The sequence below is a fragment of the Alteromonas sp. P256 genome, assembly GCF_036864455.1.
GTDB lineage: Bacteria > Pseudomonadota > Gammaproteobacteria > Enterobacterales > Alteromonadaceae > Alteromonas.
Genome location: NZ_JAZETM010000006.1, coordinates 115344 through 173014, shown reverse-complemented (window position 1 = coordinate 173014; position 57671 = coordinate 115344). Strand labels below are relative to the sequence as shown.

Sequence of the window (57671 nt, the reverse complement as noted above, 5' to 3'; positions counted from 1 at the left end):
AAGCCTCCTGCGCCGATGCCGCACTTACCACATAGCTCACACCATATAAAGCAATTGGAAACACGGCGACATAAAACCAAAATGCTGGACGACCTGTTCTATGGGCCATAAACGCCACATAGGACGTAAAGGCAACTACGGCAATCTGCACGTATAAATAATACCCTGTAAATAGCGTTGCCAAGTCTTGTGAGTTAAGCGTATTTGGAGAAAGACCACCTGCGTTACCAGAGTTGGCGTAAGCGAAAGGCATGATATCTTTTAGCAACAGTATATGAATGATTGAGGCAACAACCAGTAGACATGGCCAACTGTCGAAGGTGCTGTGTCGGTAAGAAGGCAATAATAATAAAGCACCTAATACCGCACTGCTAACCCAAATATGCATATCGCTGCCGTGGGCCATCAAATAGACGTGCAGTAACGTAAAAGGCAGCAGTATGCCGAATAATTCACGAGAGGGAGTCAGCATCGCCTTAACTGACTTAACGTCGCTGCACTGCTCTTGCAGTGACCAGCCCAGCGTATGGGTAAAAGAAAACAAATATACAGAAAAAGTGGTGAAGCCAAGCCACACCCAAATATCGAGAGGACCGGTATGATTCACAGCGACAAACGCCCACACAAAATGCCCAATCATACTTAGCCGCCAGGGCCATATTTGCCCGACCTTTTGAGACACCCACACCCCAGAAAGTGACACTAAAGACACAAAAACAAGCAAGGTAGTAATACTGTTAGAGTCTGTCTGAATTAACGCTGGAATGGCATAAGCGCCTGCAATGCCAATTAATGCCAGTAGCGGACCGTAGCGAAGCGCCAGGGAGATAGCGCCAAATGCCACCGCAGCCAACAACGAAAATGCAAATAGTGGCGGAAAAAACTGATAAAAATCGTAGGCCACTAGAATGATGGCATAACAGGTTATTACCCCGCCACTAGCCAGTGCCGCGCAAATGGTAGGTGAGTAAATGCTGAATTTTTCTCGATGGCGTGCAAGGTATTCGGCCAACCCAACAAGACAAAGACCAAAAGCAGCTCCGAATACAATGCGGACCTTGGCAGATACCAGCCCTGCTTCAATAGAATACACCGCTAAAAAGACACCGCCAACAGCAAGCACTGCCGCACCTAGCCAAAGTAAGGCGTTGCTTTTTATGGATGTCATTAAACTGGAGTCGCTGGAAAAGAAGCGTTTAAAAAACGAGGATGAACCCGCGCTTTCTTTCGCTTCTGATTGATGATCTACACTCTCTACAGATTCTGATGCAGCATTGAACGCGCTGGAAGAAGTGCTTGGAATATCTGATGAGTCAGTCTCATTTGAATCGAGAAGGCTTAAATCTACGTAGCTTGGATCTTCTGAGCCTGAATTTGCGGAGCTTAAGTCTAACGAGCTTTCCCCTGAGGAGCCTGCACCTACAGAGTCTTCGCCTACAGAGATTTGAGTATCTGTGTCATTTCTTTCAGATAAGGAGTCTCGTTGTGACATCTGCTTTTTAAGCAGTCGAACTTCTTTCACTAATGCCGTTATTTGGCTTTGCTGGGCAAATGATAAAATAGCTCCAGCGCAAATAACGATGGCGAAAAGAACACCGAATAAAAACAACATAACCAAGGTCCCTGTAGTAATGTGTCGTAAATCAACAGTGTGCTAAGTTGCTTCAAGCGCGTTAGAATGTCAACTTGCTGTCCTGCAGTGCCCTTGATTCTTCAGCCACATCAGCTTATAACTAGTCACTGTCATTTCCAACAAGAAGTCCTATGTCTGTCAAACACCCTATTATTGCTATAACAGGTTCATCAGGTGCGGGTACAACCACAACCACGAACGCCATACGTCACATTTTTAGAAACCTAAATGTGAATGCGGCCGTTGTGGGTGGTGACAGCTTTCACCGCTTTACACGACCTGAAATGGAAGTAGAAATTCGCAAGGCACAGGAACAAGGTAGGCACATTAGCTACTTTGGCCCAAAGGCCAACGACTTCGAACTCCTTGAGTCGATTTTTAGAGAATATGGCAGTTCGGGCACCGGACAATTCAGACAATACCTACACACCTTCGATGAAGCGGTCCCGTTTAATCAAATGCCTGGCACCTTTACGCCTTGGCAAGATTTACCAAAAAATACCGATTTGCTGTTTTACGAAGGGCTGCACGGTGGTGTGAAAACCGAAGAAAACGATGTAGCAAAGCATGTGGATTTACTCGTGGGCATGGTACCTATTGTAAATTTAGAGTGGATTCAAAAAATCGTTCGCGATACCACAGACAGAGGCCATTCACGAGAAGCGGTAATGAGCAGCATTGTTCGCGGGCTAGACGATTACTTTCATTACATTACTCCTCAATTTTCTCGTACCCATGTTAATTTTCAGCGAGTGCCTACGGTAGATACATCGAACCCATTTAGCGCCCGAGAAATACCCACTCAAGACGAAAGTTTTGTCGTAGTGCGCTTTCGCCGTGAAATGAAAACGGTAGATTATCCCTACCTTCTAAAGATGATTGATGGCGCATTTATGTCTCGTATTAACACTCTTGTGGTGCCTGGCGGAAAAATGGGATTAGCCATGGAGCTTATTTTATCTCCGCTGCTTGAAGATATTTTAAATAAGAAACGCCGCGCAGGACACCAAATGGACTGGTTGAATTCAGACGAAGAGTAAAAAGCGCCTTCTATATCTGTTTCCTATAACAATATATTAACAACAACTAGTCGCAATACTCACTTATTTACGCCATGGTGATGCTATATTAATCTATTAAGGATATCACCATGGCCTTGCCTTCACCTTCATCTGCACCGTCATCTGCACCAGAAGCAAATTCACCCGTTACTTCAACCCAAATATGGTTAAACCAAAACAACCTCAATGGAACCAAAGTGGTGGATGTGCAGCTTGATTGCGAGCACCTCAGCGAGGGCGAACTCATTCTGGAAACCGACAGTTTTGGCTTTTCAGCGAATAACATCACCTATGCTGCGCTGGGTTTTAAAATGGGCTATTGGGGATTTTTTCCCGCTGAAGAAGGTTATGGCATTGTTCCGGTGTGGGGTTTTGCCACAGTAAAAGTGTCTCGTCACCCTGATATTCAAGAAGGTGAAAAGGTATTTGGCTATTTGCCAATGGCAAGTCATTGGGTCATTAAGGCAGGCAAAGTAGCACCTCATGGCTTCTCTGATATTCATGAAAACCGCAAAAGTATTAGCCCAGTTTACGACCAGTACCTTCGCTGCAGCGCCGACCCTGGTTATGATGCTAATCGTGAAGCGTGGCAGCTTAACTTTCGCCCTCTGTATATGACCTCTTTTGTATTAGACGATTACGTAGCAGAGCTTTCAAAGGGCGAGTCGTTACTACTTTCAAGTGCATCAAGTAAAACAGCACTGGGTACCGCACAGCTTTTAAAAGACCAAAAAGCGCAAAGAGGTGCAAGCTACAAAGTGATTGGGCTTACCTCATCGGCAAATGTAGACATGGTGAAAGCCACCGACTGTTATGACGATGTCATTAGCTACAGCGAGCTAGATAAGCTGGATAAAAGTGATACCTTCTGGTTACTCGATTTTGCTGCCAACGGCACCCTGATTAACAATATTACTCAGGCCATTGGCGAAAAGTTGAGTAAGGTATCGCTTATTGGCGCCACCGACTGGGAAGCCCAAGAAAAGCCTAATCCAAAATTGCTAGATGCAGAGATATTTTTCGCGCCTTCGCGGGTGAAGTTGCGCCAAAAAGAGTGGGGACACGACGTCTTTTTGAAAAAATATGCTACAGCATGGCAAGGTTTTGCTAGTAAAGTGGACAACACCTTTTTTGAGCAGAGCCATAAAGGAACTGAGGATATCATTGCGCTTTATAAAGAAACCCTTAACGGCAACGCCGATACTAAAGCCTTGAATGTAGTCTCGTTTAAGTAGCGATCACTCCTTGCTAAATTTTTACTTTTTAGGCGGCAATCTGTCGTTTGCTGCCTTTTTACTACCTAATTTAATGTCTTATTTGTAGCCTTACTTACTAAGGCATACCGAGTAAATTGTGCACAGCAACGATTAACACGCCCTCGTAGACACTATTTGTAACAAACCGCTCTCTCATTTTACACATTCTCGCTTTTGTATTTCTCGCCATGTGGTTATAGTAAATAATACGTATTTTCAAGGGTATGGTTATGGGTCAGGAAACCTCAAAAATTCTCGTTGTCGATGATGACATGCGTCTTCGCAGTCTGCTTGAGCGCTATTTATTAGAGCAAGGCTATCAGGTTCGAAGCGCGGCTAATGCTGAGCAGATGGACAGACTGTTAGAGCGGGAAAACTTTCACCTTATGGTGCTAGATTTGATGTTACCTGGCGAAGACGGACTTTCTATTTGTCGTCGCCTACGCCAAATGGAAAATGACATGCCCATTATTATGTTAACTGCGAAAGGTGACGAGGTAGACCGCATTATAGGCCTTGAAATGGGTGCTGATGATTACCTTCCCAAGCCATTCAACCCCAGAGAATTACTCGCACGAGCCAAAGCCGTTTTACGCAGGCGCAGCAGCGAAGCACCTGGCGCACCGTCAAAAGACGTTCAAATTATCGAATTTGGTAACTACACGCTTAATTTAGCCACACGAGAAATGACAGCAGGTGATAGGCCGCTAACCCTTACCAGCGGGGAATTTGCTGTTTTAAAATCGTTAGTGACTCACCCAAGAGAGCCGCTGTCTCGTGATAAGCTTATGAACCTAGCCCGCGGTCGTGATTACAGTGCTTTAGAGCGCAGTATTGATGTGCAGGTATCTCGTTTGCGCAGAATGTTAGAAGAAGATCCAGCTAACCCAAGGTACATTCAAACCGTATGGGGGCTTGGCTATGTCTTTGTACCTGATGGCGAACAAGTATAAGCCATGACGCCCCAGCAGCAATCCGCGCAGGTGTATGCCACGTGCGCCTAACCCCTAAAAGTGCCTTCGGGCAAACCGTTATGCTAATAGGCGTATTGCTGCTTATTAACCAAATTGTGTCGTACATTTCTGTTACTTACTATTTTATTCAGCCTAGCTACCAACAAATCAATAGTTTGCTCGCTACTCAAGTAAAATCAGTATTGGCCAACGACTTACTGGTCAGCAATCAAGAAAGCCGAACGGCCTATTTCAACGAAACCAAGGTTCGGGTGTTTGATGAAAGTGTGGCGCGACAAAACGGATTAGAAACGGCAGTGTATTATGGCTTTATGTCTTCTCAAGTGAGTGAAAATATTAATCAACTAGCCGACGTTCGCATTAGTACCGAATCTCAAGCGAATGATGAGAATGCCCCGTACACCGTCTGGATCTCGCTAAATCGCTACCCCGACACGTGGATTTCCATTCCGATTTCTGGGCTAAACGAAGCCAATATCTCGCCCCTCACTATGTATCTTTTGGTAATCGGCATTCTCAGTGTCGCTGGAGGCTGGCTGTTTGTAAGGCGCATGACGAGGCCATTATCTGCTCTGCAAAAAGCGGCGATTGCGGTAGGCAAAGGTGAGCACCCTGTTCCACTTCGCGAGCAAGGCAGCACTGAAATGATCCAGGTAACGCGAGCATTTAACCGCATGAATCAAGGTATAAAGCAGCTCGAAACCGACAGAAACGTAATGACAGCCGGCATATCTCACGACTTACGAACGCCATTAACCCGAATTCGCTTGGCCTCAGAAATGCTGCCAGAAGATCAAGACTGGATAAAAGATGGGATTGTGAATGATATTGAGGATATGAACGCTATTATCGATCAGTTCATCGACTACGCCCGCTACGACACTGAAGAAGTAACACAAGAAACCGATTTAAACTCTATTATCGCAGATTTAGTTCAGGCTCGGCATTTAGACGAAAAGCATCATATAGAGTTAAAACTAAACCCTATTCCAATGCTTCCCCTTCGTCGCATTGCCATGAAGCGGGTAATAGATAACCTCATTGAAAATGCGTTTAAATATGGCTCTGATGATATTGCCATTAGCAGCTTTTATAATCGGCATGAGAAACGCGTGTACTGCAAAGTACGTGACTTTGGCCCGGGCATTCCTCAAAACGAACTGGATAGTGTGTTTATGGCGTTTGCTCAAGGGGATAAGGCCAGAAACTCCTCTGGTTCCGGCCTAGGGCTTGCCATAATAAGGCGTATTGTTGAAGCGCATAATGGCGAAGTGAGTTTGCGTAATCACCCACAGCAAGGCTTAGTGGCTGAGTTCTCTATGCCTTATTCTTCAGTAAAAAATTAACCACACCGCAAAAGGCTGCTACCTTTGCTGCTTCAACATTCTGCTGTACCCGTAGGATGCAAACCACAGCACGCAGCCTCCAATAGGTATTACCCAAAACGCGGTGGTAAGGGGCGCAAAATTTGCCCAAAGCCCGGTTGAAAACGATGCCACCTGCACTCCCGTAGAGTTACCAATAATAGCAATGCCGGAAAGCACAGGGCCGTTATCACTATCTATATTCATCGCTGCCGATAGCATTAACGGAAATAACCCGCCTAACCCCAAACCAAGCAATAAATTACCTGCGCCTATGCCATAAAACGACGGCATAATTTTTAGCACAAATACGCCTATCAGTGAGGTGGTTGCCATAAACATGATAAGGCGGTGCACAGATAGAAAGCGCAATAAGAAAGGAAATACAAGACGGCTTATTACCATTCCAGCGGTAAAACAGGCTAGCAGGTTTCGCGACTGCTCACCGGTAAAACCAATGCCATTTTGCGCATAACTGACAAACCAATTGGCGTTGCCAAACTCTACTGCACCGTACCCAAAGGCTAACAAGGCCATAAACATAAACACGGGCTTTTTAATAATAACGCCGAAAGTGAGGGTTTTCTTCGCGGCCTTTGGCGCGTCAGAGACTATTTTTGCTTGAGAGCGGGCAGCGATATAGGCGTAACAAGAAAGGACAGCCATCACACCTGCCAACACTTGAATGGGTAAGCGCCAGTTGTGCTCTACAAGATACAACAGGGTAACAAAAAAGGACGCGGCGAACGTACCAAGGCTAAACATAAAGTCCATTAGCCCCATCATGGTAAAGCGTTTTTCAGCGTACATTCGGGCAATGAGGGTATGACCTATTGTAAATATGGTGGAACTCACCACACCAATAGCTATCGCTAAAACTAAAAACCATTGCCAGGAAGATAGCAGTGAAACCAAAACAAGTAGCAGTGTATTCACACTGAACAGGCTAGCCAGTAAGGGCATGTATTCAAACCTACTGGCGTACTTCCCGCCTAAAATTGCACCTAGCATCATGCCAACGGAGAACAGCGAAAATAATGCGCCGCTCACCAATTCAGTCATGCTTAAGTTTTCGGCAATGTCGGGAAGCAGAATTCCCCAAAGCAAAAACAGTTTACCAATTAAAAAAAAACCAGAGAATATAACGATGGTGGCAGGTGCGCGGCTCATTCGTGCTCCAAAGTATGTGGAACGGCTCAAGAACGCATTATTTGGCCTTCATAAGGTGAGGCTATTGCATGACAGCCACCTTATAAAAGCCACCTAATGAAAATCAGTGTATAAAAACCAATATTGAGCCGAGCTTACGTAAAAGCCCTTTAGTAAAAGTGCTTGCGTAAAAGCGTGAAAACGGCACGCTAGATTACATGATTTTAATCTCTACAGACTGCTGATAATCGCACGAAATTGCAAGTGAAAGCCTTTTCCCTTTTTCATCCCACGTGAAATCACTCGACGCGCCGTTTACCTGTACTTGCGTAGGACGAGTATCTTGACCATGTACCACCATAGTAAGCTTACGTCGCTGAGGCATACCCATGTAGCTTCCCGCACTATCGATATGTAATCTAAGTTGCTCAGTATGCTTGGCAGTAAATGTCATTGCTGTATACAAACCGTATTTTACGGAATCTGGGCTTACCCCGTCATCTTCATATAGGGTGTAGGAAGCGTGGGAAACCGAGTCGTCGGCCCAGTAATGCACCGTTAGCTCAGCAGGGTTGTAATCTTCGGTGCGCGCTAACTCCTCTGACATGGGCATAAAACTACCCGCCTTCACCCATACCGGAAAAGTGTTGTCTTGCAACGGATATTGTACAACGTTGCCACCTTCAAAACGGGTATCGGAAAAGAAGTCAAACCACACACCTTTAGGTAGCGCAACATCCCAGCTCGATTGGTTAGGCTCAGTAACAACAGACACTAACAGCGCATCGCCCCACATGTAACTTTGTGCATTCTCAAACCACGTTTTCTGGTTGTAATCAAACGCGAGTGGGCGCATCAAGGGCGTGCCGTGTAAGGCATTTTCGAAGGCTAACGAATAGTTATAGGGAAGCATGGCGTAGCGCAGTTTAATGAATTCTCGAGCTATAGATTTAACGGGGTCGTCGTGAAAGACGGGTTCAGGCGCAATAGCGTCTTGGGCGTGAGGACGGAATACTGGTGAAAACGCGCCAAACTGCAGCCAGCGGGTGTAAAGTTCAGGGTCAAACGCTTCGCCTCCGGCAAACCCACCTAAATCAGAGTGAGTATACGCCAGGCCAAACACGCTCATTTGAAGGGCGAGTTCCACTTGAGGCTTAAGGCCTCCCCAACTTCTGCTTACATCCCCTGTCCAGGGCACCATTCCAAAACGCTGACTTCCCAAGAAGCCTGAGCGCATGAGTACAAAAGGGCGAGTATCAGGCTGCAATTCACGCAGGTTGCTATACACCATTTTAGCCCATTGATGCCCGTAACCGTTATGAAGTACCTGTCCTTTTATCTTTTTAGAATGCCACAAATGAATAGAATCATCGGGGTGCACTTCTGGCTCGCCTAGGTCACCCCACCAACCAGCAACACCCTGCGCAGCTAATTTTTTATAATACTGCCAAAACCACTTACGCCCCTCATCACTAAATACATCAACAAGCCCGGTATTACCAAAGTAAAAGTCGAAGGTATAAGGGCTGCCATCGTCTTTTTGCGCTAGCGCGTTGTTAGCGACGGCACTTTCCCACTGTGAAGAGGTGGTGAGTATAAAAGGTTCAGTGATCAAAACCGTTTTAATGTCCTGCTGCTTTAGGGATGAAATCATCTTTTCAGGGTGTGGAAAGGCCTCTTTATCCCAGTTCAAATTACCCATGTGACCTTTAATATCTTTACCAAACCAGTAGAGATCTAGCACCACTGCGTCTAGGGGAATATCTTGGGCGTTAAATGCTGATACAACGTCGGCCACCTCTTGTTGAGATTTGTAGCCAAAACGCGATGCAAAATTACCAAACAGCCAGCGCGGCACGAGGGGCTGCTTGCCGGTAACGGCTACAGTTGAGGTGGCAGTGTCTTTTAAACTTTCACCGAGCACCACAATGTAGCTTGCCCGGCCGCCCTCTGCAGAAAAGCGCAGTTCATCAGGATTTGTATTTCCCATATCGAGCTCGCCCGACGCTGTGTTGTCAAACAACACACTGTAATGCTTCGATGACATTATGGCAGATAGGCCGAAATACATTTGATTGGATGACGTGGTATACCCGTAATGCGCTTTGTTATAAAGCGGCATAGTATGGCCTCGACGGTCCATGCCTAGCACACGCTGTCCACCGCCATATAGCATTTCGCTTTCATCAAGAGCGAGGGATAGCGACACCTTCTCAGCACTGGCGGTTAAGCCATCGCGCTCAGAGACTCGAAGCTCGCCATCATAGAAATAGGACAACGCGTGACTGCCTTTGTCGATAACCACCGAGCTCTTACCAATGCTTAACGACACCTCGGTGCTGGTTTCTTCAAGGGTAGGAGAGAATGCGCCCTGATTGACAAGGGCCATGCTGGGGAGGTTGTCGTAAGCCTCGCCATGCTCGTCGGTGAGCAAAGTGATAGCAAAGCTGTTATCTGCCACCGCAGACACTGAAAAATCATAGGTATTGGTATCAACTATCAAGGTGCTGTCTTTCAACGTAACGCTTTCTACGTGAGCAAAAGCAGGCACGCTAACGAAGGTTGAAACGGTAACAAGAACAGGGACAAATAGGGTCGACAAGCGAGCTAACATAAGCGCATTTCCTTATAGACTACACTCACTCGCCTCTCAACATCACCGCCAGCTTGTTTACAAAGCGAGTACGAAAGGTAGCGTTATAGCCACAGTATATTAATAGTATTCATAATACCTAGCCCCGTTAGGGAACAAAATAAACATACGTATTCATAATGTTAAAAATGTTAAAAAAAAGCCCACAGCAGAGTGTGGGCTTTCAAAGATAGTTTGCAAAAGCTATTTATAAAACAAGTCCGTGTTTAGTTTCCTGGGCCTGCTTTTACGATAGCGTCGTTAACATCGTATTTTTCAAAGTTTTGCTGGAAATCGCTAACAAGATTAGCTGCAAATGCTTCATAGCTAGCCTTATCTGCCCAGGTGTTTTTAGGCACTAATAGATTGCTGTCTACGCCTGGAACCGCCACAGGTACATCAAGGTTTAACCCCTCAATGTGCTGGGTTTTAACGTCGGCCAATTCACCTGAAACAATGGCGTCGATCACCGCGCGAGTCGTTGGAATATCAAAGCGACTGCCGGTTCCGTAAGGTCCACCTGTCCAACCTGTATTCACTAAATACACTTTTGCGCCAAACGCTTTTACCCGTTTAATCAAAAGCTCTGCGTAAACGCCTGCGGGACGAGGGAAAAATGGCGCACCAAAGCAAGTAGAAAACGTTGATTCTATGTCGCTGGTTGAGCCAATTTCTGTAGAGCCCACTTTTGCAGTGTAACCGCTTAAGAAATGATACGCCGCGGCCTCTTCGCTTAACACCGACACTGGCGGTAATACACCACTCACATCACAGGTTAAAAACACCACTGAGCGGGGCTCACCGCCTCTATTTTCTGCTACGCGCTTTTCAATATGCTCAAGGGGATAGGCTGCACGAGAGTTTTGAGTCAGCGACGTGTCTTTATAATCAGGTGTACGCGTATCATCAAGCACCACATTTTCTAAAATGGTGCCAAATTTAATCGCGTTCCAGATCACAGGCTCATTTTTTTGAGATAGGTCGATACATTTTGCATAGCAACCGCCTTCAATATTAAACACGCTACCCGATGCCCAGCCGTGTTCATCATCGCCAATTAAGCTGCGCTTAGGATCGGCAGACAAGGTTGTTTTTCCTGTGCCTGACAGACCGAAGAAAAGGGTAACATCGCCTTCTTCGCCAACGTTTGCAGAGCAGTGCATTGGCAGCACGTCTTTAGCAGGCAACAGGAAGTTTTGTACTGAAAACATGGCTTTTTTCATTTCGCCGGCATAACGCATACCCGCTAAAAGTACGCGTTTTTTAGCGAAGTTAATAATCACCGTGCCGTCGCTGTTAGTACCGTCGCGTTCTGGAACACATTCAAACCCAGGTACATTAAGTATCTGCCAAGGCTGCTCACCTTTCGCATTCCATTGTTCGGGTCTAATAAAAAGGTTACGCGCAAACACATGTTGCCATGCAGTTTGGGTACGCACTTCTAAAGGCAGCGCATGTTCTGGATCTGAACCCACTTGAAGATGTGACAGAAAGTGTTCTTGAGTCGATAGGTACGTATCAACGCGTTCCCACAATGCATCAAACTTCTCTGAATCGAAGGGTTTATTCACTTTACCCCAGTCGATGTCATTCTCACTTGATGGTTCTTTTACGATAAATCTATCGTTGGGAGAACGCCCTGTTCTTTTACCTGTTTGTACAACAAGCGCACCGTTTTTATCTAAGATGCCTTCACCGCGCTCAAGGGCACGCTGAATAAGCTCGGCAGAGGTGAGGTTGGTGAGCGGTGTTACTTTCAAGTCCGTCTGAATTGATTCAGCAGCAGTCATAGTGTTTACCTTTTATGTAATATTACAAATCGCCTTCCAAAAAAGTAACACTATTGAGAACCCCAAGTAAACAGGCATATAGAGAGAAATTATAGATATATATAAGATAGAAACAGCATCAACTTTCAAAAACTTTGTAATTAAATTACATGAAAGCGTTTCCCTAGGTGAAAAGAAGAAGATAAGTGCTTTACGCTTGTTGTTTATATTCATTTTTGCCAATAAACGATGCTGAAAAAACATGCAAAAATTGATATTTACAACGAAAGGGAAGAAGTGGGAAAGATCAACACGTTGACCAGTGTTTATTTTTTAATCAATAGTAAATTACGCCCACCAGACTTGCGGTCACTTCTCGATGGGCGGAGTGAATAGCGTTTACATTGCTAGAGCGTGTTGCCCTTGTCGACTACGTAAGGACCTTGACTACTGGTTTGTAGCCGGTCCGCCATAGTTGCCGTTATGAATCGCTTCTACGTCGATACTGTCAAAGCGATATTCCACATGACAGTACTGGCAATTCATTTTTACTGCGCCTTCTTCTTCAATAATAGAATTAAGCTCTGCCTTCTCTACATGTCGAAGCGCTTCAGCACTGCGCGCTTTAGAACACGTGCAGGCAAACGATACTGTCTTAGGCGGGAACACCTCTACCTTTTCTTGGTGATACAAGCGATACAGTATTTCCTCTACCGACAGCGAAAACATCTCTTCTTGCTTTAACGTTTCCGTCAGCTTTGTAATGTGTTCAAAATCATTTGCTGAAGCCACATCCGTCGCGCTTGCTTGGGCAGGCAGCACTTGAAGCAATACACCAGCGGCCTTCGCACTTTCTGCATCTTGTAAGTCAGTCATTAACTGAACCTTGGTGGCCAGCTGTTCAGACTGTTGAAAATATCCCTCGATACATTCGGCAAGGCTAGGTTTATCTAGCGCAACTACGCCTTGGTAACGCTCACCTTCATCAGGGGTAATGGTAATAACAAGCACAGCGTCGGTGAGTAGCTCGGAAAAGTTCTCCGGTAACGTGGTTAGGCTTTCATCCCAACGAGCAACGCCTCGAAGTGTTTGATTGTGTGTGGCATTGACAACCGCATAACTTACCGGCCCTTTACTTTGTACCTGTAGCCCTATTTCGCCTTCAAACTTAAGCGTTGCGGTTAGTAACGACGTTGCGGCTGCCATCTCGCACAGCAATTGCTGAATTTGAACGGGGTACTCGTAGCTATGCACAATGTTTTTTAAGCTGTCGTTTAAACGCACTAGCTCACCGCGCACATTGGCTTGAGTAAATAAAAAGCGGTGTAAATTGTCGAAATCGCTCATAACTAATCCTGTTTACAGCAATTATTGCTGTTTAAATTTAATAATCTGTCGTCGCTGCTTTTTGTCTGGTCTATTATCGGGCTTAGGACTGTGAAAAGCGTTTAATTTACGCGCAGCTTGATTCTCTTCACGTTTTGTTACACTTTCAGCCGTTTCCGCGTAAAGCTCCTGTGCCAGAGGCGCGCTTAACCGTTTGTCACTAAGCCCGAGCACCTCAATATCACGAGAATCGAAGCCTGAGGGAACTTTTACCCTAGCGCCAAGCTCTACGTTTCTGCTTGGTTTGGCTCGTTGACCGTTGTAGTGAACTTTGCCCGACTGAACCATATCTCGGGCTATTGCACGGGTTTTGAAAAATCTTGCAGCCCACAGCCACTTGTCCAGCCTGACATTTTGTGTTGTATTGTTGCTATTCGATTGGTTCATATAATAATTTCGTAACGGTGTTGCTTTAGTGTTGTGACCCTAACCTTTACTAGGCTATTATGGATTCGCTAAAGCGCGGCTAACCAAAAATTCACTTTATTTTAAAGCAGTACCATCAGTGGCAGCATGACATTCAATAAACCCAATCCACAATCTCTGGTTGTTTTTGTAAACCAGAATCAAAAACAGCTACACACCCTTGTAGTGGTTCTGCTAAGTCTGTATTTAATTGCATTCACAGCCAAACTTGTGTGGCAGATTATACCTGAACCATCGCTGTCTGCGACACCAACAGCATCACGCATTGCTCCTATAAGTACGCCTAGTGGGAAAAGTGGGGTCAATCTTGGCAAAATACAACAGCTAAATCTTTTCGGAGATGCCGCAGCCGTGCCTAAGCCAGCCCAAACTGAAGAAGTCACCGATGCACCCGAAACCCGTTTAAACTTAACGCTCACCGGTGTGGTAGCAAGCTCAGAGCAAGAATCAGGTACTGCCATTATAGAAAATAATAACAGCCAAGCCGTGTATGGTTTGGGTGAAAAAATTGAAGGGACTAATGCAACGCTGCAAACGGTGTACAACGATCGCGTAATAATCAAAAATGGGATCCGCAAAGAAACGCTCATGCTCGATGGTATCGATTATGAAGAGGCGAATCGCAGACGTGAACAGCAGGAACGTATGGGTCCGTCGCCAGCACGTAACGACAAAGCTCAGGCACAAGAGCTCAGCGAAGAAGCCCTTGAGGCCACAGCAGCTTTACGTGAGCGACCTGCAAACTTTACTGATTTTATTTCAATATCACCAAAAACTGAGGGCGGTCAGCTGATTGGCTATCAGGTAAGCCCTGGACGTGAGCCTGCTCTGTTTGCTTCTGCAGGTCTTAAAACCGGCGATGTAATTTCACAAATTAACGGGTTAGATTTAACTGACCTACAGCAGTCGCAAGAGGCATTATCAGAGCTTCGTTCTGCGCAATCGATAGAATTAACAATTATTCGTGATGGTAGTTTCACCACGCTGTACCTCGACTTGCCTGAGTCATAAAACGCTAACAAAAAACTGGCATTCTTTCCTGCTAGGGAAAGTTTCAGTTAGGCAAGAAGTACAGCTTAAACGGCCGTTTACAGATTAAGAAATAAAGGAAGTTAGAATGAAAAGGCGCACAAGCCACAAATTGTTATCTCGCTTAGCCACCACTGTGTGTACAGCGCTGCTGTGTTTCTCTGTGACCGCTGCCGAGTACATGCCTAATTTTAAAGATACCGACATTAACGAATTCATTAATATTGTGGGTAAAAATTTAGAGCGAACCATTATCGTCGACCCGAATGTTCGTGGAAAAATTAGCGTGCGCAGTTACGATATGCTCAGCGAAGATCAGTACTATCAATTTTTCTTGAACGTGCTGCAAGTATACGACTTTGCGGTGGTTGAAATGCCAAGCGGCATTTTAAAAGTCGTGCGTTCTAAAGATGCGAAAACCTCAAACATTCCAGTGGTTGAAGGCGCAGAACAAGACGGTGATGAATTTATTACCCGCGTCGTTCCTGTTTATAACGTACCTGTTCGCGAACTAGCCCCTATTCTTCGCCAGCTAAACGACCAAGCCGGTGGCGGAAATGTAGTCAGCCATGACCCTTCAAACGTGATGATGCTAACCGGTAGAGCAGCGGTGGTTAACCGTTTAGTCGAGATTATCGAACGTGTTGACCGCGCCGGTGACGAAGAAGTAGAGATTGTGAAGTTACGCTATGCTTCAGCGTCTGAAATGGTGCGCATTATTGAAAGCATTAACAAGTCTCAAGGCAAAGCGAATACGGGCGCCAAGTCTGACCCCCGTGTTGTGGCAGATGATAGAACTAACTCTGTCATTGTCAGCGGCGACGTTAAAGCCCGCCAACGACTCATCACGCTTATCCAACGTATGGACCAAGAGCTTGAGTCTAACGGCAATACGCGAGTGCTGTTTTTAAACTACGCAAAAGCAGAAGACATGGTAAAAGTATTGCAGGGTGTGTCGGCCAGTATACAGGCAGAAACACAAGGCAGCGCTGCCACCTCTACCCGTCGTTCTTCATCGAATCGGGACATCAGCATTGACGCCCATGAAGATTCCAACGCCATTGTCATTACCGCAGAACCTGACATGATGCGCTCACTGGAAGAAGTGGTTCGTCAACTCGATATTCGTCGTGCTCAAGTACAGGTTGAAGCCATCATTGTTGAAGTATTTGAAGGTGACGGCACTACCCTTGGCGTGCAGTGGGTATCTGAAGAAGGCGGCGGTACACAATTTAACAATGGCATTGTGCCAGTAGGCGCTTTAGGCGTGGCTTTACGTCAAGCGGAAGACCGCCAGGTACCCCGTTCTCAAACGTCAGCAAATGGTGAAATTGTTGAAACAACAGATACCATTGAGGGAGATTTTCAGCCTCTTGCAAACCTACTTGGCGGCGCCAACGGCATGATTGCAGGAATTATAGAGGATGGTTGGGGCGCAGTTGTGCAGGCAGTTAGCACAGACACCAATTCAAATATTCTTGCCACTCCGCACCTTACTACTATGGACAACGAAGAAGCGTTTTTCATCGTAGGTCAGGAAGTTCCTATTATTACGGGAACAACAACGGGCGCTAATAACTCAAACCCTTTCACAACGGTAGACCGCCAAGAAGTGGGTATAAAGTTAAAAGTAACGCCACAAATAAATGAAGGTGATGCGGTTCAACTTCTTATTGAGCAAGAAGTATCAAGTGTTAGCGGTGCAACCTCGGTGGACATCTCTATTAACAAGCGTGAGATTAAAACCACCGTTATTGTAGATGATGGCGGCACTATCGTACTTGGTGGATTGATTGATGAAGACATTCAAGAAAGTGTGTCAAAAGTACCTCTACTTGGCGATATTCCTATCCTTGGTAACTTGTTTAAATCAACCTCTACCAGTAAACGTAAGCGCAACCTCATGGTATTTTTGAAGCCTACTATTGTGCGTGATGCCGCAACCATGAATTCTATCAGCCATAGAAAGTACAATTACATCCGCGCGCTACAGCTCAAGCGCCAGCAAGACGGCGTGTCGTTGATGCCTAACTCACGCACACCCACCATGCCTAATTGGGACGATGAGCTGACGCTTCCGCCTTCTTTTGAAGAGTACTTAACTGAAAAAGAAGCGCTAGAGGATAATGACTAATATGTCAGGGCAAGACGAGCAACTTACTCAGGCACTTGAAGCACAGGAAGAAGTGCTTGAGGCCATGGCGGAAGAGGGCCTTCCTGAACAAGAAGGTGGCCCCAAACAGCTTTCATTTAGCTTCGCGAAACGCAATCAAGTGCTGTTAGAAGTAAACGAAACACCGGCTGTTTTGTATTTTACCGAGAACACGCCTTTTGACGTGTTCGCTGAAGTGCGTCGTTTTTACGGTGAGCCTTTTGTTCCTAAATCCATTCCGGCAGATGAGTTTGAAAGCTTCCTAACAACGGCTTTCCAGCGCGATAGTTCGGCTGCTAAACAGCTCATGGAAGATTTAGGTAACGAGAGTGACTTGTTTGCTCTTGCCGAAGATTTACCCGACACAGAAGACTTGTTAGACAGTGAAGATGATGCGCCTATCATCAAGCTCATCAATGCGATGCTTGGTGAGGCAATTAAAGAAGGGGCTTCTGATATTCATATCGAGACCTTCGAGAATCAACTGGTTGTGCGCTTTCGTGTAGACGGCGTGTTGCGTGAAATACTGCGCCCCAATCGCAAGCTATCCTCTATGTTAGTGTCGCGTATCAAAGTAATGGCTAAGTTGGACATTGCTGAAAAACGAGTGCCCCAAGACGGTCGTATCACCTTGCGCATAGCAGGCAGAGCGGTAGACGTACGTGTATCTACCATGCCTTCAAGTCACGGCGAGCGAGTGGTGTTGCGTTTACTTGATAAAAATAATGCACGCCTTAATCTTGAAGATTTAGGCATGACTCAGGGAAATAGAGACTTCTTCTCGACACTTATCAGAAAGCCTCACGGCATTATTTTGGTTACAGGCCCTACCGGCTCAGGTAAAAGTACCACCTTGTATGCAGGGCTAAGTGAGATTAATTCTCGCGATAGAAATATTCTTACCGTTGAAGACCCTATTGAATTTGATTTACCCGGCATTGGACAAACTCAAGTTAACCCTCGTGTAGATATGACCTTTGCAAGAGGCTTGCGGGCCATATTACGTCAAGATCCAGACGTGGTAATGGTGGGTGAGATTCGAGACATTGAAACTGCCCAAATAGCGGTTCAGGCCAGTTTAACCGGTCACTTGGTACTTTCCACGCTGCATACCAACACGGCTGCCGGTGCAATAACACGATTAGAAGATATGGGTATTGAGCCGTTCTTGTTATCGTCGAGTTTACTGGCTGTGCTCTCCCAGCGCTTGGTGAGAACCTTGTGTAAAGAGTGCAAACAGCCTCATACGCCGGATGCTTCACAGCGTGAAGTATTAGGCTCTGATGCTAATGCTAGCACCATTATTTACACCCCGCGAGGGTGCGCTGCATGTAATCAAACTGGATATCGCGGTAGAACCGGTATTCATGAATTGCTGCTTGTTGATGAGCGCGTGAGAGAAATGATGCATGAGGGCGTGGGCGAACAGGCAATCGAGCGTTACATAAGAGCCACTACGCCCAGCATACGAGAAGATGGCTGTCGAAAAGTGCTGTCTGGGGTAACCTCACTTGAAGAAGTATTACGAGTAACGAGGGAAGACTAGTATGGCAGCGTTCGCTTATAAAGCGGTCAATGCCCGCGGTAAAAATGAAAGTGGTGTACTTGAGGGCGATAATGCTCGGCAAGTGCGCCAGCAGCTTCGTGAGAAAGGCTTAATTCCACTCGATGTAGAACAAGTGGCTGAGCGTGTGCAAAATAATGGCTCGGGGTTCAGCTTTTCGCTGTTTAAGCCGCGCATATCTGCCTCTGACCTAGCGCTGCTTACTCGCCAAATGGCTACGTTAGTAGAATCTGCCTTACCCGTTGAAGAGGCGCTACTCGCCGTTGCCGAGCAGTGTGAAAAACCACGTCAGAAAAATATGATGATGGCGGTGCGCAGTAAGGTAGTTGAAGGCCACGGCCTTGCCGACGCGCTAGGTGAATTCCCCAGTGTTTTTGATGACCTCTATCGCTCTATGGTGGCGGCAGGTGAAAAATCTGGTCACTTAGACACCGTATTAAATCGGTTGGCGGATTACACCGAACGACGTCAACAAACCCGCAGTCAAATAACCCAAGCGCTAGTATATCCTTCACTCATGCTGTTTTTTGCAATGGGCATTGTGTTGCTACTGCTTACCGTAGTGGTACCCAAAATTGTGGGGCAATTCGACCATATGGGTCAGGACCTTCCCGGCATTACCCAATTTCTTATTTCATTGAGTACATGGCTACAAAACTACGGCCTGTTTTTATTGTTAGCTATCGCGGTACTCGTTGTCATTATGCAGCGTGTGTTGCAACAAAAGCTAATGAAGCTGCGCTATCACAAAGCGCTATTAAAAGTACCGCTCATTGGGAAGGTAACTCGCGGGCTCAATACGGCGCGATTTGCCCGTACTCTGAGTATTCTTAGTGCCAGTGCAGTGCCGCTATTAGAGGCAATGCGCATTTCTGGTGATGTACTTGAGAACCAGCATATTAAAAACCAAGTTGCCGATGCCGCTATAAACGTTAAAGAAGGTAGCAGCCTGAGAGCAGCATTGGATAATACGAAAATATTTCCACCTATGATGATGCATATGATTGCATCGGGAGAGAAGTCGGGTGAATTGCAACAAATGCTCGCCCGGGCCGCAGATAATCAAGATAGGGAATTCGAGTCGCTTATTGGTGTCTCACTAAAAGTGTTTGAACCTTTATTGATAGTCACAATGGCAGGGATTGTATTGTTTATCGTAATGGCAATTCTGCAGCCAATTTTAGCATTGAATAACATGGTGAATATGTAATGAAATCTTTAAAACGTAGTTCTGGATTTAGTTTGATTGAAGTAATGGTGGTGCTGTTAATCATCGGCATTATGGCGTCAATGGTAGCTCCTCAAATTTTGGGAAACCAAGAAGAAGCCCAGCTTAAAAAAGCGGCGGTAGATATTCAGCAGCTGGAAAGTGCTCTTGAAATGTATAAGCTGCGCAACAATCGCTTTCCTACTACCGAGCAAGGCCTTGATGCCTTAGTGACAGCGCCAACCTTAGACCCTATTCCGCGCAACTACCCAGAAGGTGGTTTTATTAAGCGCCTACCAGAAGATCCATGGGGAAATCCTTACGCGCTTATCAGCCCGGGAGAGCTTAGCGTAGTTGATATTTTCTCTAACGGCCCAGACCGCGAACCCGGTACCGATGACGATATCGGCAACTGGAATATTAACGAATACCTCAACTAGGCGTAACTCAAGCACACTATGTACAAGCGTGGCAGTACCCCAACAACATCAAACGGCTTCACCTTATTAGAAGTCATGTTAGTGCTGCTACTTATGGGTTTGGCTGCTGGCTATGTCATGTTTAATGCCTTTGGTGCCAGCAAAGCAGACCTGCTCAAAAGCCAAGCTCAGCGGCTGCAGGTTATTGTGGATATGGCCAGCGATTTTGCGGTGCTTAATCAGCAGCAGCTTGGCGTGCGCGTTGAGCAAAAAGATAACGAGTATTACTTTGTTTATCTTAATGATGACGACGAGTGGCAGCGCATTGAGGGTGAGGACGTATACGCAGTGCACACCCTGCCCGAGCCTTTTACGCTTACTCTAAATTTAGATGACTTGCCTTGGGTAGTTGAAGATCAGCTTTTCGACCGAGAGTTGTTCGATGAAAACCTTAGCGTGTCAGAAGACGGTGTTGAAATAGGCAGCGACGAAGATAAAAAGCTGCCTCCCCCCCAAATACTGATTATGTCGAGCGGCGATGTGACCCCGTTTACCTTGTCGTTCAATTACAATGGCGATGAGGGCGACGAGCCCGTTTATTTTAGCCTACAAAATAAAGACCTTCCTCCCCTTGCGCTTGAAGGGCCGCTGGAGAGACCGCTATGAGTACACACCAGCGCGCAAGCTCTCTCAAAGATAAACAAAAAGGGCTAACGCTACTTGAAGTGATGGTGGCGCTGCTCATTTTTGCATTAACAGGCACCGCTATTTTAAAAGCCGCTGGCGATCACCTATCCAGCGTTGGACAAATTGAATCTGTGACCTTTGCCAATTGGGTGGCGAGCAATCGATTAAACCAGCTTCAGCTTGAAACCACATGGCCGCCAAAAAATAACTTAAAAGGCAGCATGGAAATGGCAGACAGAACGTGGTTTTGGCAACAAAAAGTCACCAAGACCAACGACGGTGACTTACGCGCGGTGACCATTTCTGTTGGTGAAGATAAAAATTACGTGAGTACTGTAACCTCAGTGACTACGTTCGTCGCCAAGCCAACAAAGAGCTAGAGTGATGCAGCGCGGTTTTACACTCATTGAAATTTTAGTGGCCATGGCCATTTTTACACTTATTGGCTTAGCGTCCACGGGCTTACTCACCACGGTGATAGACAGCAACAGCTTGTCACAAGAGCGTTTTGAAAAACTGCAGCTTCTACAGCGGGCCATGGTGACCATAGAGCGCGATATACAGCAGGCAGTATCAAGGCCAGTTCGCGCGAACGGTGAAAAACAAGAAGTTGTGATGGCCGGCGGCGAAGTAGACGGCAGTGATGACGACGGCATCGGCTTTGTTCGCGGCGGCTGGCATAACCCTCAACTCATGCTGCCCAGAAGTACTCTGCAATACGTGGCCTATCGATTACGTGATAATAAATTGGAACGCCTATACAGCAATTACGTCGATAACGTGATTGGCTACGAGCCCAAGGTTCGTGTACTGCTTGAAAATATTGAGAGCTTTAAGGTTGAGTTTTTGTCTGGCAACAATGCCTCGTCGACGATAAAAGATGATGACGATATTGAGTGGAGCGAAAAATACCAAGACACGGCGCTTCCACGCGCCGTCGCTATTGAGTTCGTCAGCAAAGATTTTGGTATGCTTCGCCGCGAATTCACCCTTGTTAGTGGTGACTCATAATGAAGCATAGCTCTTCTTTAAAAACGAGTGTTGAAAATTCGACGTGTGTAAAATCGGCTCGTCTAGGATCGTCTCGAGCAAAGTCCTCTCAAAGAAAAGCGCCTCGCCTTCAGTCGCCAGCAAAGCAGCAAGGTGTGGCACTGATGATAGTGCTTATGATCGTTGCCCTAGTGGCGGTTTTAGCCACTGAAATGGGCACTCGGCTGCAGCTACAAGTGCAGCGCACGATGAACCTAAAAGATAATAATCAGGCGTATTGGTACGCCTTGGGCGCAGAAGCTTTTGCTAGGAAGTCGATTAAAACGCTGATTGAAGAGACGCCAGACAAGATATCCCTTGATCAACCGTGGGCACAAGAATTTGCTTACCCCTTAGAGGGTGGTGGACTTACCGCCAACTTAAAAGACTTGCGAGCCTGCTTTAATCTTAATGCAATCAACTCTGGAGACGTTGGCTCAAACCCCAACAGCTCAAGAGATACCACCGAAGCCATGAACGCATTTAGCAGTATGCTGTTGGCACTTGGGATAGACGGCCTTGATAGCTATACCGCAGATACGTTTCGAGACGGTTTAGCCGATTGGGTGGATGAGGACGATAACCAACGCTCCTTGGGCGCTGAAGACAGTGAATATGAATCTCGAGAGTTTCCGTATTTAGCGGCCAACGGCCCACTGGCTTCTACCAGTGAATTGCGTATTATAAATGGCGCATCACCACAATGGCTGGGCAACGTTATGCCACTAGTGTGCGTTATTCCAGATAACGACGAGTTAAAAATAAACGTCAATACATTAGACGAAGAAGAGGCGCCGCTCTTAGCTGGGCTCACCGGATTAGATTTGCAGCAAGCCACCAGCCTTTTAGCCAATAGACCGCAAGAAGGTTGGGATGAGGTGGACGACTTTTTAAACGAGCCGGCTATACAAGCTCTTTCCCTGTCTAATTCGCGCAGAGACTGGTTTACGGTTAAAACCGAGTATTTTATTTTGCACACAAAAACTAAATATAATAAAGCAACGTTTAAGCTTTCCACCGTGTTTCAAGTAAGCACAGACAACGGCGTGAATATACTGAGGCGCGAGTTCGGAGGAACACAATAATGGAACAACTACTGGTAAGGCTGGGCGCGAATAAAAGCGACGCCGTTAGCTGGTTGGTTTACTCAACTGCCGATGATGAAATAATGGCATCGGGCGAATTAGAGAATGCCGACGCGTTAGCAACGCTCACAGAGCGCACTGGCCAGCGAAGCGTAATCGCATTAGCGCCAAGCAGCGACATTTTACTCAAGTGGGTAACGCTACCACCGCGAGCTGGCAGAAAAGTGATTGCCGCACTACCCTATATGCTTGAAGAAGAGCTTGCCACAGATATTAGTAAGCAGTTTTTTGCCTTAGGTCCAAAAGTGGGTAACGAGCAGGCAGTCGCTATTGTGAGTCATGAAAAAATGCAGCAATGGCAACTATGGCTGCAAGACGCTAATTTGGTGTGTGACACCATTATTCCAGATGTGCTCGCAGTGCCTCACACGGCAGACGGTTGGTCTATTTTGACTCTCGGTGATCAGCTTTTAGTTCGCCAAGATAATTTCAAAGGCATTCAAGGCGAGCAGCAGTGGCTACTGCCAACACTTGCTCACTTTACGTCACAGCATTCAACGCCTGTGAGCGTGACCAACTATGCCGGTATCGACCTCTCTGGTTTGCCCAATATAGAAGAAACCGAAACGCCTCTAGAGCTTCCCATGCAGGTGCTTGCTAAAGAGGCGACGGCTACTAGTTTTAACTTATGCCAAGGCGAATACAAAGTTAAACGCAAACGCAGCAGTGCCCTGTCGCAATGGCGCGTAGCGGCTGTGCTAGCGGTGCTGGTGCTATGCACAGCCTTAATTGACAAAACGGCCACCCTGTATCAATTACAGTCGCAAAACGACGTATTGCGCAGTCAAATTAGTAACACCGTGAAAAGCGGCTTTCCTAATATTGGCACCTACCGAGACGTGCGCCGCAAGCTGCAAAGTGAAATGGCTAAATTAGAACAAGGTGGCGGCAATGCGTCCATGCTAATTATGCTAGACCAGCTTTCTCCTGCTTTTGCAGCCACCGACGTTAAACCGCAAACTCTTCGCTTTGACGCCAGTCGCACTGAAATACGCATTCAGGCCGAAGGCAAAAGCTTTGAAGCACTTGAGCAGTTTAAGAAAACCGCCGAGCAGGCTGGCTTTTTGGTTGAGCAAGGTGCGATAAATAATCGCGATAGCGGTGTTGTTGGCACAGTGTCTATTAGGAGTACGTCATGAACGCGCTATTAGAAAAATATAAAGCACTGACTGAGCGCGAGCAAAAGCTTGTGTTGATATCTGGCGTAGTCGTTGTGATCGCCATATTCTATTTTGCCATTTGGTCTCCCCTTAACAATGCGCTTTCGCAGCAGCAAAAGTTGCTCGATAATCAGCAGTCACTGTTGGTATGGGTAAAAGACAGTGCCGCAAGAGCTAAGCAACTGCGTCGTGTCTCTGGCACTAGCCAAGGCTTTTCTGGTTCGCTGCCGCAGGCAGTCAATCGCACGGTGGCAAAACACGACATTGCTATTTCGCGCATGCAGCCACAAAACGATGAGCTTCAAATTTGGGTTGATCAAGCGCCGTTTAACAATGTACTAGAGTGGCTTAAAACCATGGAAAGTATGGGCGTGGTGATTTTACAAGCAGATATAACATCGGCTGATGCCGAAGGGTTTATCAAAATTCGTCGATTACGATTAGGTAAAGCATGAAGTCAAAAATAAGCTGGATTGTAGGCGGAATAATCGCATTTTTAATATTTGCCATTGCTTACATGCCCGCGGTGCAAGTGATTGGCCGCATAACACTGCCACAAAATGTCTCCATTGAAGGCGTGAGCGGAACGCTGTTTAGCGGAAAAGCGCAAACTGTGGTAGTAAACGGTCTTCCTATTAACAATGTAAAATGGGAATTAAACCCACTTTATATGCTCATTGGCAGCATTAACCTTGATGTAAAAGCAGGCAATATTCGCGATAAAAACGACATTGCTTTTGAAGGCCCAATTTCAACAGGGCTATTTAGTCAAACCTCGGTAAGCACAGAGGCATTCACACTGTATTTGCCTGTCGATAGAGTGCTAGCTCAAGTTCAGCTACCGCTACCAGTTAACGCAGGCGGCCGCTTTAAAGTAAAATTAGACGAGTTGCACTATGGGCCAACATGCCGCGCACTCTCTGGTACTGGAGACTGGCTAAACGCGACAGTGGCTGGAACCCAAGGCCCTATCGATTTTGGTACCTATTCGGCTAAGCTTCGCTGCGAAGGTGACGATATTGGCATTACCGTAAACGAGCCAAACATGCTCGGGCTGTCTATCGATGCAACCGTTCAAGCAGACATGCAAAAATTCCAAGTCGCTGGAAAATTTAAGCCCGACGACAGTTTGCCCAATGAGGTGCACCAAGCGGCACGGCTTTTCGGCACGCCTGACGCCAATGGCTACACGCAATTTAAGCTTTAAATGGTAAGCTTAAAATAGTAAGCGTTAAATTTTGATTTTTAATTACACAAACAAAGGATTGTACTTTGAATAAAGCATTCATTTTAGGCGGCGGAATTACTCTTGCTGCGCTTTTAATTGCACCTACTTTTATCGGTAATAGCATTGAAACAAAAGCACGCAGCACGCTTGCTGCGTTAAACGAACAGCCGCTGTATTCTGCATCAATAGTGTCTTACGACAAAGGCTGGTTTAGCAGTAGCGCACAAATAGAAATCGCACTAGATATCAACGGTATACTAGCCGCGCAGCAGGTGGGCAACACTCAAGAAGTTAGCACTGAAGACGTTAGCATGGAAAACCCGACAATAATTGCTAACGTAAACGCCTATCATGGCCCCATCTATTTTGGTGACGGTGTGGGTATTGCAAAAGTAAAATACAACATCGCCGTTCAAGGTGAAGCGCTTCGCGAGTATGTAGCCTGGCCCGACGACGAGCCGCTGTATTTTAACGAAGGTACGTTAGGCCTTTTCAATGGTCTAAATTACTCCGACGCGATTCCAGCACTACAAGGTGTAGATGACGAGCTAACCCTTAACTTTTCAGGGTTTAATGGTGAAGCGAAGCATGAAGGTGATGGCATTCACTATCAAGGACAGGCCAAGTCGCTTGCTATGAGCGATGGCGCTTTCTCATTTGAAATGTTGAACACCACCGCTGATATTACCTACAGCGACGACGTTGATATGCTTGCGGCTATGAACGGTGAACTGTTTGAGGGTGATGCGGCAATTGCCATTGAAGAAATGGTATTTTCAGATGAAACGGGAACGAACATTCTCGTTGAAGCACTACGTATTATTACCAACACGGATATTGATGAAGACACCAATACGGCCAATGTGTATGTTGAGTATGCGGTTGATAAAATTGAAGGTGCTGCACAAAATGCCTCTGACATGGTGATCGGCATTGCCATCAACAACCTTGATGTAGACTTCATCAAAGCCTATCAGGATTTCAGCAACACTACACTATCAACGCCTGCCGACGAATTACCCGAACAGCTTCAGGCATTTATCAAAGATAATTTACTACAACAGCTACAAACTGAGCCTGAAATTAACATTACCAAGCTGGCCATGACCTTACCTGAGGGCAGTTTTACCGGTAAGGCTAACTCAAAGCTAGTGGGTGTTACTGCGCTTCCAGACACCCTTGAAGATCCAAGCTACTGGGTGTCCCACTTACTCGCTAATGCACAAATTAAAGCCGACAAAGCATTCGTTGAAAGCATGGCTTCAGGGTATATGGTTGCTGAACTTGCTGCTAACCCGCAAACTCAAGGCATGACAGCAGAAGAGCTGCAAAGCCTTGCAGCGCAACAGGTTCCCATGGTGTTAAACAGCTTTGTAGAACAAGGTTTTATCAAGCAAACTGAAAATGGCTACGACGCAGAATTTGTATTAAAAGACGGCAAGGCTAACCTTAACGGCGCCGAAATTCCGTTACCATTTGCTCAGTAGCAAGGTAATAAGGTAATAAAGCAATAGGGAAGCAAACCAATAACTGAACAGGGCATTCGAACATGCAGTTAGCAAAATGGCAGAGCGGCGGCGAGTATTTTACTTATGACCAACAAGCGCTATTTTACCGAACTGATGGCGAAGGCCCTGTTTTGCTGCTTATCCACGGTTACCCAACAGCAAGTTACGATTGGGTTAAGCTATGGCCCACGCTAACTCAACACTTTCGCTGTATCACCTTGGACATGTTGGGGTTCGGATTCAGTAGTAAGGCACCCACTAAATATCAAATCACTGAACAAGAAGGCAGAGTAATGACTCTGCCCTTTCTGATTTTTTTACACTGCATCGAAGTACATAAGCGATTTTAGTTACTCGCAACCATTATCGTTTTGATATTCACAAACTCGCGAATACCATAACCGCCGTGCTCTCGACCATAACCACTGTCTTTTACACCACCGAAGGGTAGGTTAGGCTGGGCGAGTGAATAACCGTTGATATTTACCATACCGGTATCAAACTCATTTTTAGCAAGCGCAATGGCGTTATCTGTGTCGGTACTGAAAATACCGCCGCCAAGTCCATAGCGCGAATCGTTTGCAATTTCCATGGCCTGCTTATCGTCACGAGCACGAATGAGTGAGGCAACTGGGCCGAACAATTCGTCATCGTAGGCTGGCATACCAGGAGACACGTTTTCTAATACCGTCACTGGGTAAAAGTAACCAGCTGCATCTGGCACTTCACCGCCTAAGGATATAGTCGCACCTGCATTTACCGATTTTTCTACCTGCTCGTGCAGTTCGTCTCGTAGGTCTTCCCGAGCCATGGGGCCCAAGTCCGTTCCTTCTTTTGAAGGGTCACCAACCGATAATTTTTTACACTGAGCAACAAATTTATCTCTAAATTCATCGTATACACTATCTGAAATGACAAAACGCTTTGCTGCCACACAGGTTTCACCGTTATTAATCACTCGGCCTTTGATGCACATTTCCACTGCATTATCGATATCGGCATCAGCCAACACGATGAAGGCGTCATTACTGCCTAATTCCATTACCGTTTTTTTCGATTCGCCGGCCGCTTCTTTCGCCACCTGCTTACCAACGCTGTCACTTCCGGTAAAGGTCACACCACGAACATGCTTGTGTTTGATAAGATCACTTGCCGTGCTGCCGTCAATCATTAGCGATTGATACACATTTTTTGGAAAGCCTGCATCTTCGTAAAGCTGCTGAATAGCTTGTGCCATACCAAACACGTTTTGCGCATGTTTAAGCACCGTTGTGTTACCGGCCATAATATTCGATGCGCTATAACGTATCACTTGATATAGCGGGAAGTTCCAAGGCTGAATGCCTAAAATAACGCCCGTAGGCTGATACGTAATAATGGCTTTGCCGCCCTCGTATACACGCGCTTCATCTTCTAAAAATGATGCGCCATGTTCGGCGGTATATCGACAAATCTCGGCGCAAAGCTGTACTTCTTGCTTGCCCTGTTCTGCCACTTTACCCATTTCAAGCGTCATTAAGTTAGCAAGATCATCGATGCGTTCTTCCATCAAATCCGCTAAGTTATTAAAAATTTCGGCTCGTGCCCCAAAGGAAGTTTTCTTCCAATTTAGATAAGCTTCATGAGAGCGCGTTACCGCTTGTTCGGCATCTTCCGCTGATATTAATTGGTAATGATCAAGTTGCTCACCAGTCGTCGGGTTATACGTCTTAATTGTCTCGCTCATTGTCAAACTCCTTGTTCTGTTGATGAACTAGGTAGTGCAACTACAGCGCCAACAAGTATGAAATAAAAGTAAGCATTTAAATTCAATAACTTAAATTCATAAGTTACGCTTAAATCTATAAAGCAATAAGAATGAATATTGGGAAAAGATTACGAGTAAAGGTAAAGATTTCAGAAAATTGATGTCAATACGCTTGCGATTAAGCATGTTTAGAGGGGGAAAACCTGCCTTTTAGCTTTCACTGCGTGCGAACCTTTGCGCTGCGTTTTTGCACAGGCCCTTTACAACAAAGTAAAAATTATGGATGCATAAGCTCTTTTTATGGCTAACTCAAAGACAATCAAGAGAGAAAAGAGCGCACAGAAAACAAGGGGAACGACTAAATGACTAATCGGTGTAAAGGTCAGGAAAGTGAAATTTTGCCATTGCCAGGGTAAGCGCCACTTCATAAACACTTTGGCGAGTAGCGTGATTCAGCGTAAGCAGACCAATGGCACCGCCTTTTTGTTTTACATTTACCGTATCAAACAAGGCATCCATTACCGGGCCGAGCTCTTCCCCGCGCTGTAGTGCTTGAAACACCGCGACAGGAAGGGGCAAACTTGCACTTCGCGTAACCGACCAATGCCCTTCGTGGTAAATAGCCACATACGCAAAGGTTGCAGGGCCATCTTCAAACACATCCACACCGCCCTCTATGGCGACATACCATGAATCTGGAAAGCCACCTTCATGCAGACTCAGCATGGCTTTCACTCTGTTTATAGCACCCTCACGGGTTTCTGCTTCAGACATGGGCTGCTCAGCTACGCCACTTTCTACCGATATACCCTCGGCATCAAAATCATGCTCTAACGTGTCAGATAAGGTATTAAGCGCAGCGTTGATCTTTACCGGGTTTTTAGACCCTATGTAAATGGTGTCAGGAATCATGCCTAGCTCCTTGTAACCGGGTTATTGACAATGTCATCAACCATCAAACGATAGTCACGCACCGCGGGAAACTCGGTTATATTTCTGTCTGGCAAGGTGCGGTCAGGATTGTCCACCGCCAGTAAATGTTTAATACCAAACGTTTTAGCCGCGTTCAGTATAGGCAAAGAATCATCGACAAACAGCGTTCGCTCATTAGTAAACTGAACCCGCTCCTGTAAACGTTGCCACAGCAATTGAGATTCTTTCGTTACCCCAAACTCATGAGTGGAGATGAGATTATCTATATGCTCGTCTAACTGGGTATGCTCTAACTTTAAGGCCAAGCTATTCGGATGGGCATTAGTCACAAGCACCACTTGGCGACCAGAAGTGTGCAGTGCGTTTAAAAATGGGACCGTGTCTTCGCGAATAGAGAGCAAGTGAGACAGCTCGCGTTTTAGCGGCATAAACTCAGAATCTAAATCTAAAGATAAAGACTCAGCCCAGTAATCAAGGCAATACCATTGAATTTGACCAAAAACGCTGTCGTAGCGCTTTTTCATTTCGGCTTGGCTTTGCGCTTCTGAAATACCGCGAATTTCAGCTAATCGTTTGGGAAGGTGATACAACCAGAACTGATTATCGTAATGTAAATCCAGTAGTGTACCGTCCATATCAAGCAGTACGGTGTCTATTTCATTCCAGGGCAGAAAGGGCAAGCGATTTTCCTTATAATGAAGTAAGCTAGAATATGAGCAATTCGATGAACATGATAACAAAGTTGTAGCGAGAGACATGCGAAAAATTGACCCAAATAAAGCATTACCACACATTCATTCTCGTAAGATTGTGGCACAAAGCAATCTCTTTAGGGTAGAAAGTTTAGATTTAGAGTTTTCTAACGGTGAAACCCGTCAATTTGAGCGTATGGCCGGCGGAAATCGCGGTGCCGTCATGATTGTCCCGATGCTAGATGCCGATACCATGGTACTTATCAGAGAGTATGCGGCCGGCACTCACTCCTACCAACTCGGTTTTCCAAAAGGCCTTATTGACCCTGGTGAAACTGCGCTTGAAGCCGCGAACAGAGAGCTTCAAGAGGAAGCAGGTTTTGCAGCAAAGGAGCTTACCGAGCTACATCAAGTCAGTATGGCGCCTACCTTCTTTAATGCCAGTATGACAATTGTAATGGCACGAGATCTTTACCCCAAAACACTTGAAGGCGACGAGCCTGAGCCTTTAGAGGTAATAAACTGGCCGATTGCTGAGTCAGATGCTTTACTTGCACGAGAAGATTTTGTTGAAGCCCGTTGTATTGCTGCTCTATTTTTAGCTCAGAAGTGGTTAAAGGAACAATAAACTATGCCCGACGATGCCCACCCCGACCTACTAGAATTGGCAAAAGAAGTTGCAATAGAAGCCGGCAAAGCAGTCTTAGAAGTATATGAAAATCGCGACTTTGACGCGTATCAGAAAGACGACGACTCACCGGTGACCAGTGCCGACTACCTTGCGAACGACATCATTAATAAACGATTGTCAGAAGCTACTCCCGACATTCCTATTCTTTCTGAAGAAAATAAGCACGCGAGTTTAGACGAGCGAAAACACTGGACTCGCTACTGGCTTATTGACCCCATAGACGGTACACAAGAGTTTATCGCTCGCAGCGGTGACTTTGCCGTGAACATTGCACTAATTGAAAACAATGAGCCCACGATTGGCGTTATTTTTTGGCCTCCTGGGCAATCAATTTATTACGCGCAAAAGGGTAAAGGGGCATTTAAGTCTACGCCAGAAGGCGATAGGCCTATCTCGGTACGCAAGTTGACCGACCCTAAAAGTAGCGTTGTTATGATTGCAATTAGCCGACGTCAGTCCCGTGAAAAAGTGCTCAACCGAATGTGTGCTAAACGTATCTACAACATGCTGCCTCTTGGAAGCTGCTCGCTGAAAGCGTGCTTTATCGCTGAAGGTAAAGCAGATGTATTTATGCGCATTGGCATTACGGGCGAATGGGATACAGGCGCGTCTCAATGCATTGTATCTGAAGCTGGAGGCAGTATTACCACGGCAAACTTTGAACCGCTGACGTATAACAGGCGACATTCGCTAGAGAACCCAGATTTTGTGGTAATGGGCGATCAACGCGTGCCATGGCAGGACATTGTGAAGTATGATGACTTCGAAAACCCATACACAAAATAAGACGTATAAGTTTTTGAATATTGCATAAATATCCTCACGGTTTACCCACAGTAGACCGTGCAATTTAGCCGTATTGCTACCCAATAGGTTTCGTTGGCTTTTTCATGTATTCAATGCCAAACGAAATTAATGCATCAACAGGAGTTATCAAACGATGGCAAAGTACGTTCGCACATTATCAACCGCTTTACTGGCATGTGGACTCTCGTTTAACGCGTCTGCAGATTGGACAATTAACAAAGATACCAGCGCATTACATTTCATATCGACTAAAAACGCGCAAGTCACTGAAGTGCATCAATTCGATAGCTTCAAAGGCAATCTATCAGACGACGGTGAGCTCAACGTTGAGGTAGACCTTTCATCAGTGAATACGGCAATAGAGATTCGCAACAAACGCATGCAAGAAATGCTGTTTAACGTGAGTGAGTTCGCAACAGCAAACTTTGAAGCAACCTTAACCAAACCCATGATGCAGCTAAAAGCCGGTGAAGTGATGAACGGCAAAGTAGACGGCATACTAACGCTGCACGGTAAGGCAGTACCTACTGCATTTGCAGTAATTGTTAGCCAAGTTGATGCTGATACGCTGACTGTTTCAACCAGCGCACCTACGCTCATTAAAGCTGAGTCGTTTGGGCTAGTCCAAGGCGTTGCTGCTTTGCAAAAAATTGCTGGTTTGAAAAGTATAACAACCACGGTGCCGGTTACGTTTTCGGTGACGCTTAACCGCTAGCTCCCATAGACTGAAAACTCACAGTACAAATAAAAGAAGCCGCTTTGAAAAGCGGCTTCTTTGTTTGTGGCTGTCCTTTTAGGCTTCTTTGTAGAGCTAGCGCTCTTTAGAATCCCTTAAGGAAATCAACGTTTAAAACCCTAACCTTGTGCAACAAGCATAGGCATTCTAGGAGCAGGCTGTTGATTTAACGCCTGCTCTGGCATGGTTAGCCATAAGCTCTCAGGTAAAGCCGGCACAGTAGTCTCGTGCTTAGGAGCAGAGAAGTGGGAAATAGTAAAATGCTTCATTGCTACATTCAGACGTTTAAGCGCCTTACACTCGTTCACCTCTTCACCAATAACAAACACACCCCACTTACGCATTGTTTCACCCAGCACGTCACTACTTGTAAGGCGAATAACAGGGGCCGCTAGCACCATACCTGTTAGCACAGGAAGTAACCACATAAACAGCGACGGCGTGAAATAAAACGTCGTTACACCCCAAGCTATGGCTAGTGAACTCATAATTTGCGTGTGCTTAATGGCGACAGACCAGGGTACTTTGCGACCTTCACGCTCCTGAGCTTCCCATTTTACTGAAAACCCGACGAACACACTGATAACAAAGTAACTATGGTAAAACATCATAAGTGGTGCAATAAGCACAGCCATAACAAGTTCAAGGGATGCTCCTTTAAGCAACGCCCACGCGCCACCAAACTCACTTCTGCGCTTAATTAGGGCAAGAGTAATACCGAGTAACTTAGGTAAAAACAACAGTGCTGCCGTGCCCCACATCGTCACCATCATCATATCTTGTCTAGCCACCTGCCAACTTGGAAATAACTGATATTCAGACATAAAGAAGTCAGGCACTGTTGTTGCGCGAATTAACGCATCGGCTGTGCCTAGTGCCAGCATGCAAAACAGAATAAGCGATGAAATATAGGCAAACGCGCCAAATAGGAAATGCAAACGGTTAGCCGTTTTAAGGCCTTTCACGTTAAGCAGACCAAGATGTTGAATGTTGCCTTGAACCCAACGACGATCGCGTATGGCGTAATCGACGATATTGCTAGGTACTTCTTCATAGCTTCCCGTTGTGTCGGTTAGCAAATACGCCTGCCATCCTGCACGTGACAGTAACGCCGCTTCAACGAAGTCATGACTCAATACTTCACCGCCAAACGGTGCACGTCCTTCAAGGGTAGGAAGACCACAGTGCTGCATAAACGGCGCTATACGGATAATAGCGTTGTGGCCCCAATAATTGGCGCTGTCGGTTTGCCAAAAAGAGAGACCTGTGGCCAGCATAGGGCTATACAGGTGTGCTGCAAATTGAACGAAACGCCCGAAAAACGTATTTTGGCGCACCGGCATAGGAATGGTTTGAATTAACGCGGTATCAGGTGCTTGCTCAATGCGTTTTGCTAAATCTTCCATGCGTTCGCCGGTCATCACACTATCGGCATCTAGCACAATCATAGATTCGTAGTTACCGCCCCAGCGCTCACAGAACTCTTTAAGATTACCCACTTTTCTATGGGTGTTATTTTCACGGCGGCGATAGAAAACCTGCCCAGCGTAATCGCCCAAACGTCTTTGCAAACGAGTGAATGCATGTAGTTCTGCTTCGGCTTTTTCGCTATCACGTGTATCGCTTAACATGAAAAAGTCGAAGTTTTCTTTGCTGTCGCCATCCATAAGCTCGCGGACACACGTCTCGAAACCCACCATAATGCGCTTGGTATCTTCGTTATAAACTGGCATAACCACGGCGTGGCGCTGCGTTAAAGCAACGCCTGCTTCGGGTGCCGCCAATTTCTTTTTCAAACTCAGCGGGTCGATATTGAACAGCTGTAAAACGAATCCAATTATTCCTGTCCAAAATGCCATACACAGCCAAGCGAAAAGAGTTAACCCAAGTCCTAGTTGTGCAATTTCTAAGTTTGTTAATCCATTAGGTAAAAATATTTCATACAAACTCCAACCGGCCAGCGCCGTGCTCGGAATAACGAGCATTGCCATTATAAATAAACGCATATGTGCTCCTTTGATGATTTGGTTACATGATGTGATTTTTGATGGTCCGATTTCTGACGATCTGGTTTCTGATGACGGCCCTGACTGCTGTTCAGCTTCCATCGATTTATTTAGGTTGGTAGACATAATTCCATACCTCGCTCACTCGCTCGCCGTCCTGCTCAATATAAGCACGCATATCGGTGGTTTGATTTTCCGTTGGCTGCATAAAGAAGGTAGCCCGCCACTCTGCGCCATCTGCTACAGGGTATAAACGCTGTTGAGAAACCGTGCCGTTTGCGCTTTGCACTACGAGTTTTGTGGTTTTATCATCAAACGTTTTTGCCTTTGGCGCTAAGAAATCAACAGTAAACTGACGTGTGGTTGCCAATGACTCATCTTTAAACTCATCACCAGGCAATACTGCGCTTCCTTGTCTGGTGCGCTCTACCGTTGCTAATGCGCTTTGAAAGGGATGTTGCTCTACCGTTTTAAGTTCATAAGAGAAATACATTGAATCGCCTTCGTTAAACGGCTCTTCTGGTGTCCAAAACGCAACAATATTGTCGTGAATTTCAGAGGTAGTTGGAATTTCAACAACCTCTAAACGGCCTTTATTAAAACCTTCTCTCGGTGTAACCCATAGACCAGGGCGAATATGGTAGTTTGCTTCTGCGTCTAGGTAGTTATCCCATTGCCCATCGCGCTGTAACATACCGAAGCCTTTAGGCTTACTGTCGCTTAGTGAGGTAATTTGCAAGCGAGACGGATTTGTTAACGGTCTGAAAATTTCTTCATCGGCATGAGTTACCATTAATACACCATCGCTATCGTGCACTTCAGGACGGTAGTCGTCATGACGCTGTTGTGTATTTTCGCCGTACAAAAACATACTAGTAAACGGAGCAACGCCAAGCTTTTCCACGTCTTCGCGAGCAAACAACCAGCTCTCAACCTCGACGGTTGTATCTTCACCTGGCTCGATAACAAATTTATAAGCGCCAGCAACAGATGGACTTTCCAAACGGGCATAAATGGTAATTGGCTGGCCTGGCTCTGACGCTTTTTTGCTAGGCTCAACTATCCAAAACTCGGTAAAGTGAGGAAACTCTTCACCCTTGGTTAATGCCGTATCAATGGCGAGGCCTCTTGCAGAAATTCCGTATACTTGGTTTTTACCCACTAAGCGAAAATAAGAAGCGCCCAGAAAAACGGCAAATTCATCTTTATACTCGTCACTTTTGATAGGGTAATGAACACGGAAACCTGCAAACCCTGAGTTCTCATCAGTTAACCCTTTAAGTGCTGATGATTGTCCATCGTAGCTGAACATCTCGCTGTCAAAGGCTAAACGCTCGGGGGTATTGCTGCTCCCGATGGTATGAATAGTAACGGGATATTCGTAAAGAAAGCCTGGGTGAAAAAATTGAAGCTCGTAGTCGTTTTCATCATGCCAAAGACTTTGCTCAGGTTGAAAACGAATAGAACGGTATGTTTGGTAGTCAATTTCCTTGAGCTTACTGTCTAAGTTATGATCGTCTTGTTCATAGCTTTCACTTGCAGAAGCTTTGGCTGCGTTAATAACCGATTGTAGAACCGGTGACGCTTTCTGCGGCTGATTATTACCGTTCACAGGTGTCGCCATTGCATTTGGTAAAACAACAAACGCTAAAATGCTTGAAACGTAAACCAATGCACGGGGCATTGCACAGCTTATAGATACGTGTTGCTTAACTATATTTCGCATGATAATTGATAAACGTGGCACGGCCATTTTCCTCTCCTTTGGGTAATGGGCTATCGCAGCTGCTTTATTTATCTAAGCAGTAGAAAGGTGCTCTATTCCTTTCCTTTGGATTAACGCAGTAAAGGGAAAACTAAAACTCTGCGCCTACTCTCAAATGCAATAACTCTCACAGGGAGGGAGCAAGACACGGACCAACGCGTTCAAAAAGACAACCAAATAAAATAATTATCAATATTTTCAACCTATTAGAGTGATAAAAAAGATACCATCACACTAAATGTGCTCATTTTTTCCAATGGAGAAACCTTAGCCATCTACTATTTACCTTAAAAACTGTTGTTTTTTAGAGACAGTATTTACGCCTACCATTAACACCACATCGTCATTCTTTCTATCTAAATATCGATTAGCCACATTAAACACTTTTATATTTCCTTTGTTTTTCATCACGTTAAATATAAAAAACGTATTAACTTGGGTTTAAGGAGCGAGTTGGCAAAGGCCTTGCTGTTTAGGAAAGGTAAATTGTCAGTAGGACGGGGATGACACGGTAAAAAGTAAAATTTGCATATTTTGCATGTCATCGTCATTTTTTATTCAGTTCACTATTAGGCATTCTGTTTAAGCGTCGTATATCGGCGGTTCCCCCTTGTAGCTGATGCAGCCATAAGGATAAACCGAGCTTAAGCACACCTTCATAATCACGCTTGTTTTATGAAATAGGTACTGAACATACTAAGGAGTTATTACATGAACAAAGCAATTTCACTTCTCGCTTCAACTTCTGCGCTTGTCGCACTTACCGCCGCTTTTACCCCTGCTACTGCTTTAGCTGATAAGCCAGATTGGCGTTATGTAGAAGGAGGCTATACAAAGCTAGACTTTGATAACAACGAATCATTTGAGCCTGATGGGTTTACTGCTAGTGGCAAATACCTTCTTAATAGCAATTGGTACTTAAACGGTGAATACAGCTTTTTTGAAGAGGGCAATTTCGATTTTGATATGATAACTGTTGGTGCTGGCTATCGACTTCCAGTGAATGCCACTACAGATGCCTACTTCGGCGCGAACCTTGAGCGAGTGGACGGCGACATAGACGATGATAATGGCTACAGCGTGAACGCAGGGCTTCGCTCTATGGTGACAGAGCAAATAGAATTAGCCGGTGAAGTTGGCTATTACGATGTAGATGGTGGCGAAGCAACGATTAAGATAGGAGCGAATTACTACATTACGCCTCAATGGGCCGTTGGCGCCAGCTATGAGTTAATTGATGAGCTAGATATTATGCAAGTAACGGCTCGTTACGCGTTTTAAGCCTCCCTCTCCTCAGGAAGGTTAGCCGGGTTGCTCGACCCGGCTTTTTTATTCAGCGTTTCTATTCACCCGCTTTGTCTTCGGGCAACAAATCTTCTTTGCGCTTTATATCCACACTTTCGTGTAATTCTGAATACACCAGTACCGCTTCTCCTGACTTTAAGCCATCGAGTACCTGCTTTACTTTAGTTTTAAATTCAGTTTCTTGCTCGCCGTAATCTGTACCTTCCCGCAGCACAAACGATTCGGCCAAGCTATAAACCGTATCGGCCTCTAGTGCTTCGATGGGAATTATCATATTTGCTCCAATTTATAAACTTCACAGCACTCACCCACAAAAATTTTAGTAGCTGCGGCTTGAATAGCTGCATGTACTGTCTGTTGGCAGCATTTCGCTGACAAACTGCTTCACCCTTTCATGTAGCCATACTCGGGGATTAAATACTGAGCCTTGCATAAAACCTACATGCCCACCCCGTTCGCTTAGCTCAACGGTTACGTTTCTGGCTAATTCTTCTTCTTTCGGCACAATGAGATGATTCATGAACGGATCGTCAATGCTATGCAGTACTAGTGTGCGACAGTGAATAGCGCTCAAAAAGTGATACGCACTGCACTTCTCATAATAATCTTGCGCATCTTCAAAACCATGAAGTGGCGCCGTTATTTTTTCATCAAACTGCGTAAAACTCGTCATGTCGTCAACGTCTTCTTTAGTCAGCTGGATAAGCTTTCGATAGTCGATATATTCCATTTTCTGGCGCAGCGTGTTTTTCATGCTGTTTAGTAAGTACTTTTGATACACCCGAGAAAAACCGTGGTTAATCGACTTTGCACACTCCGCCAGTTTCAGTGGCGATGAAATGGCAACAGCGGCTTGAAGCCACTTCTGTGCTGGATTTTCGCCTAACAACTTAAGCAGCATATTACCGCCTAAAGAAAAGCCAATAGCCACTTTGGGAATACGCGGAAACTTATCGCTAAGCCACTCTAAGAAAAAACTAGGATCGCCGGTTTCACCGCTGTGATAGGCTCGGGCGTTTAAGTTAGGTACACCACTGCAACCGCGATAGTGCATCATCACCACCTGCCAGCCGTTTACCGACAGCTGTGCCATCATATCGTTGGCATAGTGAGACTTAATACTGCCCTCTAACCCGTGAAAAAGAACAACAATGCCTGCTGTTTCCTGTGGTTTCGGGCCCCACGCCACATCAACAAAGTCATCATCAGGAAGGGTTAATCGCTCCATTTGATAGGCTAACGGCAACCGTTTTTGAATAAACCGTGGCCATATTGTCTGCACGTGACGATTTTTAGCCCACCCAGGAGCGGTAAAGCTACTTTTTATTATTTTTCCGTGTGCTCTCGCTGGCTTACTCATCATGTCTTCTTATTTTGTAACTTCTTATTTTAATGCTTCTTTTTTTAGTGTTTCTTATTTCAATTTTCGTCTTAATTATTTCTTCACAACAAAAGCAGCTTAAGGAAGCTGGCTAACAAGCTGACTCACAAGGCTTCGTGCCTCGCTGTTTTCCCTAAGCGAATAAACATTGATAAACGCTGCAATAGACGCATTTAAAATGCGTGTACCATCACCTGAAGGCTGCGTAGACATGCGGTGTACGTCTAACTGATTAAAAGCTTCGATAATGGCTTCTTGCTGCTGCCTCTCAAGCGCTAGCTCTTGCGTTTTTAGCAGCTCATAAGTCTCAGCATTTCTTTCGCAGCTTGCACTACTTTCATCATTAGCGTTAGTCGAACTTTGCACCGTTGACCGGTGCTTCGGGTTGGCCAGCTTGCGTTTATCTCTGTGTATTTTTAACTCACTTTCACTTTTCGCCGCCGCCTCAATAACATCTTTTAACTGAGGCAAATTAACAATAATATTGTTTTCTAAACACCAGCACACCAGTAAAAGCACATTCACGTTTACCCCATGCCTATCTTGAAGCAGCAACGCTAAAGGCGCTACATCACCTGTGGCATAGCGGCTAAGACTATATTGCCAAAACATCTCACCATCAATACTAACCATTTGCGATGTCATAAGCTTCCCGATGTTGTTCTATTTGCTCTTGGGCATCCAGCCATGCCATTTCCTCTTCTTCAATACGCTGCTTCAGTGAAGTCTGCTTATCGAGTAATGCCATAAGCTCAGATTTCTTGTCCTCACCGTAAAGGCTGGTATCTGCCAACGACTCCTCTACGTTGGCGAGGGAGGCCGAATGGGCTTCCATATTCTTTTCATGCTTTTCTACGGCGCGCTTTAAAGGAGCGATCTGTTTTCTAAACTCAGCTTCTTTGCGCTTTTCTTCTTTGCGATCGAGTTTTCGCTCCGGCTTACTGGTTTGCTCCCCTTGCGCTTCGTCTTTTGCATCTTGATTCGCTTTGGCCTTTTCAGCAGCCTGCTGTTTTAAGATCCAATCACGATAATCATCTAAGTCGCCGGTGAAAGAGGCCACATGACCACTGTCCACAAGATAAAAGTCTTCGCACACCGAACTCAGTAGAAACCTATCGTGCGATACCAGAACCATGGCGCCTTCAAAGCCTTGCAAGGCAATATTTAGGGCATGACGCATTTCTAAATCAAGGTGGTTAGTCGGTTCATCTAAAAGCAGTAAGTTTGGCTTTTGATACACAATTAACGCTAGCACCAGGCGAGCTTTTTCACCTCCAGACATGGGGGCAACAGGCGCGAGTGCTTCGTCGCCATTAAAGCCAAACCCGCCCAAATAATCTCGCAGCTGCTGCTCGGTGGCTTTTGCATCTAGTCGCTGTAAGTGAAGTATTGGGGTGGCATTGGGGTCTAAGGTTTCTAGCTGATGCTGAGCAAAATACCCAATTTTAAGTCCTTTCGCTGTGTTAAATATGCCTTGTTTGGGCGCATGCACGCCAGCCAGTAGCTTTATCAGCGTTGACTTACCTTGGCCATTTCGACCGAGTAGGCCAATACGGCTACCCGGAACCAAATTGAGTTTCACCTGCTCTAGCACAGTACGCTCGCCATAGCCTAGCTGCACTTTTTCCATTTGCACTAACGGGTTTGGCAACGCTGATGGAGGGGCAAATGAAAAGCTAAAAGGGCTAGCCATGTGCGCAGGGAGCAGAGTTTCCATCTTCTCGAGCTGTTTGATACGGCTTTGTGCTTGCTTAGCTTTACTCGCTTTGGCTTTAAAGCGAGTAATAAATGAGTTCAGATGAGCAACTTTTTGCTGCTGCTTGTCATACTCAAGATTTTGCAAGCGAATACGTTCGGCTCGCTGCGTTTCAAAGGCAGAATAGTTCCCCGTATAAGTCACTAGTTTTTGTTGCTCTACACTGATGATTTGAGCAACCGTATTATCGATAAATGCCTTATCGTGGGAAATCAGTAGCAAGGTACCAGCGAATCGCTGAAGCCATTTTTCAAGCCAAATAACCGCATCTAAATCTAGGTGGTTGGTTGGCTCATCAAGTAATAGTAAATCTGAGGGGCACAACAAGGCCTGCGCTAGGTTTAAGCGCATACGCCACCCACCAGAGAAGTCGGTAACGGGGGCGGTAAGCTGTGAGTTGGTAAAGCCTAAACCTGAGAGAATAGTGGCCGCACGCGACTCAACATCATAAGCACCTGCCTGTTCTAATTGACCGTGAATTTGGCCAATCTGCACACCGTCTTCTTGCTGTTCGGCTAACGCAAGCTGCGCCTGAAGCGTGCGCAAGTGTTTATCGCCGTCCACCACATAATCAATGGCTCGCCTGTCTGTTGCCGGCGTTTCCTGAGCCACGCTGACTATTCGCCAGTCGCCAGGTACACTGCAATCACCAGCATCAACCGTTAGCTCGCTGCGCAAAAGTGCAAATAAAGTCGATTTTCCACACCCGTTGCTGCCTATCAACGCCACTTTATGACCAGGAAATACCTGGGCAGATGCGTCTTCTAGCAGCATTTTTCTGCCGCGTAATAGCGATACATTTGAGAGCTTTATCATGACTTACCTACGCTGGGACAACTTCGGGCGCGTATAATAGCAAAAACTTAAGGTAAAAGCTGATCAACGCAACGTGTTTGGCGGTATAATAAGGGCATCGCATCAAAAGGTATAGATATGTCAAAATCAGTGAGACGCCGCTTTGTCGCTGGCGCAACGTGCCCAAAGTGCAAAGAGTTAGATACGATTTCTTTATATTATGAAAATAATGTGGAGAAGTTAGAGTGTGTGGCGTGTGGTTACAATGAAGCACAAACCGACGAAAAGGTAAGCGCGGTAACAAGAGAAAGTGAAAACGTTATCGGCATATTCAAGCCTCACTAGCGCGTGTTGATTTTTGCTGAACATTAAGAGAACGTTTTCATACGTCGGCTATATGCGCAATGTACTTGCATTGCCAGGCTGACCTTGAGGCTCGCACAACACGCTTAAATCGAACATCTAGATTAATAAGCCCTTCAATCAAACCCAAAAATCGTGTCGCTAAACTAGCGCTTAATGTAAGCGCTAGTTTAAGAGTTAATTTAAGGGCTAACTTAAGGGCTTACTTACGGGCTTACTTACGGGCTCATTTAACGGCTCATTCAAACGCTAAGCCCGTCGATGTTCACGCAATTTAAAGTAGTTATACAATTTCACAAAAGTGAGGCCTGAGCCGACACCTAAAAGAAAGTGAATAAATAAACCAGGAATTGCGCTTATCGACGCAGTTGCGATATCGGTTACCAACAAAATAGCAACACCCACAACTACAGCACCCAATAATGAATAAAATGTCGTTAGCATTTTAGTCAGTCCAAGCAACGCCGAAAAGGTAAGCTACAGCAGCCCCCGCGGCTCCGCCCATGGCGCCCAATGGACCACCAACAAGCCCAGCAACACCGCCGCCTATAGTCTGCGCTGCAAAGTCGCCCATTTCGAAGTCTCCCCAGCAGTATTCCTCACATCCGCCACTCACTGCCACTAGTTCTGTTTTACTTAAAGTTTGCATTTTTCTCTCCATAGAAAATTGAGGTAGCTTTATTGCTACCTCAAAGAGAGTGACATAAAAACGCCATCGTTAAACCTGAACACTAGAACTAAAATGATACAAAACAGATACAAAAGTCTGCAGCTCTACAGGCATCGAATTTCAAAAAAACACACGGTCACTAAGGTAGGGATTTTAAGTCGTGGATGTGAGGTTATAACTAATAAAAGCATTCACAGCTACTTAGAACGCCTAGACAATGTGCTTTCTAAGTGGCTGAGTAAATGAACGGATAAACTGCGCATTTCTTATTACGCTCTTCTTATCGCGCTATTATTATTACGGTCTTCTTATTACGGTCTTCTCAGATGGTGCAGCTGTCACCGCAATCGTTGGCACCATCTCGCATGCCCTCAATAGCTTGATTGTCTTTTTCATCTTTTTTGGCCTGATTTTCAGCCATCGACTTTTCCACTGAATCAAAGTCAATATTATCAAGTGCATCTATGTCAAATGCATCCATATCAAAATCGCTCATTTCTTAAACCTTCTATTGCTGCACAAGCGCATCACTGCTTGCTTCTTATAAATTAAAAGTGAGGAGGCGGTGTTTCCTCAGACTCTTTCGCCATATTTGATGGCTCGATAGACTTTACTCTGTCCACAACATGACGAACCTTAAACAACAAGTCATCCAACTGCTTTTGCTGAGAGGACAGTGCGTCGTTTAATGAATCAATGGTGTACTCTTGAAAAGCTACTTTAGTTTGCAGTTCTTCAATACTTTCATGGGCGCTGTCTATCTGCGCCTGTAGCGTTGCCATTCGCTTTTCTTCGTCATTGTGTTTGTGAGTCATCGCGCTCTCTATGATTTTTTGCTGCTTGTTACACGTTTTATTACGCGTTACTGCAAATAGTGTTGCTACTACTGGCTATCGCTCTCGCTGCCACACTTCGGCTAAGCCACTGCTGCTTTCTGTGACTATGTTACCATTTGGCAAGAACCCAACGCCATACACAACTGACGTAGGTGGCGATATTGTTTCACGCACCGCTACTTGAATAGACTGAATTTGATCGCCGGTTTCAATATCCCACAGATACGCTTTTCGTGATGGCGAACCGGTAAGTAAATACTTACCGTCTTTTGAAAACTCCACATCGGTAAATATCTTTTGCCGCGCAATGTAATTTAGGCTGCTCACAGGTTGCCCGGTTTGCACATTCCAAATTTGCGACTTACTTTGGCTATCGGCGGTAAACGCAAACCTGCCTTCATCGTCTAACGCTACTTTAGTGACCCGAGTGGGATAGGTAAAGGTATGCAAAATTTGTCCAGTTTCTGTGCTCCACAAATAGGCAAGGTAGTCATTACCACCGGTAAGCGCATACTTGCCATTTGGCGAGATATCAATAGAATTCACTTTTTCCTGATGCCCCAAAAACTCAAGACGCCGCTGGGTACTGGGTTCGAAAAACATGACTTTGCCGCTTGAACGAGCCACGAGTATACCTCTACCATTATTGGTAACGGCTACATCTCTTATGTTCGACTCATCTATTCGCCAGAACCCTACTGGCTCGCCAGTCTCCATATCCCACAAAGCAAACGCAACTCTGTCTGCGGTAACAACGTATCGCTTGTCTGCGCTGATATGCACCGACACTACAAGGTTATTACCTTCGCTTTGGTGTCCCCACCGATACAGAGGTTCGCTATCACCAATTCGCCACACGTTGATGCTGTTATCAACGCCAGAGACAACGGCAATGGTCCCGTCTGCGGAAATGTCTGCCGCATATGCACCTTCTTCAACATGACGCCACTGCTTTAATGGCGTAGTATCAGGAACCGTACACCCTACGGATCCGCAAATAGCTGTGATGAGTAATAATAATCTCAGGAACATTTTGGACCTAAACATAATTAAATGGGTTTCGCTTTGTAAACGCTACGTTTAACATAGCACGGATATCGCATCTTTAACTATCGTGCACACTGCCTTAGATGCAGCAGTATAGACATTGAAGCATGATGATAAAAATTAATGGAGACGTTTTTATGCAGAAGTCGCTCGTTGCCTTATCAACACTAGCTGCGCTTGGACTATTCGCTTGCCAGCCTAATACTTCAGATGAGGCTACAACTACCAGCGCAGACAATGCCAACGCATCTTCTGTTGCAGCAGAAGAAATGACAGATACGCAAAAGCAGGCATACGCAATGGGTGCAAGCATGGGCTTATTTGTGACTAATCGAGCTGAGCAGCAAGAACAACTTGGATTAGCACTAGATCAAGACGCACTTAAGCAAGGCTTTACTGACGGTTTAAACGACACGCTTAAGTTTACGCCAGAGCAAATTCAACAAATTGCTCAACAAGGCGAAGAAATGTTGCGCACTAAGCAACAAGAAATGGCGGCACAAGCGGCAGAAAAGAATATTGAAGCCGGTGTTGCGTACCTTGCAGAAAATGCAGAGCGCGATGGCGTAACCACTACCGAATCAGGCCTACAATACGAAGTGCTTGAAGAAGGTGAAGGCAACAGCCCTGCTGTTACTGACATGGTTAAAGTACATTACCGTGGCACCTTGCTAGATGGCACTGTTTTCGACTCATCATATGACAGAGGCGAGCCAGCTGAATTTCCACTAAATCGCGTTATTCCTGGCTGGACTGAGGGTGTTCAATTAATGAAGGAAGGCGCTAAATACCGCTTCCATATCCCGTCAGAACTTGCCTACGGTGAGCGTGCTACTGGAGCGATTACACCAAACTCAACACTTATTTTTGATGTTGAGCTACTTGAAGTAAAAGCACCAGCAACAGAAGCACCAACTGAGTAATATCTGCTATTTATGATGGCGTTTTCTTCGCCTCACCAAATAGCACGAGTGCAGAAAAGACAAAGCCGACGCTAATCACGTCGGCTTTGTTGTTTTAGTGAGTCAGCTAATTCCATGCCTACCTTTTCCTATGAGCGAGTGGTGTTCAACCACGTCTGTATCCAATTAGTAAAGTGGATATTTCAATGTGCTAGGTGCCTCGAATCACCCTTTAACTATAGTACAGTGCGTTGATTTTTCACCTTTGAAACCGACTTTTCTTGTAACATTTTCGACTTAAACTGCCGTAGTTAGACTGTTTTGATTTAACGCTCAAGGCTGTTTTACCGCTCAGGGCTGTTTACCGCTCAAGGCTGTTTACCGCTCAGGGCTGTTTACCGCTCATGGCTCTTTTAACGCTCAGGGCTGTTTACCGCTCATGGCTCTTTTAACGCTCAGGGCTGTTTACCGCTCAGGGCTGTTTACCGCTCAAGGCTGCGGCGGCGTTCGGTATGCAGCTTAAAGCTAGCAAAGTGCTTAAGCAGAGACTGCCCTATTTTATACATTGTTATACCTGCAAATATAAAGAGAACGGTTTGAATACTCTGTAAACGAACAACCACATCTAAAAAAGCGTAAAATAGTAATAACCCGCCGGTTAGCAGCACCATAAAGCCCAGAATGGTACCGCTCACATTGAGCGAGTCATTGTGGGTCTTTTGACGATAAAATACGGATAATTTGTTTTGCATAACCCCATCCTTAAACTGTTCATTATTTATACTACGACAAGCGGATAAAAGTTTATGTTCATTATTTCTCCGCAAATTATCCTCTCTATATCCGTTGCTCCTTTTTCTAAGCGCTGTTTATGGCGTGTTGACCTAGGGCGTGCCCGAGTATCCATTGCTGTATTTTTACTGCCAACCTTTGCAATGCCTCTTTCGGTATGACTCTCTTGCTACGGCTTATTCTTACAACTCTTTCGTAAAAATAAGGGATTGCGTTTTTTGTTATTACCCACATACAGTAAACAAACACCAGTTCATTCATTTATAGGACATTGTGAAGACTCCACTTATCACTCGAAAAGGTTACACAAAACTCAGAAACGAGCTTGAAGTTTTATGGCGTGAGGAAAGGCCTGAGATAACCCGCAAAGTCACGTGGGCTGCAAGCCTTGGCGATCGCAGTGAAAATGCTGATTATCAGTACAATAAGAAGAAGCTGCGCGAGATAGATCGCCGTGTTCGTTACTTACGAAAATGCTTAGAAAACCTAAAAGTGGTGGATTATGACCCACAGCAAGAAGGTAAAGTGTTCTTTGGGGCCTGGGTAGAGATAGAGAACGAAGCAGGCGAGGTACTAGAGCTAAGACTCGCTGGTTACGACGAAATTTTCGGTCGTAAAGACTACATTTCTATTGATTCCCCTATGGCAAGAGCACTTGTAGGAAAAGAAGAGGACGATGAGTTCGTCGTAAAAACCGAAACCGATGTAAAGGAATGGTGGATAAACAGAATTTGGTATGACCCCACAGATAAAATATAGTGTTACGTCAAGCACACACCGTTAACTAGCGGATGATCAGACGACTTTTGCCAAATGGCGATGCTATACTCGCCGTTATTATTTCCAGTACAAACACTGCACCACGAACATCAGGTTCGTGCAGGTTTCTCGCTTTTGTCAAAAGCGCATCAATAGTATTTTGGGCTATATATGATTATCAATAAAATTGCTGAAGAACTTTCAGTACAAGCGTCGCAAGTCAACGCAGCAGTAAAACTTCTCGATGGAGGGGCGACTGTTCCTTTTATTGCTCGTTACAGAAAAGAGGCCACAGAAGGGCTCGACGATACGCAATTGAGAAATTTAGAACAGCGACTCACCTATTTGCGCGAACTTGAAGAGCGCCGCGACGTGATCCTTCGCTCTATAGATGAGCAAGGTAAACTTACCGACGAGTTAAAAGCCAATATTGGCAATGCCGATAGCAAAACCACCCTTGAAGACTTATACCTGCCGTTTAAACCTCGCCGTCGCACCAAAGGGCAGATTGCGATTGAAGCAGGCTTAACGCCATTAGCTGATTTGTTATTTAACAAGCCCGACACCAACATCGAAGAAGCAGCAAACCAGTATGTGGATGCAGAAAAAGGCGTTGCCGACACCAAAGCGGCTTTAGAAGGCGCTCGCTTTATCCTGATGGAGCGCTTTGCTGAAGACGCCGCGCTACTTGGCAAAATCCGTCTTTACCTAACCGAAAACGCGCACCTTAAAAGCACTCTTGCGCCGGGTAAAGAAAAAGATGCCGCAAAATATAAAGATTATTTTTCTCATAGCGAAAAATACAAAGGGGTGCCCTCACACCGTGCACTTGCTATGTTCAGGGGCCGTAACGAAGGCTTACTGCACATTCAGATAGATGCAGACCCTCAGCAAGATGAAAAAGGGCCGTCTCACTGCGAGCATATTATTGCTTCACACTATGCCATTACCCATCGCGGACGTTCCGCCGACGATTTTCTTGCGCAAGTGGTGCAGTGGACGTGGAAGATAAAAATTGGTCTTCATATGGAAACCGAACTTTTCAGCGCCCTTAGAGAGCGCGCTGAAAAAGAGGCGATTGATGTATTTGCCAAAAACCTCAACGACCTGCTAATGGCCGCACCAGCGGGTGCTAAAACCACAATGGGGCTAGATCCAGGCTTACGCACTGGGGTAAAGGTAGCTATTGTAGATAGCACCGGAAAAGTATTAGCGTCGAATACGATATTCCCTCATGCGCCGCAGAATCAGTGGGATAAATCAAGCCGCACGCTAACCACCTTGTGCAAACAGTACAAAGTGGACTTGATCAGTATTGGCAACGGAACGGGTTCGCGAGAGACTGACAAGCTGGTTGGAGAGATGCTGAAAAACAACCCAGACCTTAGCGCACAAAAAATCATGGTTAGCGAAGCCGGTGCATCTGTTTACTCAGCATCAGAACTGGCTTCAAAAGAACTTCCCAACCTCGATGTTTCTATACGCGGTGCGGTCTCTATTGCACGTCGATTACAAGACCCGCTAGCCGAGCTGGTAAAAATTGAGCCTAAAGCGATTGGTGTAGGCCAATACCAGCATGATGTCAGTCAAAGTCAGCTTGGAAAGTCATTAGACCGCGTTATAGAAGATTGTGTGAATGCAGTTGGTGTTGATTTAAATACAGCATCACCCGCCTTGCTTAGCTATGTGTCTGGATTAAATAAGACACTGGCTCACAATATTGTGAAGCTTAGGGACAGCAAGGGCGCATTTTCAAACCGTAAAGCCTTATTAGACGTTGAACGCCTAGGCCCTAAAGCCTATGAACAAGCCGCTGGTTTTTTGCGCATTGTCAACGGAAGTAACCCGCTAGATGCCTCTTCAGTGCACCCTGAAGCGTATCCTGTGGTAGACAAAATTGTAGATACGGCAGCAGTGGCGGTTAACGATATTATCGGCAATACTGAATTGCTGAAAAGCTTATCGCCCGAGACATTCACTAATGACGACTTTGGTATTCCTACCGTTAAAGACATATTTAAAGAGCTTGAAAAACTAGGCCGCGACCCTCGTCCAGAATTTAAAACGGCTTCATTTAAAGAAGGCGTAGAAAAAATTACCGACTTAGAGCCGGGAATGATCCTTGAAGGCGTGGTGAGTAATGTTGCCAACTTTGGCGCTTTTGTGGATGTGGGTGTTCATCAAGATGGCCTAGTGCATATTTCGGCGCTGACCAATAAGTTCATCTCAGACCCTCGCGAAGTGGTTAAAGCAGGTGACATTGTAAAAGTAAAGGTGATGGAAGTGGACGTAGCGCGCAAACGCATTTCCTTTACCATGCGTCTTGAAGATACACCTACCCCGTCGCGCGACAATGCCAACGGCGGCGATGCTAATAACGCCAGAGACAGCCGCTCAAAGCAGGATAGAGGGCCACGTTCAAATCAAAATGCGCATAAAGGCAATCAGCGAGGCGGACAACATCGCAATGCGAAGCCTCAGCAAACTCAGCAAAATAGTGCAATGGGCAACGCCTTTGCTGATGCGCTCGCGAAAGCGAAAAAGTAAGTAAGCACACTCTGTAACGTAAAAAGGGTAACGTAAAAAGGGGCTTAGCGAAAACGCTAAGCCCCTTTTTTTATGTTAACTATTAAGCTTGCAGTGAAAGACCTTCACGGGATGGTGTGTAAGCTTGAGTGTAGAGATTTTGAATGCGACCTATGCGCGCCTGCATGGCGCTGCTCTCTTGTGACTCTAACGACTTAACTTCTGACGCCTGTGCTTGAGACGCGAAATTAGCTTCATCTAAACGTCTGGTAGGGGTGTCTACCCCTGCGCTATCAGTAATTTCGTCAATACTCGGTGGAACCACATCTATAGCAGGAATAGTAATTTCGCTAGGGTTTAGCGCGCCAACACCCTGAGTGCTAGGACCTTGAGTGCCTATACCCTGAGTGCTAGGACCTTGAGTGCTAGGACCTTGAGCGCTAGGCTCTGCTTCACTCACAGCGCCATTGGCACTAACACCTATGTCAGAATTAGCACCTGTGACAGAATTAGCGCCTGTGACAGAATTAACACCTTCTGCAGCGCTAACGTCGCCAATAGACTGCAGCGTGTCTCGGTTTTCTTTTGCTATGTCGTTGCGGGCATCGAAGGCTTTTTGCGCAGCTTCCGCCGCGACTTTCAAGTCTTGAGAAGAAGGCTGTGCCGGCGCTAACGCTGCTGCTCTTACTTGCTGCATTTTACGCAGCGTTTGTTCGGCAGATTGCTCTTCTGAGATATCTATTGATACCTCTCCGCCGGTAACATAACGCTTATTGTCTGGGCCGGTTGTATATTCATACTGAGGTGAACCCGCATATTGTCCGCCAGTAGCAGCGTGCGCTTGCTCGTGGGTACGCACTTCTTGATCTCTGGCTTTGAGATCCTCAATTTCCTGCTTGTCTTCTTCCGTTAGTACAGGCTGTGCAGATTGTTGCTGGTTTCTTTGTTCTTGCTCAGCGCCTTCTTTGCCCGCACTTTCATCTTGCGCGTTGTCTTTTTCTTGACCAAACACATTTTGAAACGCAGCTTGAAGGTCTGTCTGAATTTGTGGACGGTCGTAGGTGACAGGAGGTTGAGGTAATCCTGGGCTACGTGCCTTATCAGCCTCTGAACCCAGGCCTTTTTGCGACGCGCCTTGCTCTGCATCGCCGGTTTTTGGAATGGTTTCGCGCTGAACGTTATCTCGTCGGGCAGACTCAGTGTTCGTATTCGCAGTGGGATACGCTATAGCGGTAAGAATAGGCGCTACAAAATTCACTGGTGTGTCCCTACGCTAATGTGTCGATAATGGTGCCAAGAGTATCATTTGCCACATCAAGTACTTTTGCCGATGCCTGGGCATTGAGACTGTTGACGTTGAGCGAGATCAGGTCGGAGGTAATATTAGCGGGCGCTTTTTGCGATGAATTCCCTAAAGAGCCGCTCTGTGATGTACCGCCTATTTCTTGCTGGCGACCTGCAGTCTGTTGGGCGATATTGGACGCAGCCTGAGTCATACCATCACTGGCACGCTGCAAACCGGATTGTCCTGCAAAAAACGCAGAATTGAGTGTGACGCCACTTACATCAGACATATACTTCTCCTAACCTCTCATGCGCAATTATTAACCAACAAGAGGAAAAGATAAAGTACTCACGGGAGCTTTCGCACTAAGTCCCTGTACCTGTAGTGAATTTTTGTACGGTCGCTTTTACCTAAAGCGGCTTTAGCGCGAACACGATGACGACTACGACGCCCTCTGCTGCTGTAAATTAGCCGCGAAGCTCGTTACTATGTCAGCAGTTTGCTGTGGATGTGAGATAAACGGCGCATGAGAGGCATGAGGCAAAACCACAGTATCGGCCTGAGGGTGCAGCTCACAAATCCGGTCTATTCCGGCAGTGGGAACAAGGCTATCTAACCGGCCATATAGTCGCAGTGTTGGAACCGATATACGACCAACAATCTGCCGCAAGTCCTCTTTTGCAAGAATGCCAAGGCCGCGCTTCAATGCTTCTTCTGCTGGCTCAGGATACTCGCTAACATGCTCCCTTATTGTCTTAATATCATTTTTAGCCGTCGCACTGCCCATCGCCTGAATAGCAAGAAAACGCTCTAACGTTTTCCTGTAATTCTTTTCCAATTGCGCCTCAAACATGGTGAGTAAGTCTTCTGTAATGCCTGGCCAACAAGGCCCAGCACTGAAGCGGGGCGTCGACGCGATTGTAATAAGGCCAGCTAATTTTTGTGGTACATCAATGGCTATTTTTTGCGCGACCAAACCACCTAAAGACCAGCCTGCTAGTACGCAATGCTTAGGCAGCTGTGCGCTAATCATGTTTGCCAAGGCCTCTACAGTGTAAGGCTTAGGAAGATGATGTGCATTTTCACCAAAGCCAGGTAAGTCGATGGTGGTAACACGAAAGTAATCGTGCAAATAGGGAATAAAGGAAGAAAAAGCACCACTGTTCATTCCCCAGCCGTGAAGAAGTACTAGGTCCACTCTCGAATCGTTGAGATCAGTACCATGAGTACGGGTGACAAGCGCGTCGTTTGTCTGCAAACTTTCCATTTTACACCTCTTGTTCGTGAGTCGTGTCGTGACCGAAAAAAGACATTATAGAAAAAGGCCAACCTTTTACGGTGAATAGCACTTTGATAAAAAGCGCTTTAATAAAAAGCACATTGAACAAAATACGTTTTAAAAACTGGCGGAGTCTTCGATGAACCTTTCATGCCTACTATGTTATCAGGCAAGTCCTACGCCAGTGTGTCAATGGTGTGAATCTGACCTCTTTTTTTTCAACGAGGAAATACACGGAAGCAACCTTTTAGAGTTTGGCCCCGTGGGGCGCCACGTAACCCATAGATACTACCATTCATTGTCCATTCTCGGTCTTTACACGTGGCCTATGTCATCCTTAATTCACCAGTTCAAGTTTATGCACTCTCTCGTCGCAGGCAGGATGTTAAGCCGGTGGTTTGTCGATAAAAAGCAACACTGCACACTTTCAGTGCCTGATTTGCTCCTTCCAGTTCCCATAAGTGCTTGGCGACTGGCTAAGCGCCATTACAATCAAGCCGGCGTTATGGCCGATTTTATAGGTAAGGGTTTAGGTATTCCGTGCCTGCATCAGTGGGCCATAAGAACAGGTTCAAGCACTCAGCACCAGCTCTCTAAATCACAAAGAAAAAAGAATGCTGAACACGCCTTTGCACTAACGCAATGTGCTATTGATGCGCTTGTGCCGAGCAAAAATGACGAGTTTGTTGTTGCGATAGTAGATGACGTGGTGACAACTGGCGTAACGGTAGACGTGCTTAGCAAATTATTGCTAAAACGCTTCCCTAAAGTAAAAATACAGGTGTGGGCGATGACATTTACCCCACCACCCAAAAGCACCTTATACCAGTTTGCATAGCGAAGTTAACAAACGCTAACCTCGCCACGTCTAAGATGGTTATTCTAACCGCTCACTTAAACGCTATTAGCGGATGAAGTGAGACTGATAAATGGCATTCGCTAACATCTTGTTAGTGCCATACCAATAGCCTCTAAACTGAGTGTTATCGGTAAACCCTATGACAACACCGCGCCCTAGCTTCTCTGCAATAACCGCTGGCGTTTCGGCTAATAGCGCGACCATGGCTGTATCACTGAACCCTGCCATTAGCGGGCCTTTGGTGTAACGCGCCGGAGTGGTAAACGGTGAATACTCATTTTTCACTATCATGTTGCTGGTTTTAAATAGTGGCAGCTTATCGTTGCTGTAGCCGTAAAACAGTGGATGAGTGGTATCAATATCGGCCTCGTAAATTGCGCCTGCAATCAGTTTTTTAGCATAAAGCGTGGAACCATCACCGTATGCAAGGCTGCTTTCATCATATGCATTATCCACAACATCGCGGTTTACAACGTCAATATCTAACCAGTTGTTATCAGCAAAGTAACGTAAAGCAGACTTTTGACCTATGGCAACACCACCGGCCTCTACCCAACGCTTCAATTCTAGACCTTGTGTTTCAGAAAAGTCATAGCGACCGTTAGGGAAGATAATGTGCGTATAGGTAACGCTGTTATCGCGCAATGCGTTTAGCAAGTTTTGTTGCTCTACAATACTCGCTGACAGTCCAATTTTGGTGTCGAAATAATGCCAAATTTCACCCACATCGTATTCACGAGTGCCTTCACCGCCTACAATAATAACCCGAGGCTCTTTAATGGGCGCCATACTGCGGCTGCCTAGGTCACTACCTGTAGGTGTTAAACCGCTTTTTAAGCTATGCACCGGCACCTGCATTTGCTGCGATACTCTCTCGATAATAGCTGCGATATTGGCAGGCTGATCAAGGCCTGTAGGTACGACAATACTGCCCGCCGGGAACTCTACCACGCTGTTGTCAAACTTCACGGCTGCAAAACTCTTCTCTGAGCTTCTCACCTGAACGCCTGCTTCTAAAAGCGATTGTAGTAACGCAGGGGAAAAATACGGCTGCCATGAGAATGCGTAAGCATAGGCGTCGCCATTTATCTCAGGAAGCGCTAATGCCGCTAAGCTTCCGTCGTATTGTGCAGCTGTTGTGCGCTTTGTCCCTCGCATATCGCTTTTTTCTACAGGGGAATAATCAAGGTTAAACGCAAGCGCTAAGTTCCATGTAGACACATCGTAAAACGTATTGTTCTCAAAGGATGTTTGTGTTGAAAAAATCGATTTTACTAAGCGGTATTGAGACTGCGCCGTCGGTACGAAAATAGCGTTGTTGGCTTTATAACTCACATCGTTAATAGTGGCGTTTTTGGTCATTACATCATAGGTGATACCGTGTTGGTCTAGTAAGTTAGTAAACGCCAAAAAGCGTGCGCTATCATTTGATGCACTGACAACAAAACCGAAAGTGTCATCATCTCTTGCCAACGCCTTTGTGCTATTTACAAAGCCCGCTTGGTAATCAAGTATGGCCGCTTTATTGGCGATTGCGCCTCTAAACGTACTTAGCGACGTAGTAATTTGATTTTCGATAGTATCGCTGAAGGCCAGATCGCCGTTAATAGAAGACTGCAAGTGTCCGCGCGAGCTCGCTTGCTCAAAAAGGATCCCAATACTGCCATGCAAGTCTGGGTACGTAGAACCTTTCCCCGCATAAAAATCATCGAATGCTTCTTCGGTAAAATAAAGCTGGCCTTTGGCATCAAATGCCGCCGCATGATGATCTGCAATGGCTTCAGTAAGCGTCACGTTTTCGTCAGGGGTAAGTGGGTTTTTGCGCGAGCGTACACCGGGTTGGAAGAAATAGGTGCTGTCGGTTCCCATTTCATGGAAGTCGGTTAATACGTGGGGACGCCACTTGTGAAATTGCTTAATTCGCGCTTGAGACTCAGGATGCGCTAAAAGCAGCCAATCGCGGTTTAAGTCGAACCAATAGTGATTTGTTCTGCCTGAAGGCCAGCCCTCGTCGTGCTCTCTATGATGGCTGTCGGCAACTAGCTGTTTGCCCTTATGCATATTTGCCCACTGAGCAAAACGAGACAGTCCGTCGGGGTTGAAAGACGGGTCGAGCAGCACAATATTATTATTTAACAAAGTATCGATCTCTTCACCTTGCCCCGCTGCAAGATAATAAGCGAGGGCAAGGGATGCATTCGCGCCTGATGGTTCGTTTCCATGAATGCTGTAACCCATATAGAAAACAAGGGGGGCATCACTTGAAGGAGAATTTCCGTTATCTAACACCTTGATGTGCGCTTCTCGCATGGCATCTAGGTTATCGCGATTAGACGGCGCAGTGATGGTGAGAAGCAAAAGAGGGCGGTTTTCGTGGGTACGTCCGGTTTCCTCAATGGTTATACGGTCAGATTTTTGTGCCAGCATGTACATGTAATTGACCAACTGATCATGACGTACATGCCACTCGCCAAGATGAGCCCCTAAAACCGACTCAGGTGTAGGAATGGCGGGGTCGTAGGTTACTGTTTTAGGTAAATAGGCCTGTACGGGCATTCCGCCTTTATCAGGCTCGATGGTAATTGTTGATGCGCTTGCAGACATGCACACAAGCGAGCCTATCAATAGCGCGGTTATCCGTCGAAGGTGTGTTTTTTTGGCGGTGTTATATAGATTCGCTAGCATAGCGCTTTCCCCGTCTTGTTGTTTCATAATGGCATGTTGAAAGTAAGGTTTTAAATATCAACATGTTCTAAATTTTTAATTAATACTTGACTGTTTTAGTCAGGTAAATTTGGTACAATGCACCAAATTTTGAACACTTTTTGAATACTATAGGACTTGCCGATGATAACTATATCAGAAGAAGCCCAGTCTCACTTCGCGAAACTGCTGAGTAAACAAGAGTCTGGCACGAATATTCGTGTATTCGTCGTAAACCCAGGCACCTCGTCGGCTGAATGTGGCGTGTCTTATTGCCCGCCAGATGCCGTAGAGGACACTGACACTAAGCTAGAATTTAATGGTTTTGATGCCGTTGTTGATGAAGAGAGTGCGCCGTACCTCGAAGAAGCTGAAATTGATTATGTAACCGACCAAATGGGCTCGCAGCTTACGTTGAAAGCACCTAATGCCAAGGCGAGAAAAGTAGCCGATGACGCGCCTCTTGTTGAACGTATTAATTACATGATTGAGTCAGAAATTAATCCTCAGTTAGCCAATCACGGCGGACAGGTTGTACTGACAGAAATTACTGATGATGGCTTCGCTATTCTTCAATTTGGCGGTGGTTGCAACGGTTGCTCAATGGTAGATGTTACCTTGAAAGACGGCATTGAAAAGCAAATGCTTGAGCAATTCGCTGGCGAATTAAACGGCGTACGGGATGCTACAGAGCACGAAGCTGGCGAGCACTCTTACTACTAAATCTGGCACAGGTGTAACAGTTGATACCCACACCAGATATTCACACAAGCTGGCAGCGATTTAAAATAGGTCTCACTATTTTCGTTGCTGGCGTTGTGCTTCTTTTTTCCATCAGTGATAGACATATTGTCCTTCACTATGTTTCTCTAGCGGTATTGCTATGTGGCTTTGCTTATTCTATGTGGGGTTATATGGGCATTTTTTTGCAGCGCTTTGCTTCTTTAAAAAATGTAAAACGGCCACCTGAGGGTTAGGGTTTTGCAGGCTTAGGCATTTAACTCTCCATCATCTCTTTCGTTTCGCTCATTTCCCTCTTCTCTCTTATTTTCCCTATCAAAGGGGCTTCGCGCTTGCATTCTTGGCACTTGCATTAGTGCGCAGTACGTTGCAATGTACTAAATCACTACCCGTTCACATTTAAATATTAAATAATGAAAAAGTTAGGCCTTATTGGCGGCATGAGCTGGGAATCAACAGTGAGCTATTATCAGATGATAAACCGCGCTGTAAACGAAAAACTAGGCGGCTTTCACAGTGCTAAAATTCTGCTTAGCAGTGTAGACTTTGCTGAGATAGAGTGTTTGCAACGCGCTCAGGCGTGGCCTGAAATGGCGACATTGCTACACGCTGAGGCAAAGGCGCTAACCGCTGCCGGCGCAGACGCCATTGTCATTTGTACCAATACAATGCACAAAGTCGCTGATGAGGTGGCAAGCAATTTACCTATTCCTTTGTTACATATTGCAGACGCAACTGGCGCAGTGCTCGTTAACGATAGCGTGAAAAAGGTAGGTTTGCTTGGCACAAAATTCACCATGGAACAGACCTTTTATACCGAGCGCTTAACATCGAATTTTGATATTGATGTGGTTATTCCACCGAAACATGAGCGGGACATTATTCACAACGTCATTTATGAACAATTATGCAAGGGCGTGATTTGCCCTGAATCTCGTAAAGCGTATATTGATATTATCGGTGGACTTGCATCTAAAGGCGCAGAGGGCGTAATTCTTGGTTGCACTGAAATTGCGTTGCTAGTGCAACAAAGTCACACCGCAATTCGCCTTTACGATACAACGGCAATACACGCTGCCGCAGCCGTCAATTTTGCCGTTGATGTATAGACGGCTTTCAAATAGCTTAGCTTCTCATCGCTTAATTTTTGATAATAAAAAAGGATACACCATGTTTAGCCATTTAATGATAGGTGCAAACGACCTAGACGCATCTAAAAAGTTTTATGATGCCACGTTAGCCGTTTTTGGTTATGACGCCGGCGTTTATGATGAGCACGGTCGCTTATTCTATTTCACGCCAAAAGGGATATTAGCACTAACAAAGCCCATTAATGGCGAACAAGCGACGCATGGCAACGGCTCTACAATAGGCTTAGCAGCGAGCTCGCCAGAATTGGTTGATGAATGGTTTAAGGTAGGTAGCGAAAACGGTGGCGTAGTGTGTGAAGACCCACCAGGCATTCGCGGAAACGACGACCGTCAGCTGTACCTTGCTTATTTACGTGACCCAACGGG

56 protein-coding genes (2 of these 56 cut by a window edge) are annotated in these 57671 nt (G+C 45.8%); 31 read left to right on the top strand and 25 right to left on the bottom strand.

Going from position 1 to position 57671, the window contains the following annotated elements:
* Positions 1-1612 carry the 5' portion of a DUF2339 domain-containing protein gene (locus tag V7R39_RS11360; RefSeq protein WP_334030765.1) on the bottom strand. The gene continues 1208 nt to the left of window position 1, outside the view, so the window shows 1612 of its 2820 coding nt (coding positions 1-1612); it begins with the start codon at positions 1610-1612; its stop codon lies beyond the left edge, outside the window.
* Positions 1613-1764: 152 nt separating this feature from the next.
* On the opposite strand from V7R39_RS11360, the gene V7R39_RS11355 reads away from it, so the two are divergent.
* The 4 genes from V7R39_RS11355 (at position 1765) to envZ (ending at position 6270) form a co-directional block, all read left to right on the top strand.
* The gene (locus V7R39_RS11355; protein WP_287010995.1) at positions 1765-2673 is read left to right on the top strand and encodes a phosphoribulokinase; all 909 of its coding nucleotides are present in this window, start codon (positions 1765-1767) and stop codon (positions 2671-2673) included.
* A gap of 110 nt (positions 2674-2783) precedes the next feature.
* Positions 2784-3929, top strand: a complete 1146-nt coding sequence (locus V7R39_RS11350; RefSeq protein ID WP_334030763.1) for a DUF2855 family protein — start codon at positions 2784-2786, stop codon at positions 3927-3929.
* A gap of 251 nt (positions 3930-4180) precedes the next feature.
* Positions 4181-4903 (top strand): osmolarity response regulator transcription factor OmpR, encoded by a 723-nt coding sequence (ompR, locus tag V7R39_RS11345; protein ID WP_334030761.1) that lies wholly within the window; start codon positions 4181-4183, stop codon positions 4901-4903.
* 41 nt (positions 4904-4944) lie between these two features.
* Complete coding sequence (envZ, locus tag V7R39_RS11340; RefSeq protein WP_334030760.1) at positions 4945-6270, top strand: two-component system sensor histidine kinase EnvZ; 1326 nt, start codon at positions 4945-4947, stop codon at positions 6268-6270.
* Positions 6271-6288: 18 nt separating this feature from the next.
* Here the strand turns inward: envZ and V7R39_RS11335 are convergent, their stop codons facing one another.
* The 5 genes from V7R39_RS11335 to hslR all read right to left on the bottom strand — a co-directional run bounded on the left by V7R39_RS11335 (position 6289) and on the right by hslR (position 13611).
* Complete coding sequence (locus V7R39_RS11335; RefSeq protein ID WP_334030759.1) at positions 6289-7458, bottom strand: MFS transporter; 1170 nt, start codon at positions 7456-7458, stop codon at positions 6289-6291.
* Between the two features lie 193 nt (positions 7459-7651).
* Positions 7652-10051 carry a TIM-barrel domain-containing protein gene (locus tag V7R39_RS11330; RefSeq protein WP_334030758.1) on the bottom strand — a complete coding sequence of 800 codons (2400 nt, stop codon included), beginning with the start codon at positions 10049-10051 and terminating at the stop codon, positions 7652-7654.
* Between the two features lie 245 nt (positions 10052-10296).
* Positions 10297-11859: a phosphoenolpyruvate carboxykinase gene (locus V7R39_RS11325; RefSeq protein ID WP_334030756.1), complete on the bottom strand. Its 1563-nt coding sequence runs from the start codon at positions 11857-11859 to the stop codon at positions 10297-10299.
* 426 nt (positions 11860-12285) lie between these two features.
* Complete coding sequence (hslO, locus tag V7R39_RS11320; RefSeq protein ID WP_334030754.1) at positions 12286-13185, bottom strand: Hsp33 family molecular chaperone HslO; 900 nt, start codon at positions 13183-13185, stop codon at positions 12286-12288.
* A gap of 21 nt (positions 13186-13206) precedes the next feature.
* On the bottom strand, positions 13207-13611 hold the full coding sequence (gene hslR / locus V7R39_RS11315) for a ribosome-associated heat shock protein Hsp15 (protein ID WP_032095344.1): 405 nt from the start codon (positions 13609-13611) through the stop codon (positions 13207-13209).
* Between the two features lie 126 nt (positions 13612-13737).
* Between hslR and gspC the strand changes: the two genes are divergently transcribed.
* From gspC to V7R39_RS11245, 14 genes are all read left to right on the top strand, one after another.
* A complete protein-coding gene (gene gspC, locus V7R39_RS11310) occupies positions 13738-14661 on the top strand; it encodes a type II secretion system protein GspC (RefSeq protein ID WP_334030753.1) in 924 nt (307 codons plus the stop codon).
* A 106-nt stretch (positions 14662-14767) separates the two neighbouring features.
* Positions 14768-16813: a type II secretion system secretin GspD gene (gspD, locus tag V7R39_RS11305; RefSeq protein WP_334030751.1), complete on the top strand. Its 2046-nt coding sequence runs from the start codon at positions 14768-14770 to the stop codon at positions 16811-16813.
* 1 nt (position 16814) lies between these two features.
* Positions 16815-18377: a type II secretion system ATPase GspE gene (gspE, locus tag V7R39_RS11300; RefSeq protein ID WP_163106173.1), complete on the top strand. Its 1563-nt coding sequence runs from the start codon at positions 16815-16817 to the stop codon at positions 18375-18377.
* Between the two features lies 1 nt (position 18378).
* On the top strand, positions 18379-19605 hold the full coding sequence (gspF, locus tag V7R39_RS11295) for a type II secretion system inner membrane protein GspF (RefSeq protein ID WP_334030750.1): 1227 nt from the start codon (positions 18379-18381) through the stop codon (positions 19603-19605).
* Positions 19605-20042, top strand: coding sequence for a type II secretion system major pseudopilin GspG (gene gspG / locus V7R39_RS11290; protein WP_032095339.1), 438 nt, complete (start codon positions 19605-19607; stop codon positions 20040-20042). The genes gspF and gspG overlap by 1 nt, the downstream gene beginning before the upstream one ends.
* Before the next feature lie 18 nt (positions 20043-20060).
* Positions 20061-20687, top strand: coding sequence for a type II secretion system minor pseudopilin GspH (gene gspH / locus V7R39_RS11285; protein WP_334030748.1), 627 nt, complete (start codon positions 20061-20063; stop codon positions 20685-20687).
* Positions 20684-21088 carry a type II secretion system minor pseudopilin GspI gene (gene gspI / locus V7R39_RS11280; protein WP_334030747.1) on the top strand — a complete coding sequence of 135 codons (405 nt, stop codon included), beginning with the start codon at positions 20684-20686 and terminating at the stop codon, positions 21086-21088. Before gspH ends, gspI begins: the two co-directional genes overlap by 4 nt.
* A gap of 4 nt (positions 21089-21092) precedes the next feature.
* Positions 21093-21719, top strand: coding sequence for a type II secretion system minor pseudopilin GspJ (gene gspJ / locus V7R39_RS11275; protein ID WP_334030889.1), 627 nt, complete (start codon positions 21093-21095; stop codon positions 21717-21719).
* Positions 21719-22822 (top strand): type II secretion system minor pseudopilin GspK, encoded by a 1104-nt coding sequence (gene gspK, locus V7R39_RS11270; protein ID WP_334030745.1) that lies wholly within the window; start codon positions 21719-21721, stop codon positions 22820-22822. Before gspJ ends, gspK begins: the two co-directional genes overlap by 1 nt.
* Positions 22822-24021 carry a type II secretion system protein GspL gene (gene gspL / locus V7R39_RS11265; protein WP_334030744.1) on the top strand — a complete coding sequence of 400 codons (1200 nt, stop codon included), beginning with the start codon at positions 22822-22824 and terminating at the stop codon, positions 24019-24021. Before gspK ends, gspL begins: the two co-directional genes overlap by 1 nt.
* Complete coding sequence (gene gspM, locus V7R39_RS11260; protein WP_163106031.1) at positions 24018-24497, top strand: type II secretion system protein GspM; 480 nt, start codon at positions 24018-24020, stop codon at positions 24495-24497. The genes gspL and gspM overlap by 4 nt, the downstream gene beginning before the upstream one ends.
* Complete coding sequence (locus tag V7R39_RS11255; protein WP_334030742.1) at positions 24494-25249, top strand: type II secretion system protein N; 756 nt, start codon at positions 24494-24496, stop codon at positions 25247-25249. Before gspM ends, V7R39_RS11255 begins: the two co-directional genes overlap by 4 nt.
* A 65-nt stretch (positions 25250-25314) precedes the next feature.
* The gene (locus V7R39_RS11250) at positions 25315-26757 is read left to right on the top strand and encodes a YdgA family protein (protein ID WP_334030741.1); all 1443 of its coding nucleotides are present in this window, start codon (positions 25315-25317) and stop codon (positions 26755-26757) included.
* Positions 26758-26819: 62 nt separating this feature from the next.
* Complete coding sequence (locus V7R39_RS11245; protein WP_334030739.1) at positions 26820-27128, top strand: alpha/beta fold hydrolase; 309 nt, start codon at positions 26820-26822, stop codon at positions 27126-27128.
* Here the strand turns inward: V7R39_RS11245 and V7R39_RS11240 are convergent.
* From V7R39_RS11240 to yrfG, 3 genes are all read right to left on the bottom strand, one after another.
* Complete coding sequence (locus tag V7R39_RS11240) at positions 27125-28504, bottom strand: NAD-dependent succinate-semialdehyde dehydrogenase (protein WP_334030738.1); 1380 nt, start codon at positions 28502-28504, stop codon at positions 27125-27127. The genes V7R39_RS11245 and V7R39_RS11240 overlap by 4 nt on opposite strands.
* A 387-nt stretch (positions 28505-28891) precedes the next feature.
* On the bottom strand, positions 28892-29437 hold the full coding sequence (gene yjjX, locus V7R39_RS11235) for an inosine/xanthosine triphosphatase (RefSeq protein ID WP_334030737.1): 546 nt from the start codon (positions 29435-29437) through the stop codon (positions 28892-28894).
* Positions 29438-29439: 2 nt separating this feature from the next.
* Positions 29440-30138 carry a GMP/IMP nucleotidase gene (gene yrfG, locus V7R39_RS11230; RefSeq protein WP_032095322.1) on the bottom strand — a complete coding sequence of 233 codons (699 nt, stop codon included), beginning with the start codon at positions 30136-30138 and terminating at the stop codon, positions 29440-29442.
* Between the two features lie 76 nt (positions 30139-30214).
* On the opposite strand from yrfG, the gene nudE reads away from it, so the two are divergent.
* The 3 genes from nudE (at position 30215) to V7R39_RS11215 (ending at position 32363) form a co-directional block, all read left to right on the top strand.
* Positions 30215-30778: an ADP compounds hydrolase NudE gene (nudE, locus tag V7R39_RS11225; protein WP_334030735.1), complete on the top strand. Its 564-nt coding sequence runs from the start codon at positions 30215-30217 to the stop codon at positions 30776-30778.
* 3 nt (positions 30779-30781) lie between these two features.
* Positions 30782-31627 carry a 3'(2'),5'-bisphosphate nucleotidase CysQ gene (gene cysQ, locus V7R39_RS11220; RefSeq protein WP_334030734.1) on the top strand — a complete coding sequence of 282 codons (846 nt, stop codon included), beginning with the start codon at positions 30782-30784 and terminating at the stop codon, positions 31625-31627.
* A 154-nt stretch (positions 31628-31781) separates the two neighbouring features.
* Complete coding sequence (locus V7R39_RS11215) at positions 31782-32363, top strand: YceI family protein (protein WP_334030733.1); 582 nt, start codon at positions 31782-31784, stop codon at positions 32361-32363.
* A 140-nt stretch (positions 32364-32503) separates the two neighbouring features.
* On the opposite strand, the gene mdoH is transcribed toward V7R39_RS11215, so the two are convergent.
* Positions 32504-34441, bottom strand: a complete 1938-nt coding sequence (gene mdoH / locus V7R39_RS11210; RefSeq protein ID WP_334030887.1) for a glucans biosynthesis glucosyltransferase MdoH — start codon at positions 34439-34441, stop codon at positions 32504-32506.
* 55 nt (positions 34442-34496) lie between these two features.
* Positions 34497-36143, bottom strand: coding sequence for a glucan biosynthesis protein (locus tag V7R39_RS11205; protein ID WP_334030732.1), 1647 nt, complete (start codon positions 36141-36143; stop codon positions 34497-34499).
* A gap of 723 nt (positions 36144-36866) precedes the next feature.
* Here V7R39_RS11205 and V7R39_RS11200 point away from each other — a divergent pair.
* Positions 36867-37436, top strand: a complete 570-nt coding sequence (locus V7R39_RS11200; RefSeq protein ID WP_334030731.1) for a porin family protein — start codon at positions 36867-36869, stop codon at positions 37434-37436.
* 61 nt (positions 37437-37497) lie between these two features.
* Here V7R39_RS11200 and V7R39_RS11195 read toward each other — a convergent pair whose 3' ends face one another.
* The 4 genes from V7R39_RS11195 to V7R39_RS11180 form a co-directional block, all read right to left on the bottom strand.
* Positions 37498-37734 (bottom strand): YheU family protein, encoded by a 237-nt coding sequence (locus tag V7R39_RS11195; RefSeq protein WP_334030730.1) that lies wholly within the window; start codon positions 37732-37734, stop codon positions 37498-37500.
* A gap of 45 nt (positions 37735-37779) precedes the next feature.
* A complete protein-coding gene (locus tag V7R39_RS11190) occupies positions 37780-38820 on the bottom strand; it encodes a hydrolase (RefSeq protein WP_334030729.1) in 1041 nt (346 codons plus the stop codon).
* Between the two features lie 99 nt (positions 38821-38919).
* Entirely contained in the window at positions 38920-39486 is a 567-nt protein-coding gene (locus V7R39_RS11185; protein ID WP_334030728.1) for a TIGR02444 family protein, read from the bottom strand.
* On the bottom strand, positions 39467-41413 hold the full coding sequence (locus tag V7R39_RS11180) for an ATP-binding cassette domain-containing protein (RefSeq protein WP_334030727.1): 1947 nt from the start codon (positions 41411-41413) through the stop codon (positions 39467-39469). The genes V7R39_RS11185 and V7R39_RS11180 overlap by 20 nt, the downstream gene beginning before the upstream one ends.
* A gap of 117 nt (positions 41414-41530) precedes the next feature.
* Between V7R39_RS11180 and V7R39_RS11175 the strand changes: the two genes are divergently transcribed.
* Positions 41531-41737 (top strand): YheV family putative zinc ribbon protein, encoded by a 207-nt coding sequence (locus V7R39_RS11175; RefSeq protein ID WP_269518120.1) that lies wholly within the window; start codon positions 41531-41533, stop codon positions 41735-41737.
* A 267-nt stretch (positions 41738-42004) separates the two neighbouring features.
* Here the strand turns inward: V7R39_RS11175 and V7R39_RS11170 are convergent, their stop codons facing one another.
* From V7R39_RS11170 to V7R39_RS11150, 5 genes are all read right to left on the bottom strand, one after another.
* Complete coding sequence (locus V7R39_RS11170) at positions 42005-42199, bottom strand: hypothetical protein (RefSeq protein WP_334030725.1); 195 nt, start codon at positions 42197-42199, stop codon at positions 42005-42007.
* A 1-nt stretch (position 42200) separates the two neighbouring features.
* Positions 42201-42404, bottom strand: a complete 204-nt coding sequence (locus tag V7R39_RS11165) for a hypothetical protein (protein ID WP_334030723.1) — start codon at positions 42402-42404, stop codon at positions 42201-42203.
* 343 nt (positions 42405-42747) lie between these two features.
* Complete coding sequence (locus V7R39_RS11160) at positions 42748-42921, bottom strand: hypothetical protein (RefSeq protein WP_200883155.1); 174 nt, start codon at positions 42919-42921, stop codon at positions 42748-42750.
* Positions 42922-42973: 52 nt separating this feature from the next.
* Entirely contained in the window at positions 42974-43207 is a 234-nt protein-coding gene (locus V7R39_RS11155) for a SlyX family protein (protein WP_163106183.1), read from the bottom strand.
* A gap of 108 nt (positions 43208-43315) precedes the next feature.
* The gene (locus V7R39_RS11150) at positions 43316-44293 is read right to left on the bottom strand and encodes a WD40 repeat domain-containing protein (RefSeq protein ID WP_334030722.1); all 978 of its coding nucleotides are present in this window, start codon (positions 44291-44293) and stop codon (positions 43316-43318) included.
* 152 nt (positions 44294-44445) lie between these two features.
* Between V7R39_RS11150 and fkpA the strand changes: the two genes are divergently transcribed.
* The gene (gene fkpA, locus V7R39_RS11145) at positions 44446-45231 is read left to right on the top strand and encodes an FKBP-type peptidyl-prolyl cis-trans isomerase (RefSeq protein WP_334030721.1); all 786 of its coding nucleotides are present in this window, start codon (positions 44446-44448) and stop codon (positions 45229-45231) included.
* Between the two features lie 461 nt (positions 45232-45692).
* Here the strand turns inward: fkpA and V7R39_RS11140 are convergent, their stop codons facing one another.
* A complete protein-coding gene (locus V7R39_RS11140; protein WP_334030720.1) occupies positions 45693-45962 on the bottom strand; it encodes a hypothetical protein in 270 nt (89 codons plus the stop codon).
* A gap of 54 nt (positions 45963-46016) precedes the next feature.
* On the opposite strand from V7R39_RS11140, the gene V7R39_RS11135 reads away from it, so the two are divergent.
* From V7R39_RS11135 to V7R39_RS11125, 3 genes are all read left to right on the top strand, one after another.
* Positions 46017-46163, top strand: coding sequence for a hypothetical protein (locus V7R39_RS11135; RefSeq protein ID WP_334030719.1), 147 nt, complete (start codon positions 46017-46019; stop codon positions 46161-46163).
* 112 nt (positions 46164-46275) lie between these two features.
* Positions 46276-46761 (top strand): transcription elongation factor GreB, encoded by a 486-nt coding sequence (gene greB, locus V7R39_RS11130; protein WP_334030718.1) that lies wholly within the window; start codon positions 46276-46278, stop codon positions 46759-46761.
* A gap of 171 nt (positions 46762-46932) precedes the next feature.
* Positions 46933-49308: a Tex family protein gene (locus V7R39_RS11125; protein ID WP_334030717.1), complete on the top strand. Its 2376-nt coding sequence runs from the start codon at positions 46933-46935 to the stop codon at positions 49306-49308.
* Positions 49309-49390: 82 nt separating this feature from the next.
* On the opposite strand, the gene V7R39_RS11120 is transcribed toward V7R39_RS11125, so the two are convergent.
* The 3 genes from V7R39_RS11120 to bioH all read right to left on the bottom strand — a co-directional run bounded on the left by V7R39_RS11120 (position 49391) and on the right by bioH (position 51839).
* Positions 49391-50545: a putative metalloprotease CJM1_0395 family protein gene (locus tag V7R39_RS11120; protein ID WP_334030716.1), complete on the bottom strand. Its 1155-nt coding sequence runs from the start codon at positions 50543-50545 to the stop codon at positions 49391-49393.
* Between the two features lie 10 nt (positions 50546-50555).
* On the bottom strand, positions 50556-50861 hold the full coding sequence (locus V7R39_RS11115; protein ID WP_334030715.1) for a hypothetical protein: 306 nt from the start codon (positions 50859-50861) through the stop codon (positions 50556-50558).
* Between the two features lie 153 nt (positions 50862-51014).
* Entirely contained in the window at positions 51015-51839 is an 825-nt protein-coding gene (gene bioH, locus V7R39_RS11110; RefSeq protein ID WP_334030714.1) for a pimeloyl-ACP methyl ester esterase BioH, read from the bottom strand.
* 151 nt (positions 51840-51990) lie between these two features.
* Between bioH and V7R39_RS11105 the strand changes: the two genes are divergently transcribed.
* Entirely contained in the window at positions 51991-52689 is a 699-nt protein-coding gene (locus tag V7R39_RS11105) for a ComF family protein (protein WP_334030713.1), read from the top strand.
* Positions 52690-52755: 66 nt separating this feature from the next.
* Here V7R39_RS11105 and V7R39_RS11100 read toward each other — a convergent pair whose 3' ends face one another.
* Complete coding sequence (locus V7R39_RS11100; RefSeq protein WP_334030712.1) at positions 52756-55395, bottom strand: M14 family zinc carboxypeptidase; 2640 nt, start codon at positions 55393-55395, stop codon at positions 52756-52758.
* Between the two features lie 162 nt (positions 55396-55557).
* On the opposite strand from V7R39_RS11100, the gene nfuA reads away from it, so the two are divergent.
* The 3 genes from nfuA to V7R39_RS11085 all read left to right on the top strand — a co-directional run.
* Complete coding sequence (nfuA, locus tag V7R39_RS11095) at positions 55558-56136, top strand: Fe-S biogenesis protein NfuA (RefSeq protein ID WP_163106077.1); 579 nt, start codon at positions 55558-55560, stop codon at positions 56134-56136.
* A 431-nt stretch (positions 56137-56567) separates the two neighbouring features.
* A complete protein-coding gene (locus V7R39_RS11090) occupies positions 56568-57263 on the top strand; it encodes an aspartate/glutamate racemase family protein (RefSeq protein ID WP_334030711.1) in 696 nt (231 codons plus the stop codon).
* Positions 57264-57324: 61 nt separating this feature from the next.
* Positions 57325-57671 carry the 5' portion of a VOC family protein gene (locus V7R39_RS11085; RefSeq protein WP_334030710.1) on the top strand. It continues 37 nt past the right edge of the window, so only the first 347 of its 384 coding nucleotides appear in the window; the start codon lies at positions 57325-57327; its stop codon lies off the right edge, out of view.

Excerpts from the sequence above, each read along its gene's own strand:
- V7R39_RS11155 (WP_163106183.1), bottom strand. The coding sequence starts at position 43,207 with ATGGCAACGCTACAGGCGCAGATAGACAGCGCCCATGAAAGTATTGAA.
- V7R39_RS11140 (WP_334030720.1), bottom strand. The coding sequence starts at position 45,962 with ATGCAAAACAAATTATCCGTATTTTATCGTCAAAAGACCCACAATGAC.
- gspF (WP_334030750.1), top strand. The coding sequence starts at position 18,379 with ATGGCAGCGTTCGCTTATAAAGCGGTCAATGCCCGCGGTAAAAATGAA.
- nudE (WP_334030735.1), top strand. The coding sequence starts at position 30,215 with ATGCGAAAAATTGACCCAAATAAAGCATTACCACACATTCATTCTCGT.
- V7R39_RS11100 (WP_334030712.1), bottom strand. The coding sequence starts at position 55,395 with ATGCTAGCGAATCTATATAACACCGCCAAAAAAACACACCTTCGACGG.
- V7R39_RS11160 (WP_200883155.1), bottom strand. The coding sequence starts at position 42,921 with ATGAGCGATTTTGATATGGATGCATTTGACATAGATGCACTTGATAAT.
- V7R39_RS11195 (WP_334030730.1), bottom strand. The coding sequence starts at position 37,734 with ATGATAATTCCCATCGAAGCACTAGAGGCCGATACGGTTTATAGCTTG.
- V7R39_RS11245 (WP_334030739.1), top strand. The coding sequence starts at position 26,820 with ATGCAGTTAGCAAAATGGCAGAGCGGCGGCGAGTATTTTACTTATGAC.
- ompR (WP_334030761.1), top strand. The coding sequence starts at position 4,181 with ATGGGTCAGGAAACCTCAAAAATTCTCGTTGTCGATGATGACATGCGT.
- V7R39_RS11215 (WP_334030733.1), top strand. The coding sequence starts at position 31,782 with ATGGCAAAGTACGTTCGCACATTATCAACCGCTTTACTGGCATGTGGA.
- V7R39_RS11185 (WP_334030728.1), bottom strand. The coding sequence starts at position 39,486 with ATGACATCGCAAATGGTTAGTATTGATGGTGAGATGTTTTGGCAATAT.
- nfuA (WP_163106077.1), top strand. The coding sequence starts at position 55,558 with ATGATAACTATATCAGAAGAAGCCCAGTCTCACTTCGCGAAACTGCTG.
- V7R39_RS11350 (WP_334030763.1), top strand. The coding sequence starts at position 2,784 with ATGGCCTTGCCTTCACCTTCATCTGCACCGTCATCTGCACCAGAAGCA.
- cysQ (WP_334030734.1), top strand. The coding sequence starts at position 30,782 with ATGCCCGACGATGCCCACCCCGACCTACTAGAATTGGCAAAAGAAGTT.
- V7R39_RS11255 (WP_334030742.1), top strand. The coding sequence starts at position 24,494 with ATGAAGTCAAAAATAAGCTGGATTGTAGGCGGAATAATCGCATTTTTA.
- hslO (WP_334030754.1), bottom strand. The coding sequence starts at position 13,185 with ATGAGCGATTTCGACAATTTACACCGCTTTTTATTTACTCAAGCCAAT.
- V7R39_RS11090 (WP_334030711.1), top strand. The coding sequence starts at position 56,568 with ATGAAAAAGTTAGGCCTTATTGGCGGCATGAGCTGGGAATCAACAGTG.
- V7R39_RS11105 (WP_334030713.1), top strand. The coding sequence starts at position 51,991 with ATGAACCTTTCATGCCTACTATGTTATCAGGCAAGTCCTACGCCAGTG.
- gspK (WP_334030745.1), top strand. The coding sequence starts at position 21,719 with ATGAAGCATAGCTCTTCTTTAAAAACGAGTGTTGAAAATTCGACGTGT.
- gspL (WP_334030744.1), top strand. The coding sequence starts at position 22,822 with ATGGAACAACTACTGGTAAGGCTGGGCGCGAATAAAAGCGACGCCGTT.
- V7R39_RS11165 (WP_334030723.1), bottom strand. The coding sequence starts at position 42,404 with ATGCAAACTTTAAGTAAAACAGAACTAGTGGCAGTGAGTGGCGGATGT.
- gspJ (WP_334030889.1), top strand. The coding sequence starts at position 21,093 with ATGCAGCGCGGTTTTACACTCATTGAAATTTTAGTGGCCATGGCCATT.
- bioH (WP_334030714.1), bottom strand. The coding sequence starts at position 51,839 with ATGGAAAGTTTGCAGACAAACGACGCGCTTGTCACCCGTACTCATGGT.
- V7R39_RS11325 (WP_334030756.1), bottom strand. The coding sequence starts at position 11,859 with ATGACTGCTGCTGAATCAATTCAGACGGACTTGAAAGTAACACCGCTC.
- V7R39_RS11335 (WP_334030759.1), bottom strand. The coding sequence starts at position 7,458 with ATGAGCCGCGCACCTGCCACCATCGTTATATTCTCTGGTTTTTTTTTA.
- V7R39_RS11150 (WP_334030722.1), bottom strand. The coding sequence starts at position 44,293 with ATGTTCCTGAGATTATTATTACTCATCACAGCTATTTGCGGATCCGTA.
- V7R39_RS11330 (WP_334030758.1), bottom strand. The coding sequence starts at position 10,051 with ATGTTAGCTCGCTTGTCGACCCTATTTGTCCCTGTTCTTGTTACCGTT.
- gspC (WP_334030753.1), top strand. The coding sequence starts at position 13,738 with ATGACATTCAATAAACCCAATCCACAATCTCTGGTTGTTTTTGTAAAC.
- gspE (WP_163106173.1), top strand. The coding sequence starts at position 16,815 with ATGTCAGGGCAAGACGAGCAACTTACTCAGGCACTTGAAGCACAGGAA.
- V7R39_RS11115 (WP_334030715.1), bottom strand. The coding sequence starts at position 50,861 with ATGTCTGATGTAAGTGGCGTCACACTCAATTCTGCGTTTTTTGCAGGA.
- hslR (WP_032095344.1), bottom strand. The coding sequence starts at position 13,611 with ATGAACCAATCGAATAGCAACAATACAACACAAAATGTCAGGCTGGAC.
- V7R39_RS11190 (WP_334030729.1), bottom strand. The coding sequence starts at position 38,820 with ATGAGTAAGCCAGCGAGAGCACACGGAAAAATAATAAAAAGTAGCTTT.
- V7R39_RS11125 (WP_334030717.1), top strand. The coding sequence starts at position 46,933 with ATGATTATCAATAAAATTGCTGAAGAACTTTCAGTACAAGCGTCGCAA.
- V7R39_RS11240 (WP_334030738.1), bottom strand. The coding sequence starts at position 28,504 with ATGAGCGAGACAATTAAGACGTATAACCCGACGACTGGTGAGCAACTT.
- gspI (WP_334030747.1), top strand. The coding sequence starts at position 20,684 with ATGAGTACACACCAGCGCGCAAGCTCTCTCAAAGATAAACAAAAAGGG.
- gspD (WP_334030751.1), top strand. The coding sequence starts at position 14,768 with ATGAAAAGGCGCACAAGCCACAAATTGTTATCTCGCTTAGCCACCACT.
- V7R39_RS11355 (WP_287010995.1), top strand. The coding sequence starts at position 1,765 with ATGTCTGTCAAACACCCTATTATTGCTATAACAGGTTCATCAGGTGCG.
- gspM (WP_163106031.1), top strand. The coding sequence starts at position 24,018 with ATGAACGCGCTATTAGAAAAATATAAAGCACTGACTGAGCGCGAGCAA.
- V7R39_RS11200 (WP_334030731.1), top strand. The coding sequence starts at position 36,867 with ATGAACAAAGCAATTTCACTTCTCGCTTCAACTTCTGCGCTTGTCGCA.
- V7R39_RS11170 (WP_334030725.1), bottom strand. The coding sequence starts at position 42,199 with ATGCTAACGACATTTTATTCATTATTGGGTGCTGTAGTTGTGGGTGTT.
- V7R39_RS11135 (WP_334030719.1), top strand. The coding sequence starts at position 46,017 with ATGTTCATTATTTCTCCGCAAATTATCCTCTCTATATCCGTTGCTCCT.
- yjjX (WP_334030737.1), bottom strand. The coding sequence starts at position 29,437 with ATGATTCCTGACACCATTTACATAGGGTCTAAAAACCCGGTAAAGATC.
- V7R39_RS11180 (WP_334030727.1), bottom strand. The coding sequence starts at position 41,413 with ATGATAAAGCTCTCAAATGTATCGCTATTACGCGGCAGAAAAATGCTG.
- fkpA (WP_334030721.1), top strand. The coding sequence starts at position 44,446 with ATGCAGAAGTCGCTCGTTGCCTTATCAACACTAGCTGCGCTTGGACTA.
- gspG (WP_032095339.1), top strand. The coding sequence starts at position 19,605 with ATGAAATCTTTAAAACGTAGTTCTGGATTTAGTTTGATTGAAGTAATG.
- V7R39_RS11205 (WP_334030732.1), bottom strand. The coding sequence starts at position 36,143 with ATGGCCGTGCCACGTTTATCAATTATCATGCGAAATATAGTTAAGCAA.
- V7R39_RS11175 (WP_269518120.1), top strand. The coding sequence starts at position 41,531 with ATGTCAAAATCAGTGAGACGCCGCTTTGTCGCTGGCGCAACGTGCCCA.
- gspH (WP_334030748.1), top strand. The coding sequence starts at position 20,061 with ATGTACAAGCGTGGCAGTACCCCAACAACATCAAACGGCTTCACCTTA.